Below are 54,340 nucleotides of genomic sequence, written 5' to 3'. Positions count from 1 at the left end.
CGATGCCAGGAACTCCCGTACGACGGCGGCCACCATGGCGGGGTCGGTTCGGTGGGCGATGTGCGCGTGACCGTCGAGGAGGCGGATCCGGGCGCCGGGGATCGCCGCCGCCGCCGCGTCGGTGGCCTGCTTGAGGGCTGGTGGGCTCTGCGAACCGGACAGCAGCAACGTCCGCGCCGTGATCCCTTCGAACTGGCCCGGCCGGTACACCCAGCCCTCCTCGGCACGTGCCTCCCGTGCCACGGTCGGTGCCACGGCGACGCGGCGGGCCCATTCCGGGCCGGACCGCATGGCGCGGATCTGGTCGTCGGTGAAGTCGAGGACGTCCCGGAACGCCAGGACGATGGCCGCCTCGTCGTCGCCGTCGGCGAGCGCCTTCTCGGCCTTCTCGATCCAGCCCTCGGGGTAGGCGAGCCCGAGGCTGGGCTCGTACAGCAGCAGGTGGCTGATGTTCCCCGTGAGCGTCGCGCCGCCCATCGCAAGGCTCGCTCCGTAGGAGTGGCCCCACACGGCGACCGGGCCGCTGACCCGCGCGGCAATCGTGTCGACCACGGCCGCGACGTCCTCGAACTCCCGCTCGATCGCATACGCGGCGCCGTCGCCGCTCGCGCCGAAGCCGCGACGGTCCATGGCGAAGGTGGCGAGGTCCGTACGGAGCTCACCCACCAGGGCGGACGAAATGGTGTGGTCCTGCAGCGAACCGTGCACCATCACCAACGCGGGTCCCGCGCCCTCGACCCAGACCGCGATCGCGCTCCGTCGGGTGCTCGGACGTCGAACCGGTCGGCGGCGAGACCCTTGCTCACGCCGTTCATCTCCGTGCCTCCAGATCGGCCTCGCTGTACGACCGGGACATGAACGCCACGACCTCGTGCACGAACGCCCCCGGATGCGTCACGTGCGGTATGTGGCCCGCACCGGCGTAGACGACGTGCTCGGCCTGCGGCAACAGCTCCGCGAGCCGCGTCAGCACCGGCCGGAACAGAGGCGGGCTCCGGTCGCCGGACGTGGGCAGCACGGGCCCGCGATACCGGGCCAGCGCGGTCTCGTCGATGGTCCGGGCGCCCGTGTCGTTCTCCTCGTCGAGGAACGTCGGGGCGTTCTCGACGAACGTCCGCCGCATGCCCTCGGGCATCCGCGCCCAGCTGCCGGGCCCGAGAGCCACCGCGTCCACGAACAGCTCGGCCGCACCGGCGTGGTCGCCCGCGGAGATGCGGCGCAGCACCTCCGCGAGAGGCCCATGTTCGACGGCCTCGTACCGGGCAGCCTCGGCGCTGCCCGCCGTGAGCAGGGACCACAGCGGCGGTTCGTGCACGACGATCCCGCGCAGCAGGTCCGGGCGCGCCGCGGCCAGCCGGAGGGTGATGGCCGCGCCGGCCGAGTTGCCGACGACGCACGCGGGGGCAGCCTTGAGACGCTCGATCAGCGCGGCGAGGTCGGCCACGTCCTCGTCGAAACTGCCCTGGCCGACGAGACGCTCGCTGCCGCTGTGGCCCCTCCGGTCGTAGGTGACGACACGGAAATCGGGGACCAGGCCGGGTACGACCGGATCCCAGTTGTGGTGCGACCCCCAACTGCCGTGCACGAGAACGAGCGGAACCGGCCCGTCACCGGTCGACTCGTACGCGATGCGCACCCCGTTGACCCGAACGAACTTCAAGGGCTCCGCCGAGGCTACGGCGCCCCCATTGATGTGTGCCATCGCTGCCGCTCCTCTCCTCGAAGGACAGCATCAGGCTTGCTTTACGACCGCCGACCGCGCATCGGCAGACCTACCCATCTGCTTGGGGCACATAGTCACCAAAGCTCGCCAGACGTGTACTTGTTCCCCCCTGGTCCGAGAGGCGTGCTGTCGAAGATGTCAGGCTGCCGGACTCGCCGTGTTTCGGGAGACCGGTTTGATGTGGGCGAAGGCGCTGCGGGCGTTCCACGTGGGGAACGCTCGTACGAGCCAGAAGGGGCCGTGGAGTTGGATGCGGCAGTCGCGGACGGCGTCGGCCCAGGTCTGCTGGCCCGCGTGCCATTTGACGAAGGCTTCGGCTTCCGCCGTGATGTAGAGGTCCTCGTCGAGGCCGGGGTACGTCTTGCAGATCTCGGTCTCTCCGTGGTCGATCAGCAGCCAGTACCGCTCGGGGCGCGGGCGGCCGGTGAAGTCGAAGCGGATGACGACGCGCCGGTCCGGGAGCCGGTCTCGGCGGAGCATGTTGCACATCGACCACAGCGCCACAAAGGGATCGAGGTGCTCGGGGGCGATCTCGAGCCAGGCAGCACCCCACTCGCCGAGCGACACGCAGACCTTGAACAGGTCGTGTCCCGCGGGCGTGAGCTCGTAGTGGCTTCCGCGCCCGTCGGGTTTGGGTGCCGCCTTGACGATGCCGAATCGTTCGAGCTGCTTGAGCCTCTGCGAGAGCAGTGTGCGGGAGAGCCCGGGGGCGCCCTGAAGGATCTCGCCGAAGCTTCCACAGCCCAGGTACAGGTTGCGGATGATCAACGGTGTCCAGCGCTCGGCGAAGATCTCGGCGCCGCGGGCGATCGGGCAGTACTGGCCGTAGCTCCGCACGCCATCAGTGTCGCACTCCTGCTGCCCCAGGCCCTGAAGTCCAGATTCTTGACTTCACATCCGCGGCCTCCAGAGGTGCGATGAGATCGATACGCGAGGAGATTGGAGAAGGACCTCCCAGCAAGTTGGCCACCCGAGGGAGGAGGCGACCGCCATGAAGATCGACGGGTTCCGAGGCCGGCTGATCACCCGTGACGACGCCGGCTACGACACCGCCCGAGCAGTGTGGAACGGCGCCGTGGACCGGCGCCCCCGGCTGATCGCCCGATGCGAAGGCACCGCCGACGTCGCCGCGGCCGTGCGTTTCGCCCGCGATCACGACCTGGAGATCGCCGTGCGGGGCGGCGGCCACAACGTGGCCGGCACCGCAGTGTGCGACGACGGGATCGTCATCGACCTCTCGACAATGCGGGCAGTGTCGGTCGACCCGGCCGACCGCACGGCCTGGGTCCAGGGCGGTGCCCTGTGGGCCGACGTCGACCAGGAGACGCAGGCTCACGCGCTGGCCACCACAGGGGGCATCGTGAGCCACACCGGCGTCGCCGGGCTGACCCTCGGCGGCGGCATCGGCTTCCTCATGCGCAAACACGGGCTCGCCGTCGACAACCTGCTGACCGCCGAGGTGGTCACCGCCGACGGCAGCATCCTCCATGCGTCCGCGGACGACCACCCCGATCTGTTCTGGGCGCTGCGAGGCGGCGGCGGCAACTTCGGCGTTGTCACCCTGTTCCGGTTCGCGCTGCACGGAGTCGGCCCGACGGTCCTGGCCGGACCCGTCTTCTGGGCCGCCGACGACACCACCGACGTGTTGCGCCTCTACCGGGACTTCGCCGCCGCGGCACCCGACGAACTCGGCACTGTGGTCAGGCTCGGGACCGTGCCCCCGCTGCCAGTCATCCCCGAGGAGCTGCACTGGCGGCCCGCCATCGCCGTCGTCTGCTGCTATGCCGGCCCGATCGCCGACGGCGAGCGCGCGGTGGAGGCCCTGCGACGGCTGGGGACGCCGCTGGTGGATCTGCTCGCACCCAAGCCGTACTGCGCCCACCAGAGTGCCACCGACGACACCACGCCCCACGGCTGGCACTACTACTGGAAGTCCACGGACCTCGCCGACCTGTCCGACGACACCATCTCCGTCATCGCCGACCACGCCTACAGGGCCGGCTCGCCCCGGTCGTACGCGGTGATGTTCCACATGGGCGGCGCCGTCACCCGAGGCATCCACACCGCCACTGCCTATGCCGGCCGCGATGTGGCCCACAACATCAACATCGACGCCGTATGGCTGCCCGGTGAGTCGGGCGAGCACGCCGCAGCCGAGACCGCGTGGGCGCGGCGGTTCCTCCACGCCCTTCAGCCGCACCGCGCCAACAGCGTCTACGTCAATTTCCTTGATTCCGACGACGGCAACAGCCGTGTTCGAGAGGCGTACGGCGAGCGCGTCTATCGGCGACTGGCCGAGATCAAGGCCAAGTACGACCCCGACAACGCCTTCTGCCACAACAAGAACATTCACCCCGGCTGAGCACGGCCGGCGACGATCGACGCCGGATCGTGAAGCATGACCTCGCCTTCGACGTCCTCAGCGATATCGGCTCGGACGCTGCCAAGCAGTACGCCCTTGCCTTCGATCGCCCTGACGACCTCGCAGCCGTCTACGACAAGCTCGGCTTTGACCTCCAGCGCGTCAACGACGGTCACCCACGCACCCTGCCGCTGCCCGCCACGTACGTCATCGACCGCGACGGCGTGATCCGCTGGCCTTCGGCAACACCGACTACACCACCCATGCCGAACCGGGCGACATCCTCGCCGCCGCGCTCGACGCGCTGGCCTGAGGCAGGCAGCCTGACCAGCACCAGTGCTGTCAGGCACGGGCGAGTTCGGCAGCTGACGCTGGTTGCCCTTGAGCTTGCCGAGGCTGACGCGGCCCATTGCCGCCCCTCGCCATTGGCTGACGTATCGTCAGCAAGTGCCTCCGGAACCCCTCCCGCGGGCACATCCACGCGACTTAGGGCACACGGAGGGCGCGAAGCTACAAAATGGTCTAGACAACCAATAAACCCCAGGTCGCTGACCTGGGGTTTCTCTCTGGAGCGGGTGACGAGAATCGAACTCGCGCTCTCAGCTTGGGAAGCGACATGGCGGTTGACCTGCGCTTATGTGCCTCAGGCGTGGCCCTGTGAGAGCGAGCTCGCACCGCTGTTGACCCCTGTTGTCCGCCCTTAAGGGCACGCTATGGGCACGGCGCCGTGATTGAGAGGCCGACGGCAGCCGGGGAGGCGCCTTCCATGCTCGGGATGACTCGACTCGCAGGTCGACTGAGCAGCGTCATCGCGACTGCACCCATCGACGCCGCGCCCAACTACGTAGTCCGATGCGCACCGATGCGTGTCTGGCCGGTCGCGTCGGCATGTGTGGCTTGATGGCGGCGGCGATGCTGATGATGAGCGTTGACAGTGGTCGACGATCTACCGGAGGTTTCACCCTGGGTCTTCTGAAGGCGTTCGCCTCACCCGTACCGCCGCGCTGAGGTTCACCTCCATCGTCACGTCCTCGCGGTTGTCGTTGATTCTTACTGCGAGCGCCTGGATGGACGTCTGGTCGAACTGGAACGGAGGTGGCCAGTCCAGCTGGGGCCTAGTTGGGGGCCATATCTGCAGGACGGAGCCATGAAAGTCTTCAAGGGGCGCGAGGTCCCCATCGAAGAAGGGGATGAAGACTTGGAACGCGACTTTGACGACTGAGAACGTGACGCACAGGCCGAGCAGCTCGTGCTTCGGATTCTCCCCGGGCATGTAGATCGGGCGCGACACCAGAGCCAAAGGGTTCGGGTCATGGTAGGCGGCGATCCAGACCCGCATGCCGTGATGTGGCTGACGGTAGACCTCCAGACCCTGGCCGGCTCCGTGCGGAACGATGTTGCCGCCCACCGCGTCCATGAGGACGGCCATCTTGGCGGCCCACAGAGCGAGTCGACCTTGAGCGTGCTCGTCGAGCGATCTCACCTGGTGGAACATTGGGGTGAGGATGTCCTTGACGTCGTTCTCCAGAGCCGACATCCACGTGTTGTTGCAGTGCTGGCAGACTGGCGTCGTCGGCCAGCTGATACGCCGCCGCTGCGGGTCCGTGCTCCGAATGCCATGTCGCTTCATCTCGCGTACGAGCCACTTGGGGTAGATGTCCTCGTCGGTGCGCTGACCGTGCGGGTCCAAGCAGAAGGGGCAGCGGCTCGGCGGAGGCGGCAACCAGTTCTCGTGGGCGCGGTCGCTGGTGATCGGTTCGATGTTCATCACGGTCAGTTCGTCAGCCAGTTGGGCTCTGCCCGCGCGGAGAAGTCCGACGGCGGTTGCGAGGCAGGACCTGTGCGCCGCGCCCAGCATGTACAGCTGCTCGTCGTCTGGCGCAGGCAGAGGATCCGCGAAGGCGCGGCCCACGTCGACGCGCGTCCCGATCAACCAACTACCCGAGCGCGTGCCGCCTATCTCGACCCACGAGTGGCGGGCCCGTTTGACCAACTCCCCGCAGTCGGCAAGGCAGTCCAGCCTGCGCCAGTCCGGACTCCATGAGCTCCACTCAGTCGCCATGCCTCAGGATGACACTTGCCGTGCTGCCATGCTGAGAGATACGCGGCTGGCGCTGGTGCCCCACCGATGGCGCTTAGGACTATGCGCGACCGAGATGATCGAGCGCGAGCGGTCGACCCACGCGGCCGCCCTCACCACCTTCTGGCGGCAGTTCTGTCAGGTCGGCACGACAGGGCGTGGATCGCAGTGGAAGACCTGATGCATGTGCCAGGAGCGGTGGTCGGCGGCGACAGGAAGTGCGCCCGGCTGTGGGCCGACAAGCGGACGGCCGGCGAGCGCTATGACGTGATCGCGGGCGGCAGGGCTGTGGCCGACGAAGCGTTGCGAGAGCAGGATGCGGTGGCCATCGTCGACGCCGAGGACGCCTTTGTCGAAGAGCTTGTGGTGCAGTGAGCACAGGCACAGTCCGTTGTCGACGTCGTCTGGTCCGTCGAAAGCCCACCAGCGCACGTGTGCGGCCTCCAACCCGACCGGCACCGCGCCGATCCTGCCGTCATAACCACAGAAGGCGCACTGGTACTCGTAAGCGGTCAGCACCAGCTCGCTCATCCGCCGGTCTCGCTGCCTCCGCGCGGCGGAGAGCCGCTCGGTCTCCGCCGACTCCAGGTCCAGACCGACGGCTTCACACAGCTCGCTGTGGAGGGAAGGAGGAAAGTGCAGCTCGAGCAGTGACCGTGCTATCCGGTGCAGCAGCACTGGCTCGCGCCGCAGTGCATCTCTGAGGTCCGGTGCGAGTCGTCCAGTAGCACCCAATTCCCGGAGGTTCCGCAGGCCGCTGCCCGGACTACCGGACCCATGGTCGGTACGCACCTCCCAGACACCGTCGCTGATCAGATGGTGGAAAGGGTAGGCGGGTGTCGTCTTGTTGGGCGGGCCATACTCGGTCAGCAGCCGCTGCAGATCCCCCTCCACCGCGCTGTACCGCAGCTCACTGTCGGCGTCCTCCTGGAACCGGCCGAGGGCGTACAGAAGCAGCAGAGGCTTGTGTGGCGCCCGCGTACCGTTCTTGGTCCACTGCCTCAACTTCGCGATGCGCTCGAGCCAGTCCATGCCCAGTGATCGTAGTGACGGTCTGCTCGTCATGGGCGAGGCCGCAACCGACGTGGCTGCCGTCGTCTGTTCCGCCTGGACGGAAGGCGTGACGCTCGGAAGACTTCAGAAACGGAACCCGAACAATCCTCCGTCGTCGTACTCGTCGTCCAACCGCGCTGGCAGTGTCTTGCCCGACGCGTCGTACCCCCTGCGCTCTGCTTTCTCAAGGTCATCGGAGTTGAGCGTGGCGATGTACTGCATGCTTTCGCGTTCTGTTACCTCCGCTGCCAATTCCAGGGCGTCGCGGAGTTGCCTGTCATCGACGCCGTCGAAGAGGTGACTGTCGTGCACGAGAAAGTCGGGGCCGCGTCCGTGCCTGTGCGCGACGACCGCCATGGTGAGGTCGAAGCAGAAGATCACCATGTTGCCGATGCCGCGGCTGTCGTCGCTGTCGACATGTGGGACGATCCGCAGGCTGCTGGGGCCGGCATCGAACTCCAGATATGCCTGACGTCCTGAGCCGTAGAGCCTTTGGGCGAACTCGGAGAAGAGGACCGTGGCTTCGCTTGTCTGCGTGGCCCGTTCGTCCAGATCGTCCTTGAGAGCGCGTTGGAGGTCGAGGCGCTTGGCCTTGATCTCCAGGGCGCTGGCTTCAAGCGTCTGCGCTGCTTCGTAGCGGTGACGCAGGGCTTCCACTGACGCCTGCTTCTGCGCGAGCGCCTGTTGCAGAGCGGTCAGGGCTTCCAGGGCGCCGCCTTCGTTGAGAGTACGCAGGACCTGCTGGAGTTCGGCGCCCAGTCGTTCACGCTGAGTTGCGCGGTCCGCGAGCCGGCTCTCGATGGAATCGACCTCCTCGGCGAGGTAGCGTTGCCGATTGCGGACGATCGACCTGTGGAAGTCCTTCACGTCGTCGAAACGCCGCTTGACTTGGTCACCGAGCAGAATGCCGAGCTCTCTGTAAACGGGTTCCAGGTACCTGACGTCTCCGTCGGTCGTGTCTCGTACTGCGGTTCGCAGGTCTGTCAGGTTGCGCTGATCGATTGAGTCCTGGGAGTTGAGGGCTCGGATCTCGTGATCGACCTCGTCGGCACGTCGCTTTAGCTCTTCGTACTGCGGCACGACGCGAAATGCCTTGATCTGCTCCTCAAGCCGTCGCACCTCCTCCTCAGCGATGGTGATCTGACCCCTGAGCTCCGCGGTGCTGCCCACGATCCGTCCCCATACCGGGTCGTTGACGGCCTGGCGCAGCTGGCGACGGGTTGCCTCACGCGCAGAGATTTCGCGGTAACCGCCAGCGAGCTTCCAGTCGAGGCCGAGGAGATACGCAAGGTTGGTGGCCGCGTCAGCCTCTGATTGCTGGCTGTAAGTACGGGTCGGTGTATTGAAGGCGTGACTGGAAATCCGGCGGATAAGGAAGGACAGCATTGTCCGCCCGCTCAACCCAGGGTGTTCTCCGCGCAGACCGAAGAGCTCCGCCTCGATCAGCTTCGTCCACCGCGTCGCTGGGATGTCCACGGGACCTGCGACGTCGATGTCGAAGAGTGATTCATGTCCTGGCCCGTCGGCATCGATGTCCTGGCTCAGCCGCACGACCTCTGGGTGCGCCCCACTCCGGGTAGCGGTGAGTAGTCCACCGTCGGCACTGGGCCAGTCCAGTTCGAGGCTGAAGGCGATTTCCCGCAGAGCCTTGCGCGCTGGCAGGCTCCTCTTATCGGCGCGGGCGCCGAGGAGGAAGTGGAGTAGTTCCACCATGCTGGACTTGCCAGTGCCGTTTCGGCTGTCCTTGTCTCCGGAAATGTCAGTGGTGTCGGCCACAAGGAGGTTGAGGCCAGCGGAGAAGTCGACGCGGCGGAACCTCGGATCATTGGCGCTCAGTCGGCGGAGCATCAGGGCCTCCTGGGCATCAGCAGCTCGTCACGGAGCTCAACCGCTCCGAGGGCATGCAGGACATCCAAGGCGAGAACGAACCAGCCGAAGGAGACAGGCGAACCGTGCCCGAGTTCAGAGCGCCGGGTTTTGAGCCGGGCCCATGCCTGGCTGACAGTCAGGGGACTGTCCAGTTCCTGGAGGATTTGGGCTCCGACAGCGAGCAGAGCCCGGTCGGGAGCAATGCCCTTGGTCGGAGTCAGCATGTCAGCTGCTCCCCGGGGCAGCGGGCAGTCCGTTGGGCGACCATCCCTCAGGCGCGTTCTCAAAGATGTGGCAGTGCTCGAAGAAATGGGCGAGGACGACCCAGCCCGCACTTAGCTCTCGTGAGCTCTGGAGGCGGTTGCCGTGGATGTAGTGCTGGAGGTCCAGAAGGATCAGATCAGGGTCGTTGCTCCGCTCACGTGCAACCAGATACTCCTGAGTGAACGCGGCGGCCACTTCATCGTGCTCGAACGGGTCGTACACGCCGGCGTAGTACTGGGCTACGAGGTGCGTATACCGCATCCCGTCGACCAGATCGTCGCGCACCTCACCGATGATCTGGTTGAAGTCGATTTTTCTGTCGCTGACTTCAGCGAGGCTCATCAGCGGATCAGCGGTCAGACGCTGCTCCTTCAGCCGACCCAGCAACGGGGCAAGGTCGCCCATGCCCACCCCGTATATGTGTTCCTCGATGGGTATCTCGCAGCCAAGAACGTACTCGACTGTCTCGCACGGCAGGGGCAGCAACTCGGTCCATAAGCGCCTGCGCCCCATCTGCTCGAAGCGGAGCGGCGTGTGGGCGGTGCGAGCCTCGGCCAACATAGTCGCTACCGCGGGGTGGATTCCGCGAAGGTCATTGTGGACGAAGACGAACGTGTTGAACTGGCCCGGCCGTTGTCGCTGCGCGGAATCCAGGTCGTCATGGAACTTCTTGCGGACCTTGGCGACGTCGAAGGTGGCAGGCGCATAGCAGGCGTACAGCTTCTCGTCGTGCAGGCTGAGACCGTCGGAACCCTGGTCGCCGAGGTTGCCGTGGGTTCGTACATCGAGAAAGTCTGGATAGCGTGCGCACATCACGTCGTGGAAGAAGCCTTCGAAGGCTTCCCCATGTAACTCGGCCAGCTTCTCCATGAACTTGACATACGCGTACATACGCTGCGCGCCGTTCACGGTCCCCCTCCCCTTGAACCGCAGGCCCCACCTGATGGCCCGTGATCACACTAGCCGGGAAGGCGGACCACTGAATACCCGTTGTGCACCCACGCTCCCAAGCTGTCATTGCCCGCTACGTGGTTGATCACGCACCAGCAGCGCACGTGGCCGCCGTGCGGCAACGTCTGGCTGGGGCCCGGTCGTCACCGGGCTCCTGCTGCCTTCGCAAGGCGCTTCCGCCCTGGTCGTCGGTGTCGTCACCGGTGCCGGCGAGGCAACGGCGCTGGCGTTGTGACTGGTCTCCGGCCCGCTGGCCCAAATGCGGCAACGTGCGCGGTCATCTCGGTGGAGTGCAGGCTGAGGCGCGACAGCAGCCGGTCTGCCAGTTCGAGTTCGTCATCGGCCTCGGCAGGGTCGGTGAAGGCGACGACGAAGGCGAGATGAGCCTGGGACATTGCGGTCTCGCCGATCGCACCGTTCTGTTCGGCTTCGCTTCGGGCTGCCAGGTAGGCGGCTGCGGCCCGGTCCACGTCTCCCTGGACCCACCACACGTCCCCGAGTTCGCGCTGGCGCCGTCCCTCCCAGCCCAGGGGAACAGGGCCACGGCCAGCCATTGCCACCCCTCCTGCACCGAACGTCCCTCGCGTCGTAACGCTCAGTGGTAATCTCAACGTGGCCTTCAGGGGGCCTGTCCTGACGCTGAGCTGCCCCAGTGCAGCGTCATCCACAGGATGAAGAAGCCTTAGCTTCACTGGGTTCGATTTGTGTGTCCGATTGCACCTCTACAGGGTGCGCCGATCAGTTATCGGGCGCTTCGGGGCAGCAGCGTTCGAGGACGGATCGTGCCGTGTCTGCTGGCGGACGCCTCTCCACCCTGGTTCGGACTCGGATCACCTACACAGGTGAGCCGTATCAATTCGCTCTGGAAGCCCTCAAGAACGCGCGCACCCCCACGCCTTTGCCGGACTCTGCAGGCGATCAGGCGCTGCTTGAGTCACAGGTCTTGTCGAAACTCGGCGACGGCGGAACCTGGTCTGCTCACCCCGTGGGTATCGCTGGCGTACGTCTGAGCCCAGGCAGGCCCATCGTGGTCTATCTCGACAGTCACGTTGAGCTTTCCCAGGGTGAGGACTACCCCGTGGCATGGCACGCCCTCGATCGCCTCTTGCCGTACACCGAATCTGACGTTCAAGTCGGCGGCGTCCTGGGGCTGCGCATCGCCGCAATCCGTGGGAACGACCTCCACCTCACTCTGGCGGAGACTGAGAGTCGCCTCATCATCCGCGGTGTCCCCGGCACCAAATGGGAGGACTACCTCGACGACCGGTGGAAGGAGCTGGTCAGGGCTCACGCCGCGCCCCTGTGGCGATCCCCCTCATTCACCGATCTCGAACGGCAGGACGAGCAGTCGCACCCACTAGTCCGAGGCATGGAAAAGGACATTGCGTGGGTAGGTGCGGGTTTGCTGCGCAGGATCGCGCTGTTCCATACGTCCAGCTCTGCCTACTCCACACGGTCGTGGATAACCGGCAGCGAGTGGATCTTCGAACTGGACACGCGCCGTGACGTCCGTCTCGATCACGACACTCTGCTTGCCAGGCTCACCGATCCCGTTTGGGGGCTGCCACTCCGTGTCGTCGAGCATCACTGCACCTGTGACGACCCGCCTTTTCAGAACGACCGGTATATGCGGCAGTGCACTTACGAACTGGCGCACCGCGACGGCCCGGGATGCGGGCTCCAGTTCCGATTCCGTTGGGGCCGCGCCGCATACGGCAAGGACGCCAGGAAACAACTCGAAAGGCTCGGCGCTGACACCGGCTGGCTCGGTCGTGTACTTCCGGGGGATACGCGTGGATCTCGTGGGGAGGCGGCCTCATGAACTGGGACACGATCACGCTTTACGTCTTGGCCAGCTTCGGCGTCGTCCTTCTCGTTCTAGGTCAGCTCCGCGAGCTGCTGGGAAAGGTCGCTGAGGTCGTCAGCGCCTGGCACGAACTTCGGAGCAGCATGCGCCGGAGTTCCGACCCACAGCGCGCGCCGTCTACCGCGCAGCAGAGCCTCAATGATCAGTGATCTCCATATGCCCAGACCCGTACATCTACCGAGCGGCAATCTGCTTGCGGTGTCCGGGCCGCCCAGGGGAGGGCCTCCTCCCCCCGGGGTCGTGAGGCGCAGGACGCTCACGCACTGGCTTGAAAACGAAGCAGCGCCCGAGCTGACCGAGGTCGACTCAGGCGCTGCGTAGCAGGTCAGAGGCCGTTTCTCTCCGCCGCCACCGGTAGGCGGGTGGTCTCCCGTTCCGGTCGTGGCTTCGCTGGTGTGGAGGTTGGTCATCGGCGGATCAGCAGCAGCCGCACTGACGTGCACAGCAGACCGTGCTGACAGAGCAGGGCGGCTCACAGGCCGGTGACGGGTTGCCCTGTGAGGGCTTGGGCGATCTGCCAGAGCTGGCCGCCGCGTGACGCCTTCACGAGAACCACGTCGTCGGGGCGAAGGATGGAGTCGAGATAGGCGGCAGCGGTGGCGTTGTCGCCGACCAGGGCGATGTCGGGAACGCCCGCCGCGCCTGCCGCGAGAGCCAGCTGTTTGGCGAGGTCTCCACCTACTGCCACGACGAGATCTACCTCGTTCTTGGCTGCGAAGCGCCCGATTTCGCGGTGGGCTTCCACGGCTTCGTCGCCCAGTTCCAGCATCTCTCCGAGTACGGCGATCCTCCGGCCGCCTGCGGCCTCGGTCGTTTCGCCGTCTGCCTCGGTCATCAAGACTCTCCGTTGGGGATCAGGGGCGCGAAGGTGATCGCGCGGCCGGTGTAGGAAGGGGACAGTCGGCTGAGGGGAACCCGGTCGTGCGTCTGACCCCAGGCCGAGGGGTCTCGGATGAAGATCGTTGGATCGGGACCGTCCTCGTAACCGCGGAGGATGACGAGGTGGCCGCCCGAGCGGCCGTCGTCGGGGAGCTGCTCGGTGACAGACACGATCAGCGGTGCGTGTTCGAGTCGGGCGAGAAGGTCTTGGACCGGCACGGGCTCTGCGAGGGAAGGGACCCCGAGGTCGGTCGCCAGGCTCGCGATCCCCGCGTGGAGTGCTCCGCGCGGGGTCAGAACCTCGTGCTTGACCGCGAGCTTCAGCAGTTCCGTGACCGTGGGCGCCTCGCGCCCGTAGGCGAGCAGGATCATTCTCAGCGAGGCCAGGCCGCACGCCCGGTTGGACCACTCGATCCTGTCCCCGAGCGCCCAACCGCCGTGCAGATCCCACTCGGCGGGGTCGATGAGCTGACGGCACATGGGGACATCGTGGACGCGCGGCACAGCGGCGGGCTCCTACGGCGAGACGACAGCCTCCCGAGTCAGTGTGGTGCTGGAGAACGCGGGAGTGGGCAGGGGAACATCGTATGGCGGGCGTGTCAGGGCCTCGTGCAGCATCGCCAACACGATGTCCGTGTGCGTGAGTCCGACGACCGCCGCCCCCACCACGAAGTTGCTGTCCCGGGACATGCCCGGTGTGCTGTTGACCTCCAGCACGTACGGCTCGCCGTCCTCGGTGAGTATGAAATCGATTCGCGCTGAACCGCGCAGCCCTAGGCCGTCCCACAGCGTCCGGGCATCCCCGGTGATCTTGTCCAGCACATCGGGGTCCAGTTCGGCAACGCGCACGCTGACCGTGCCCCTGGAGTCCACGTCGAGCTTCGTGTCGGCGTCGTAGAAGTCGGCTTCGGTGGCGTCGGTGGACAGCGGCGGGAAGGCGACGACCGAGCCGCCCGGCAGCTCCAGCAGCCCCACAGTCATCGGCGTGCCGGCCACGTACTCCTCGACGAGCACAGTCGTGCCCTCGTCTCCGCTTGCGTCCGCCAGAGCGCTGGGCAGATCTGCCGGATTGCGTACGAGGCTCATGCCCACGCTGGATCCGCCGAAGGGCGGCTTCACCATCACGGGGCGCCCGTTCCAGGTCATCGGGCCGCCGGACCAGACGTGCCAGCCGGGCGTAGGGACACCCAGGGTCAGCATCACCCGCTTGCAGAGAACCTTGTCGGCAGCCACCGCGGACGCCCCAACCCCACTGCCGCAATAGGGCACGCGCAGGTAGTCGAGCAGGCCCTGCAGTCGGCCGTCCTCGCCGTACGGGCCGTGCAGGTTGGAGAGGGCCACGTCGTATTCGACCAGTTCCATGATGAAGTCGGGCTCGCAGGGGTTCAGCACCTTCCAGCGGGCGCCGATCTCTTCCAGTGCCTCGGCCAGGGCGGTGACAGATCGCTGTTCGATGGGGCACTTCGAGTGGTAGAGCCTGTCCTCGGCGGACACGGGCCCGTAGATGAGGGCGACGCTGAGGCTCTGGCGGCTCTGCCCCCACTCTCGAAGCTCCTCGATGGCCTTCTGCACCGCGAGGTCCGAGCTGGAGTTGAGGAAGAGAGTCATGCGAGTACCCCTTCGAAGGTGTTGGTGACCGGGCCGCCGACCCAGTGAGTTCGGTTCGGCCGGGCGTCGTGCGGCCGGACCGTGAGTGGCTCACCGGCGGGGTTGTGGACGGTGACGGCACGCCGGGCCACGAGTCCGCGCATGGTGGCGACGACGGCGGCTGCAACTGCCCCGCTTCCGCACGAGAGGGTTTCCGCCTCTACGCCGCGTTCGTAGGTGCGGATCTTCAGCGCCTGGTCGCCGGCGGACTGGACGAAGTTGACGTTCGTCCCCAGTGGGGCGAGGTCGGCGTGGTGGCGGACGAGCCGCCCGACCATGACCGCGTCGATGGCGTCGACCTCGTCCACGATGGCTACGACGTGTTCGGTGCCGGTGTGGGCGCTGTCGAACCAGGTCGGCTTGCCGTTGATGACGACCTGTAAGCGTCGAGGGAGGACTTCCCCCACCTCGGCCGTGACCCACACGGAGTCGTCGGACACGACCGCCTCATGCACCGCGCCGGCCATGTAAAGACTCATCTGCTGGAAGCCGTGATCGCGGTGAGCGGCCCAGGCGGAGCACCGCAGGGCATTGCCGCACATGGTGGCGATCGAGCCGTCGGCGTTGAAGCAGGTGACTTCGAGGACGGCAGGGTGGTCGCTGACCAGCGTGCTGATGACGAGGCCGTCCGCACCTACGCCGGTACGCCTGGCACACAGACGTTCCGCCTCCTTGGGCCACTCGTTGTCGCCGTCCGGGCCGAGGTCGGAGAGCAGGACGAAGTCGTTTCCGGCGCCGTGGATCTTGCGAAAGCGCATGGCAAAGCTCCTCGCATGGTGAGGTGAGGGTGACGATGCGGTGCCCGAGCAGGGCAGGTCAGCGGAAGTCGATGGGCCGGTATGTGATCCGGGCTTCTCGTATGATCAAGGGCTCCCGCCCGGCAAAGATCAGTACGCGGTGGGCTGCGGTGCCGGACGACCGCATGTCCCGGACTCGCTGGTACACGCCGTCGAGGTAGACGAAGTCGCCTATGCGGACATCGCTCGGCGGCCGGGTGCTTCCCATGGTTCCGCGAGGCGGAGGCGGTATGGAGGGCGGCTCCTGGGTCCTGCGCTCGTACATCAGCTGCTCCAGATTCCGAGCAGGAGGAAGCCGCCGATTGCGATGAGGCTTACTACGTAGGCGAGTTGTTGGCTTTGGGGACTCATCGGGTTCCGATCAGGTGCTGCTCCACGCGATTGCGGACTGACGGGATGGCTATCTCGGTGAAGGGCACCCAGGCCGCGGCGCCCGTCTCGATCATCGAAGGGAGAACCGCGCCGGAATGGGCCCGGAAGAGGTAACGGATGCCGACCCGGAGGCGGGGGCCGTACCTGTGCTGCCCCGGCCGGGTCACGTCGACGAGGAAGGGGCCCTCGGCGCCGGGCTGCGTCCATACGTCCCGGATGCCGACCTCCTCGGTCAGCAGGCGTAGGGCCGCCTCACTGAGGGAGTCGTCCGCGTCCTCCGGCTCTGCCTCTGCGAGGGCATAGCCTCCTTTGTGCCTCAGGCACAGGACGCGGTTGCCTTCGTCGATGACGACGGCTCCCGTGACCACGAGAGGGCAGCGCTGGCCGTGGGTGCAGGCTCGGCGCTGCGAGTGGTCGCGGGCCGCGTCGTAGACCGGCAGCAGCGCCATCCTGTCGGCGGGGTGCTCATGGATGTAGTGGGAGAGCTCCCGGATGATCTGGTCGTCCCTGACGCTCACGGGGCATCAAGCCCGTTCCGCTCGGCGTAGATCCACAGCAGTCGCTGCGTCAGAAGGGCGACATCGCGGAGGTAGAGGTACGTCCCGAAGGTGGGCGTCTCGCGGGTCGGTCGGTTCGTGAGGTCGACCAGCCTGGTCCCCCTGCGGAGCAGTTGCCGCACCTCGCTGTCGTCGTCGGCGCCCAGGTCCTCGCGGAGCAACCGGTTCAGTTGACCAGCGGTCGTCGGCAACTGCCTGTCCATCTCCGCGCGGGTCGTGGTGTCCATTCGCAGGCCGAGGACGGCATTCGTTCGCGACGAGATCGCCTCTACGTCGATGGGGGTGTCGTCGCCCGCAGAGTCCTCGGCCATCTCGAACGTCTTGCCCGTACTTGCCACAGTCATCACTGGCCCCTCCGGAGCACGCTTTCAGCCGTGCCTATAAAGCTAGGAAGGGAGTTGTAATGGGCTCCACGAGTGTGCCGGAACTTGCCGGGCATTCACCCTAGAGATTCGATGGCAGCGGTAATGAGTTCACGCGCAGCGGGGCCGTAGACGGCAAGTTCGGCCAGCTCGCTGAACGTCTTGGCATACATGGCAAGTTCGTGCTTCTGGACGACAGTGAGGTGAGCCGAGATCAATTCGACGTTCACCAATTCGTCGTCGTAGAGGAAGAATCCCTCGACGGGCCAGAGGCCCGAACGGTCGGCGTCCTGGGGGATGATGCCGATGCTCACGGACGGGAGGGCCATGACGCTGAGCAGGTAGCCGAGTTGGCCCGCCATCACGTCCGTGCCACCGATGCGGTACCGCAGAACGCTTTCTTCCAAGAGGATGGCGAACTTGTGGTTCCCGTAGACGACCTGCTGCTTCTCCACACGCACCTTTACTGCCGCTGGCACATCGTCGATGAGCCCTCGGCGGTCACGAATGGAGGTCAGAAGGGCGGTGATGTACGACGCCGTCTGCACGGGACCAGGGATGAGCCAGGGCGAGTAAATGCGAAATCGCTCGGTGCGCTCCCAGAGGGGAACCACGGACTCCTGAGCCCACTTGAGCCCATGGCGCTCCATCTTGCGCCACTCGACATACATACCCTCAATTCCTCGGGCAGTCGAGACGAGGTCCTCTGCTTCACTCTCCGCGCCGCACGCCGAACACCAATCACGAAGGTCGCGCTCCGAGGGCGCGCGGGCGCCGCTCTCGAAGCGCGAAGCCTTCGACTCATGCCAACCCAGACCCTGGGCCAGTGCTCGCTTGGTGAGTCCGGCTGCTTTCCGGATTTCGGCGAGGCGTTGTCCGAGCGCCTTGCGGGCTTCCTGGACGCTCGAAGATGGCGATGTCATGTCGGTACGAGGGTGCTGGTCGAGCTATCAGGCCAGCTCGAACTGAGCGTGAGGTGTAGCCCGCTTCCACACGGCCTCGAAGGCCGATTCGCAGAGCTTCGCCACCTCCGGGTCTTCCGTGAGTTCGAACTCCATGTTCTCGCCCTCGCCGTCGAAGTGGTTGACGAGGACGAGGCTTGAGTCGAACAGCCAGAAGTCGTTGCCCGGAAGCGCGATGTCGGTCGCGTTGCGCCGCGAGAGCCACCGCACGCCTTCGCCGGCAGCAATGTTGAGGCCGTCCGTCACGTCGTACTCGAAGCGGATGTACTCGCTGACCGGCGTCGAAACGACGCGAGCACGTTGGACCTCGACGCCTCGCGAGGTCGCCTCCGTGACGATGGTGTGCCAGTCGGCCCAGCGCTCGGCGGGATCGAGGACTTCACCGGCCTGCCAGTCGATGAAGGCCGGGTCCGACTTCATGTAGGCGTCGCGCATCTCCAGATGAACAGCCGTCCTCTGGCAGTCGCGGAACAGCTCCTCAAACGTCGGGGGCCTCGTCATCCTGCTTCACCTCCAAGAAGAACTGCACCATGCGACGGGGGATCTCCACCACCGACTCGTGCCCGGGGATGTCCATCTGCCCGAGGCGCTCTGCGTCCTCCACCTTCCACCCCTGCACGAGGTAGCTGTCCTTCTCCTCGTCGAGGTAGATGGTGGGCGAGCCGCCACTGGGGCTCTCCGGGTCCTTGCCGAGCTTACGCAGGGCCATGATGTCCTCCTCGGAAGCCGGTAACGATCTCTGTGCCAGAGCTTGCCCGCGTCAGAGCCCTCAATCCATGAACTTGCCCAAACTTGCCAGGACTTCGGTCGGGTACCCGAGCAGGGAGAACTGGTCGACGGCTCACGGGTGTGGATGCGGTCCGCGTCGTCGGATCACCAGTTGCCCTTTGTCATCCAATCGAGGCGTTTGACAACGAACCCAGCTGGCGAGAGGAGGGGCTTAGCTGGCCACGAGGAGCGCTTGGTGTGCGCGGGGCGTACCGGACATGTCGCTGTCATGTGCACTGCTTCGTGGTGATCCGTGCGCCCCCGTCGCCGAGGAGCGGGGGCCGGGCAGGCGGAGAGCAATGACGTAGCGACAACAGGGCACAGGGTGTTTCCGGCGGGGGCCGGCAGCCTCGACGTGACGAATCAGCGGGCACGGCCGGGAGCTGTGAACTATGCAGGCAGCACTGGCGGCGAATCTGCTGGACGAGGTCGCCGGTCCTGGGGATGCGCGATTGCTGGCGCTGCAGCTGTCCAGGGAGACCCGGGTCTGCCTTCCCCAGCCCTTGCCTATGGCAGCCAGAAGCCGGACGAGGAGCAGAAGCCGGACGACCAGACTGATGCCGGCGGATCGTCAAAGCAGCCAGGAAGACGACCTGTCCGACTGGGCCCGGAAGGAACTGGCGAAGGTCCGCAACGAAGCGGCCGGGTACCGCACTCGACTGCGGGACGCCGAGACGAAGCTCTCCGTGGCCAAGAGCCCAGAGGAGTTCGAGGCCGCCCTCGCGGACGTGAAGGCCAAGAACGCCGACCTTGAGCGCTCGATCCTCGTGTCCACCGTGGCCCGCAGGTTTGATCTCCCCGAGGCCCTGGCGGGTCGCCTGCATGGCAAGACACCCGAGGAGTTGGAGGCCGACGCGAAGGCCCTTCAGGCTCTTGTCACCCAGGGGTCTCCAGCCACCCTCGGCGGTGGTCTCGACCCGTCCGACGAGGACGACGGAGAGATGGACCCACGCTAGCTCGCGCGGCGCTCCAGGCGCTTCTAGCCCCGCAGCTCCCATACGGTCATGTCAAACGTGACAGGCCCCTTCGGGGGCGCCGAGGCTACCCGCAGGAAGGCAACCCGGCCTTCGCTTGTTTCCACGCAGATGCCGCGCCCTCGTTGCAAATTGTCTATCAAGTCACTGGCGTTCCTCTGTACGGCTTGCAGGCAGTCGGCTTCCTGAACGGCCCCGGAGGTCGCAGCGATCGGGGCAACCGTTCCGCCGAGGTAGCCGTAGACCTTCGCGTTCTCCATGGCCCCGGACGCGTCCGTGTTCACGAGGATGTCGACGCCTTTCGGAGCTTCGCCCTCTACGAGCGGTGCCCTTGTATCTAGCTCCAGATAGCTGCCGTTCACGTCGACCTCAACGGCTTTAGGGCCGAACATGATCTTCGACGCCGCCTGACGGGGCGTGGGCGATGCCCCCGAGGCATCCGCCGAGCCTCCTCCGCCCGTCGAGGGCCTTCCCGCGGCTGAATCTTGATCGTCCGAGGGGGCAAGTGCGAGATATACGGACACGAGAATCCCAACGACGGGAATCACGATCCCGATCACCCACCATGCCCACTTTGGCTGTCCCGCTCCCTCCCTCGGCTCAGAGGGCCTCGTACTGGGCCTTGTTCGTGGTTGATGTCCTTGCGTCTGCACCAGGCACCCCCGTCAGGCATCTCTCGTCGCTTGAGGCGATCACGCTACGACAGCCTCACAAACCTCGGCTAGCTCAGCTGGTAACGATCCAAGCCGCCAACCCGGCGCCAACCCCTTGTAGAGGCAGTCCAGTTGCCCACCGCACAGCATCAGGTCGTAAAGCCCCGGAAGCTCGTGAACACCGCTGTCGGGATGCTCGAACAGGAGCTGCTCATCCCGAACCTGTTCCAGGAGCAGGGCGTCGACCAGTTCAAGGGTGCCGAGAACGACACCATCTCCATGAAGGTCGAAGGCATCCTGCCGTTCCACGACTACGCGTGGCGCAACGACCGCTCGAAACCGATCGTCTTCGACGAGTACGCGGAGCGGACCATCGCCGTGACCTTCGGCGGCAACGTGTACTCGGCCGTCAAGCTCACCGACGAACAGAACGACTTCGACATCGACAACTGGTCGAAGCTCCTGCGCCCGCAGTCCAAGGCCGTCGCGCGCGGTCTCCAGCGCCCGGCCGTCAACCTTCTGACCGGCCAGACCTGCAGCGCCACCATCCTCAACGCTCAGCAGAACCTTCGCCCTGCGATGGGTTCGCGACTACGACCCGCTGTACATGCAGGACCGCTCGGTCGTGAACACATACGCGGGCTTCCGGTCGGTGACGGACATCCTCGTCGGCTGGGACGGTACGAACGAGCGGGAGGTGATCTCCGCCGAGGAGCACTTCGTTCGCGGCATCAAGCTCACGCTCGCCAGCGGGTCCAACTACCCGGCCGCGAGCAGTGAGTTGACCACCATCACGGGCGTCTCTGACACGAAGGTGTGGACCCGACCGGCATGAAGGCCGAGACCGACCTGGCGAACGCCTAGTTGTCCTCCTCTGCCGCGACGGATGCTTCCTTCAGTTCCTCGACTTCCGCTTCGGCCGAGTGCTTGTCGCCAAGGGCCCGAGCAACATCGTTCAGCAGCACGAGGTCGACCCTCGCCACACGGCGAGCGGTCGCGACGAGGGTGCGGAGCCGTCGCGGCAGGCGATCGTCCGGCCGTACCCCGTACCACTGCTCGGCGATCAGCTCCTTCACCTGGCGTTCCGACATGTTGAGCACTTTCGCGATGCCAGGGATGTACTTCGGAGCGGGAGGGGTGTCCATGTGGTAGTTGGCCATGTTGTTCCACCATCCCGCGGATCGGCTCTCCTCCTTCCCGCCGACATCCCAGGTCCTCGCCTCCATCTGGCTATAGGTCATGCCTGCGGCGTTGCGTGCACGTACCGCCTGGCTGAATACGTCCCTGAACACGTCGTCGGTCACACCCGCATTCTTCAGCCAGATGAACGCACTATCTAGCTGTTTAGAGAAACTGGAGCGGTTCGCATGCGCATCCACCTGAACGCCGCCTGGCAGAGAGGGGGTTGAGTGCCCTATGCAGACCTCGACGAGCTAAAGGGCCGCCTCGACTGGGACCTCGATCCCGACGAGCTGCGGATCGCGGCCGGTGCGTTGGAAGACGCGTCCTAGTCCTGGTACCGATTCGGACCGTGGCCGTTCTAAGCCCTCCGATAGCCTGCTCTGCCATGACAGACGTGTCCTGGGCCGACGGCCTCAGTGCGGTGTCCGCGCTCGCCGGTGTCGTCACGGCGTTCATTGCGCTGCGGATCAGCCGTACCGCGAACGAGGCCGCCCGCCAATCCAACCGGGCGGCGGACCGGGCGAACGCGACCGCCGATTCGGTGGCGGAGGTGGAGCGGGAGCGCTGGCATCACGAGATGACGCCGCGCTTTGACGTCACGATCACCCAGGTCGGGTCGGGCATTGACCAGGCCAGTCTGATGCTGACGTTTGAGGGGCCGCCTGCACTGGAGCGTCTGGACGCGGTCGAGATCGAGATTCGCGACGACGGCTACACCCACGGGTTCTGGCCTCGCTGGCGGACCCTCTCAACAAGACATCGACGAGACGATTTGTGGACCGTACCGATTCAAGCCGGGCATCGACGGCGCCTCCACCAACGGCCGCAAGGTGCCCGCCGCTGCCATGGAACTGGGCGAGTGGCGCAAGCTTGCATTGGAGCAGTCCTTTGCCCCCGCCTGGACCGATGGCACGTACTGGCGCAATCGGTACGCCGGTGCACCAGTGCGGTTGTGGGTGCGCTGCCGGCGCGAAGGCCATCAGCCGTGGGTCCTCACCTACAACGTTGACGTGGCCAACCCGCAATGACTCGTCGCGTGCGGTGCTGACGAGGGACGCACCCGGCTTCCCGCCCGACTTCGATCGGGCTCGGTTCGGTGGCAAACGACTAGGTTCGCTGTCAAAGGACACCAGTTCGCCGGAGGCAGACAGGGAAGATCCCCAAAGTACTGGTGCACTGCGAACAAGCATGTCAACGTGGATGACCTCCCAAACCCCCAGGTCAACGGCCGCCAGTGACCTGTTCCCCGAGCCCACGGAGGCGCCCTGCAACCGCAACTCCCCAGCGATCCCTACCGACCCGAACCATCAGACCCGGTGTACTGGGTCACCCCGCGCCACTTGGCCGGTGATGACGATGCGCTCGCCGAGCGGATCGGCGACACCCTGGCAAGCCTCGGCTGGCGCATGTGGCCCACCGCCCGCCACACCCTGCTGTACATCAGCCCCAACGGGCTGTGCGGCGCCGAGTGGATTCTCGCGGCCTACCCATTCGAGCTGGGAGGGCTACCGGTGGCCTGGCAGTTGAGCGCCCGCTCTCGTGCCACGTCCGTGATGTCGGAGTGGAATGCGTACTTCACTACTGGCGTCCCGTACGAGGCGCTCGCTGATCTCCTCGTGGCGATGGACGTCCGTGAGGAGCCTGATACCGGCATCGCGGGGCCCGAGACGGTTCTTGCAGCTCTCACCGCCAGGGGCTGGATCCGCGACGTGGACCGCCCCCGCACGACCGCCACGGACCCCGGATTCTCTTCCTCCGTCTCCCTGGAGATGCTGCCGCCGCTCATCCAGGACGCCGACCCGCGCCCCGACTTGGCGGGCTGGCAGGCGTGGGCGGAGCCCGTCCTAGGGGCTCCGTATCTGTGGTGCGCCACCTTCAGCGCCAGCGTCCCCCACGACCTGGTCGCCGCGTTCGCCTCCTCGCTCGCCTCACCGGCCCCGGTGCCCCGCCGCACCGTGCCCAAGAGCGCCGAGGGCCGGCTCACCGTCGTCCGCCGCAGCTGACGACACCCGTCCAGAGGCCCCCGCTAGTAGGCGGCTTGTCGCTGATCCCTCGATCGGAGGCACAATCTGGTGCCCGCCAGAAGACAGAACGGATGTGTGCCTCCAAACCGCTCCTCACCGGCAGAGGCAAACCCTCGGTTGCTCAGAAGCACGTCAGCAGGACGGCTGACGGTTCGAACTGCGTCACCCTGGTGATGAAGGAGCTTCAAGATCCGGGTAGCAGGGCTGTGACCGTGGACTGGACGAGCTGGGCTGCGGCGAGGACGCCGGGGATGCCTCCGCATCGTTCGACGAGGTTCTGGAGCATGTAGCGCAGAGTGCCGGGGTCCTGATCGGGTTCGTCGAGCCGCGGGGCGATCATGCCGAGGTCGCGCAGGGCGCCGTCCACCTCGGGGTACTGGCCGCGCAGTTCTTCCAGGCTCCGTCGCAGGTCGTCGATGCTGTCGCGTGCCTTGTCGACGGCTTCGTTGGTGATGTTGTTGGTCTGGGTGGCGTTCTGGGAGAACGGCGCGGCTTGGGCGGGGCCGGTCATGTTGCCGGTGTTGATGATGCCGAAGTTGGGGCCGTTCGGTACGGGGTCGGGCTGACGACGGATGGGCATGCGGGGCTCCTGGCGGGCTCTTGGGTCAGTTCGTCATGGAGGGGTTGACGGAGAACGGCGCGGCCTGCACGGCGCCGGTCATGGTGCCGCCGTTCATGACGCCGAAGTTGTAGATGGCGGTGGACTGTTGGCGGTAGGCGGCGATGTCGACGTTGTGGTCGCGCAGGAAGATCTCGGTGGAGTCGAAGACCCGGCGTTGCATCATCTGCACGTAGTAGCGGGCGTCGTCGTGCATGTGCATGTCCTCCAGCCAGCGGAGGCTGTAGACCTCGCGGAGGCTGACCGGTCCGCTGCCCGGGTCGAGCTCGGGGCGCTTGCGGGCCTTGCGGCGTATGAGCCGGTCGAGTCCAACGTAGACATCGCCGAGGGCGTTGAACGCGGTGCGGCCCAGCCATTTCAGGCTGCGCGGATCTGCGGGCGTGAGACCGGCGACCTTCGGGTTGAGGGGGCCCATGATGTGCGGGCGGACGGTGACGCGCAGGAAGCCGCCCTGGTAGGCGAAGTAGACGAGTATGGCGGCGACGAGGTCGCCGTTCCAGGCGGTGACCCGCGCCCAGATGTAGCGGCGGGCGACCTCCTCGGCGGGCTTGTCGCCGATGTTGTCCACGGCGAGCGCGTGCAGGCTGCGCCAGGCGTCGTCGTCGATCTGCTCCCAGCGCTTGTGGTGGATGCCGGCGATCCCGATGACCTCTACGCGCAGTTTCGGATGATCGCGGTGGTGGGAGGGCGCCGGATCGTCCAGGCGGCGCGCGATGTGGGCGTGCAGCTGAGCGGCCGTGAAGTGCTTCAGCGGCTTTCGGGCCACCGGCTTGTTGTGCTTCGCCAGCGCATCCAGGACGGCCTTGGCCACCTCGGCCATGTCAGGCTGAGCTGGCTTTTGTGCCGGTGAGCCGAGGCCCGGAAGCGGTCCTGCGCTGTCGTCTTCGGCGTCCTGGCCCTCGGGGGCGGGCTCGACGTCGATGCCGATGACGGCCTCCTGCCACGCCTGAAGCCCCGCCCCGAGGAACCGGTGCCGATCGCCGTTTGCGCGACGTTCGTGGAGGTACGGCAGGGCGTGGGCCTGCACCGCGGTCGAAGGCGCGTGGAGTTCTCCGGCCAGCAGGGCATTGAGCCGCAGCTGGGCCAAGTAGCGCTCGGCCAGGTAGACGCCCCACAACCCGGCCAGCAGGACGAGGATGGCCCAGCCGGCAGTGAGGGCGCCGGCGATGGCCTGCCAGACGACGACCGCGACCGTGGCCACGACGGCCACTCGGCGTCTTCGCATGTGCTGGATGGCACGATCGCAGGCGTGCACCACCGGCTCCTGATGGAAGCCGTAGACAGGTATTGGCCGTGCCGACTTCTTGATCCGACGGCGCACCCAGACCGCGTAGTCCTCACCCAGCACCACCTCTGGCGGCTTCGGCTCCGACGAACCGGCAGCCTTCTCGGCCTCCTTGGCGGGGAAGAGCCATCTCACACGCTTCCGCACGGCGGCCTTCAGGTTCTTCCACAGCTGCGCCAGCACGGCGCGGAGCACGGCTAGCCAGTCCGTACGGGCGAAGGCGACGGCGCTCAACCGGCGAGTGACGCCCTCGGTGTAGGCCCCGTGCCTGATCATCTCCCCGGCATTGGCCGCCGTCCCCAAGGGCACTGCGGGCGCCGAGAACACCGACTGGTGCTCCGCGTATGACAAGTTCCCACCCCCGTGTCTCCTGGCGGCCGGCCACGACGATCAGCGGCGGACGCAGAGGGGCATCGTCCTCGCGCACAGGAAGCAACGCCATACCGCAAACCCACACAAGCCGCACACGGAGGTACCCAGGTCGAACATTGACCGAAAGGCGCCTCCGCAGCGGCGTTACCTGCGGCGTCCCTGCGGTGCGCCGCCTTGACCGGGAAGCCGAGCGGCGCCGAGAGACGAGGCCGGTGTGCTGTGGCGCGCGGGCCGAGTGGAAGGTGTTCGACCGCGTCGGCGGGCAAGTCGGCGAAGCGGCGCAGGCGCCAGACGAGGGCGCCGCTGACCGACCCGGCGGTGTCCAGTTCGCGGTGGGCGACGGCTTCGGTCAGCAGCTCCCGGGGGTTGTGGTCGGCCTGGTAGGCGTGGGCGAGGGTGGCGGCCAAGCGGGCCAGCCCGGTTCGTTCGCCACCGCCTCGTCGATCTCGGGCGCTGTGACGCGGAGGAGGGTGGCGGCCCACTCGCGTACGGGCTGGACCAGGCACAGGCCCTGGGCGTGCGCTCGATCTGTTCACTCAGGAAACACGCTGCAGTTCCTGTTCCGATTCGGAACAGCCGTGGTGTTCCGCGACGGAACGGGTTTGGTGTTCCGAGACGGAACGGGCAGTGTGCTCTCACCGCAGCGGTTCCGGTGATCGTCTCCGGCTCCCTCTGGGCTCGTGGACGCCGACCTGGAGAAGTCGTTCGCAGAGGCCCAGGTCACCCCCCAAGGCCCTGGCCCCTCTGCCTTGGCCTTGGCAGAGGGGCTCGGTGTATGTGATGAATCAGCGCGCCCTGCGGAGTTGATCGCTTCGACTCGCCGTAGGCCGGGCGGTGCGATCGTTGCCCGGGGCCGCGATGGTGGTGCGTTGAGGCACCGCGGTGGCGTCGGCGGGCAGCTCTGCCATCCGGCGCAGCCGCCACATCAGCACCTCGGAGACCGAGTCCGCGGTCGCAAGCTCGCGCCGTCCAGCCGCTTCGGACAGGAGCCCCGCAGGGTCGTGTCCGGCGGCCTCGGCGTCGGCGAGTGTGGCGGCCAGCGCAAACCAGCCCGGCTCGGCCAGAGCCTGTTCCGCCAGCTCCGGCACTGCCTGGCGGAGGTGAGCAGCCTGTCTCTGGCGCAGCGGCTGGGGCAGATGCCGGCCCCGCAGGTACAGCGCGCCCAACGGGATGTCGGCGGCGGCCCGGTAGGCGGTGCGCAGGTGCTCGGCGGCTTGGTGGGCGGCAGCGGCCTGCTGGGCGTGGCTCTTCTTTGCGTGCCAGTGGGCGGTGGCGGTGACAAGGAAGAACAGCATGTCGATGGCCATGGCGGTGGTGGCGCCGTCTTCACTGCGGCCGAGAGCGGGCCCGCTGTGGACAAGGTCGCGCGCGGCCTGGCGCAGGGCGCGGTCGTGCTCGCGTTCGGCCTTGATGTGAGAACGGGTGGCCCGCTCGAAGGCGAAGGCTGCTTCGCGCAGTTCGGCCCGGGTGTGGGCCGCGGAGGTCTTGGCGAGCGCGTCGAGGACCTCACCGGCCGCGGCGATCTGCGCGGCCACCTGGGCGTCCTTACCGTCATCGACAACCAGCAACGCCTGCCACAAGGCGGAGGCAGCCCGCCGTCGAGCCATCCCCGGGCCACTAGATGTCGGGGCTTGGGCCTTCTGGTCTGGGGACGTCTCGGTGCTCTGGGAGGAGGCGTCGCCGGCCCAGCGTTCCCGGATGCGGGGCAGGGACAGGTCGGGTGCCAGCGTGGAGCCTGCGTAGAAGACCGGTTCCTTCTCCCCGTTGCGGTCGTCGGGGAGAGCGACCTTGTAGCCGAACAGGTCGCCGGAGGGGGCGACGCGCTTTCGGATCAGTAGGCCGGCGGCGGCCAGCCGGTCGAAGAACTCCTCCTCGCTCGTCGCGCCTGCCACTGCCCGGCGCACGGTCTCCCGCAGTTCCTCACGCGCTGGCCGGTCCCTGCCTTCGCGTTTGGCCTTGTGGCGCTCCGCGCTCGTTGGCCTCTTGGCCGCAGTGCCGTCGCCGACAGCGACGCGGTGCAGGCCGTAGTCGACCTCGATGCGGCGGGCTTCGTCCTGGGCGCGTCTGCCGGAGCGGTGGTGGTTGGGGCGGCGGCCGTCCTCGCGGACGAGGGTGGCGATGATGTGGATGTGGTCGTCGGCATGACGGACCGCGGCCCAGCGGCAGCCGGCGCCGTCTCCCGGATCGATGCCGGTGGCAGCGACCATACGGCGAGCGATGTCGGCCCAGTCGGCGTCGGACAGGATGCGGTCGCCGGGGGCAGCGCGTACCGAACAGTGCCAGACGTGCAGGGGCGGGCGCTGGTCGTCGTCCAGGAGGTGGAGGGGCTGGTCGAGGATCTGCTGGAGCGTGGTGAGGGTGGCGTTGTCGTCCCGTCCTGGATCGGGGGCGGTGCCGTCATAGGAGGCGACCAGGTGCGGATCGATGTGCTCTTCCTTCGTGCCCTTGCCGTAGAGGTAGTTGAGCAGGCCGTAGGTGTTGCTGCCCTGGTTATGGATCTTCGGGATCACGCGGCCTCGCCGTACTGGCCGCGGGCCGACCGGGGCTGAGGGCTGCTCGGGTCGATCAGGGCGATGAAGCGCTGGACGGCCTCGTCGACGCGGTCGCGCGTAGTGGACACCCGGTCGATGACGTCGTTCAGGTACGGCACGTCCGCGTCGGAGTTGAGGGCTGCTACAGCCTGGTTGAGCAGGTTGCCGTACTGGGTGAGGGCGCGGCGGGCGGCGAACAGTTCCCGGAGGACATGGCGGTTGTCGGCGATCGCAGCGGTGACGCCGGTCAGGTCGCGGGCGGCGGCCAGGCCGGACTGAGCGAGGAACCCGGCCAGGGTGAGGCTCGCGGCCTGCGCGCCGGCCTCGGCGAGGGCTCTTTCGCTGTCGCTGAGCCGCACGCTGACCGCCGGTCGTTGTCTCGGCTTGCGGGAGCGGGCTCGCGGCTTGCCAGGCGAGGGCGCGGCGGGCCACTCGTGCTCGCCTTGCTGCGGTCCGCCCTCGGTCGCAGCTTCTCCGACCGGTGCCCCCTGGCTCCGGTCGTCGGCCTCCGCCACCCCTGGGGCGGAGGCCGGTTGGGACGCGCCCCCTGCGGGGGAGTGTCCCAACTTCCAACTTGCTGGCGCTGAGGTGGGGGTGTTGATCTCCTTTTGGGCGTCGTGGAGTTCGTGGTGCGGGTCGTGCATGGGGTGGTTCTCCGTGGGGTGTTGGTGGCGGGTGCTTTGCTGTGCGAGGCCCTCGTGTCCCCGCGCTCGGCTGCGCGGGGACACGGGGTGAGCCGGATGGGTGGGGCGATCGGCGCGACCGCGGGGGTCAGGCTGCGCTGGCGGGGGCCGTGTCGAGTTGCCTCTGCGGCTGGGAGGCGGCTTCGTCGAGTCCGTCGAGGGGTTCGGTCTAGAAGTCGCCGTACGCGACGGGCTCGACCTGGCTGGTGCGCTCGGCCTGCAGCTGGTCGCGCAGGGCGCGGGCGCGCTTCTGGCCGATCCGTAGTGCGCTGCGCAGACGCTCGGCACTCAGCCGGTCGTCGCTCCAGTCGGCCGTCAGGAGTCGGGCCTCGTCGAGGACTTCGGCGTCGGTGCGCGTGCGGTCGGCGGTCGACTTGACGGTGGCGTGGACCCGACCGGTCGCCTGACGCGGGGTGGCTCCGGTCGACTCCACCACGGTGGCTGACCGGGGCGGTCGGGTAGCGGGGGCCGACTTGTCGGCCTCGGTCGGTGTCGTCACGGGTGCCTCGGCGACCTTCGCGGAGGTCGCCCCGGTCGGCTGTTCGGAGGCCGATTCGGCCTGGTCAGGAGCCGACCGTGCGGCCTGCTCGCTAGACGACTCGTCAGCTTGCTGGCTGACCGACTGGGCAGAGGCCGCTTCGACAGAGTCAGCCGACTCGGGGTTGTGGTGCAGCACCTTCGCCACGAGGTCCGACCCGAAGTAGATCGACCCGACCGGGAGCGAGGTCGCCAGCAGCACAAGGGCCCAGTTCGCGGGGTCCCAGTCGACCAGTCGGCCCCACCGGATCGACCCGGTGTGCAGGGCGGGAATGAGGCCGTGCACGTAGTTCAACAGGAGGCTCGCGATCGTGTAGGTCGCCAGGACCCGCAGCGCGAACTTCCGGTCGTCACCGGTCAGCACAAGTGTGGCGAGCAGCGCGAGGGCCATCAGCCCGTCGACAACGATCGGGTAGAGCAGGGCGGCGGTGGAGTCGGCGCCGATGGCGCGGGCCACGTCGGACAGGGCGTTCCACGAAACCCGGAAGGCCATGAGGACGACGGCCACCAGGCAGACGACGAGGGGCACGCGTCCCTTGTCGTTCACGCGATGACCCCCAGCGGGTGCGAGTGCTCGGCTACCGGGGCGAGCGCGGAGCAGGGCGATGGGTGAGCGGAGCAGCGGCCGCCACGGAGGGTGGCTGGGGCTGTCGGGGCGGGGGAGGGCAATTCAGATATCTCCGGGGGCGGGGGGACCGAGAGCAGAGAGCTTGGACTGGCCGCGATCGGTTGGGCGGCAGCCAGTCCTCCAGTGCAGCGAGGGGCTGGGTGTGTGATCGCGGCGTCGCGTGCACGGCGTGGTGGGACGTGGGCGCTGCCGACGGGCGGCGGTGGGAAGCGGGGATGGCGGAGGTGGCCGCTGGTCAGGTGTCGGCGCCGATACAGCAGCTGCGGGTCACGCGGCTTCCTGCCGGGCTAGCTCCGCCACAGCGAGGTCCAAGCGGGTGGGGTGTGGCCTCGTGCGGGGTGCGTTGCCCCGGGCACGGCCATCGAGCTCCAGGCGCCGGCGGCGGCAGGGCTCACCCGCGTCGGCATGGCACCACCGGCACGGGACGCTGAGAGCGTCGACTTGTCCGGCAGCGACGGCGGCCTCGCGGGCAGCACGAGCTGGCCGGTAGGGGGCAAGTTCGGCTCGGACACTCGGCGGGATGCACGATCCGATGGCGGCGAGGCGGGCTTCAACGTGGGGGTGCGGGCTGCCGCTGGTGATCTGCCGATGCGTCGAAGGCTCCGCGGTGCCGGTGGCGACCGCCTGTCGGCTGGCGACCAGTTCGGTCCGCCAGGCTGCCCAGTCGTCCGGGTCAGCTGCCGGTGTGGGGTCGGTGTGGCGGTTGAGGCGGTCGCGCCGGTAAGCGTGCCACTTGCGGGCGACGTCCACGGGCAGAATCGCGTACGGGGACGCGAGGACGTGGGCTCGTATCGCCTCGCGGACATCCCAGCCATGGGCGGTGGCGAAGGGCACGTCGTGAAGTAGCTCGTGCCACTGGGCGATCTGGTCACGGGCCTCGCCCGTGCCGGGGCGGATGGTGCGGGGGTCGAGGCGGCCGATGTAGGCCAGGACAGCGGCGACTTCGTTTCGTTCCAGGGGTGACTCCTTACGTTCCGGTCGGTTCGTCGAGGGCGGCGCGCAGGGCCGCCATGTGCGCCTCGGCGCGGGTCATGCCGGCCTGCGGTGTGGGGGTGCTGCCGGGCAGGGCGTAGAGGTTCGGGCGGTCAGGGGCGGGGGTGCGCTCCCGGGCGATCCACGCGCGCCAGTCGGCAGCCCAGGCGGTGCCGACATCGCCCGGTACGAGCGCCACTTCTCGTCGGCGGCGTGCAGGGCGTGCTCGCCGAGTCGGTCGAGGTGGCCGTGGTGCCGCAGCCAGTCACGGGTGTCGTGGTCGATCTGCCACTCGGTGGCGGAGATGAGCGGGGCAGAGCTGCTGCTGCTCTTACCGTTCACTTTCGGTTCTCTTCTGTTCTGGGGGTCGGAATCTGCACCCCCCTCGGGTCGGAATCCGTACCCCTTGAGGGTCGGGTTCCGTTCCCCGGGGTTCGATTCCGATCGCCCCTCGAAGCACCCGGCAGGGTCAGATTCCGACCCCCCGAGGGTCAGAATCTGATCCCTCTCCGCGGTCTGTTCGGCGAGGAACCGAGCGGTGACAGGGAGTTGGTAGTAGGTCTCTCCTCGTGGCCCTTTGCGGTCGGCGAGCTGCACCAGCTCGCCGCTGGCGACCAGCGTCCTCAAGGCGTCGCGCACGGCGGTGCGGGAGGCATTGGCGCGTTTCATGAGGGTGGGCACGGACGCGTACGCGACGCAGTGCCGGTCGAGGCACCGGTCAGCGATCAGGGCGAGGACCATTCGGGCGGTGCCCTTGCTGCGGCTGTGGTCCCACACCCATTCGCGGGCGTCGTAGCTCATCGGGCGGCGGCTCCTAGGTCATGGCGGGGAAGTGCGGTCGCCCCTTGTAGGGCGGTGCACGGGGAGGAATCTGCTCCCAGCCCCGGTCCGGGGCACGGGGGAGAGCTGGTGGCGTCGTATAGCCAAGACAGCCACATCGATGCCGCACAAGTCCAGCATTCCGCCGGGAAATCAGACAGCTGACGGCGAACGCATTCTGCGAGGCATCTTCAAAACCATAAACCCGGATCGCCGGTTGCCGAAATAATGCACCGTCAGATAAAGCCAGAAGCATCACATCGGGGACCCGTTGACTCCTGCTGCGGGCGCAAGTTACAACACAACACCCCACGTCAGAGCACCCTCAGAGAATCTATCGACGTGCCGGTTTTCGGCACCTCCCGACCCTCATGAAGCCCTTCGCGCCGAGCTGCGGAGCGCAACATAGACGACGATCTCCGGTTAACCAAACCGGCGAATGGACGCTACAAATGGAGTCATGGCAGCACGCTCATTGGAAATAGGGCCCGCAGGGATACGGGCCGCCCGCACCATCGAAATCCTCCGTACCCAACGGGGCTTGTCGCAACGCCAGCTCGCCGGCCGCGTGACAGCGCTCGGCCACCCGATGTCCAACACCATGCTGTCCCGCATCGAACGCGCCCAGCGCCGATGCGACATCGACGACCTCATCGCGATCGCCGAGGCACTGCACGTCTCAGCCCCTGTGCTCCTGCGCGGTTCGCCTACCGCCTGAAGCACCACCCGCCACACCGAGGCTCGGCTTTCCCCTGTCACCCCAGAGTGAGGACCCACCGCCCTTGCACCGTCCCGCAATACCCCCTGCCTGTGCTCGCATCCAGCGCTCGGCCCCGAAGGAGGTGATCACCAATGGCTGACCGCCTCCTGACAGTGGCCGAGGCAGGCGAGATGCTGGGAACCGGCGAGCGCTTCATCCGCCGCCTGGTCGCCGAGCGCCGCATCCGCTACGTCAAGCTCGGCCGCCCGGTCCGCATCCCCGAGAGCGCGGTCGCCGAGTACATCGACGCACGCACCGTCGAGCCGGTCCGCCGCACCCGTGCCCGCTACGGGAAGGCGGCTTGATGGCGCGACGCAAGCCGCAGAGGCGGCGCGAGTTCGGCACGGTACGCAAGCTCGCCTCCGGCCGGTGGCAGGCCCGCTACCTCGGCCCGGACGGAGAGAGGTACACCGCACCGGAGACGTTCGAGACTAAGTCCGACGCCCAGGACTGGCTCAACCTCACCCGCGCCGACATCGAGCGCAACCACTGGCGCGACCCGGACGCTGGCGCGGTCAACTTCGAGAAGTACGCACTGCGTTGGATGGAGGAGCGCGGCCTGGCCCCCACCACCGTCGATCGCTACGACGGCCTGCTGCGTCTGCACATCCTGCCGACGTTCGGCGGCAAGGATCTGGACGAGATCGCCCCGCCCTCCGTCCGCACGTGGCGGGCCGAGCGCCTGACGGCGACCGGCGCTACCACGGTCGCCAAGTCGTACCGCCTGCTGAAGGCCATCCTCCAGACGGCAGTCGATGACGACCTCCTGCCCACCAACCCGTGCCGCATCAAGGGCGCAGGCAAGGAGGAGGCCGATGAACGCCCCATCGCCACTGTCGAGCAGGTCTTCGACCTCGCCGACGCCATGGGCCCGCGCTGGCGCCTGATGGTCCTGCTCGGCGCCTTCGCCTCCCTCCGCCCGGAGGAGCTGGCCGAACTGCGCCGCCACAGTGTCGATGTTGACGAATGCTCCCTGCGTATCACCCACGCGTCCCCGGAGCTCACCAACGGCAAGCGTGTCACCGGCGACCCCAAAACCCGGGCGGGCAAACGAACGGTCTACCTGCCGGACTTCCTGATGCCCGACCTCCGCCGCCACCTGCAATGGTTCGCGGAGAAGGAGCCGCACGGCCTCCTCTTCGTCGGCGAGAAGGGCGCCCCCTTCCGCCGCTCCACCTTCGGCCGCAAGTGGCGCAAGGCCCGCACCAAGGTTGACATGCCGGACAACTTCCGCTTCTACGACCTCCGCCACACTGGCAACACCCTGGCCGCCGACACCGGCGCCAAGCTGAAGGACCTCATGGTCCGCGCCGGCCAGTCCTCGGAACGCGCCCAGCTGATCTATCAGCACTCGACGGCGAAGCACCAGCAGAAGCTGGCGAGCGGCATCGACGTCCGGGTTCGTACGGAGCGCTCTGCTTCGCTGACCGGTCGGCGAAGGGCGTAGCGGCTCGTGTGGCTACGGCAGCTCGTGGCCCCCCGGCATCGCCAGCCAGGCGAGCTGGGGGCGCGGCACGGGCCATGTGGTAGTCGCCCGTCCGTCGCTAGATGCCCGCGTAGTCGCGCCTTCGGCGCTACCGCACATCAACTGGCGTACTACGTAAACGAGATGCTCGACGATGGCAGCATCGGATGGCGCATACTGCGACTTCGCGCCGTATGAGGCACAGCTGAGGTGGGGGTTCGTATGGAGTCATACGACTTACGTCTGGAGCGTTGGGCGGTGCGCCTACGGGCTCGCCACAGGCTTTGGACCAGGAGATCCAGTCAGCAGCATGGCTGGGCAGGAATGCGAAAAGGGGAACTGGACGCAGCCCTGGGGAAACTGGGTATCCCGTTGGAGGAAGCCTCGAGAGTCCGCGGCGTTCTCGGGTCATGGCATCCGAACTATGTGGCCTGTGCCCTCGGCATCGTCGGGGGCTGGATTGCCGCGTGGGCGGCCTGGCGTATCTCGGTCGCATTGGTGGAGGCCGGTGTCTCACGCCTGCACTGGACCTGGGGCATGCGGGCGATGGCGCACTATCACTCGATGGGCAAGGAGGAGAACGCTGCAGTCTTGGACCTCATGGACTGGACAGTCATGTTCACGGTCATGTCCGGAGTGGTCCTTTGGCCTGTGTTCTGGGCCATGCGATGGAGCTCGACTGCCCGGTACCGTCTAGTCCTGGGAGTGATCGATGCGGTCGTGGCTGGCGCCAAGGCGCGCACTGCGCCTCGTGGCCGGGGCCGGTCTAGGGCGCTGCGGCATCTGGACCAGAGCTGTCGACACGTGGAGAAGCGCCTGTTCAAGGTGCACAGCATCGCCGGTTCGGTTCCGCGGCGCTCCTCCAGGCTCCGGCTGATCAAGCGGCACGCCGCACTGGTGGCCGGGGCCCAGCGCGAGGTGCTGCATCAGGTTGACGTCGACCCGGAGCCCGCACTGACCGAGCTGGCGCTGCTGCAGCTCGTCATCGCTGAGAACCATTTGCGCGGCCGACAGGCAGCGCTCCTGCCCGCCGAGCTGCTCCAGGACATCCGGCCCGTGTCGCGTCTGCGGCATACCTGGCGCGAGTCGGCCCACGTCGCCATGACGATCCTTGCGGCCATGGCGGCGGCAGCGGGCGCCGCGCACGTCCTGCCGTCGATGGGGGTGGGCGAAGACGTGCGTCCGTGGTTGACCCTGGGGGCGGCGGTTCTCGCCGCGACGCTGGTGGCTGGCTGGGGGCGGGTAGCCCGCATCCTCGAACTGTTCCCTGCCTGACACAGAGCCGCCCGGCTCAGCACCTCCGAGTGGACCGCGACCCAATTCCAGCTTTGCGTACGCGACTTCGCAGGCACGATCGGTGATGGTGACCCGGATCACACGAAATGCGTCTCAACATCCGAGACGACCGGCGTCCGCGATTCCCGCAGTGGCGTCTGGGGGGTCACGGAAAGGGCGTCCTATCTGCACTTAGGGCACGCGAAGGGCACGCAACCCCCAAATTGGACTAGACAACAAACAAACCCCAGGCCACTGACCTGGGGTTTCATCATGGAGCGGGTGACGAGAATCGAACTCGCGCTCTCAGCTTGGGAAGCTTGGGTGCTCAAGAGGTGGTTCCGGCTCTGACCTGCGGCGGAGTCGCCCCGGCGGCCGTCCGGCCGTTCCTTGATACCCCGGTGTTCCCCGTGGTTCCCCGCTGGATCTGGCATGCGTCTGGCACGGTCTTCGTCCCGCCCTACTGAGTGGGAGGTCATTGAAGGCTGGTGGGCCGGTCAGGTGGTCATCGAGGACCGCTCTGTTGGCTGCGGTCGGAATGGTTGCTGTACCTGCCTCAGCCTCCGTGCTGCTTACTCGGTCTCGATGTTCACCAGCCATGAGCGTGGGAGCAGAGTGCAAGACCTGCTGGTGGTGCCCGCCGGCCCCGGCAGGGGACTGCGAGATTCGGAAGGTCCAGGAATCGAACAAGGGAAAGCCGATTGCCTGGGATGCGTCAAATGCTGCATAGTTTCCTCAGGCTTTCTGCCTGCATAGTGACTCTTCCGGAGGGTGGTCGGATGGTCGTCGAGCGTGGCGAACTAGAACGCCGCTTGGGATTTCAAGTCGTTGATGACGATGAACTTCGGGACTTGCTGCTTACGGCAATTGGTCGGGCGGTTGGGACATCAAAAACGCGGCTTGATCTACCAGGTGACGGTTCGGTGCTGCTCACCCTCGTCTACGATAAGCGGGGGAAACTGATTGGCATCGAGCCTGGATCACATCTAACTGAAGAATTTGCGTCTCGCTTGGAGAGTGAAGTAGCGGCCAAGCTAATGCCTGCTCCTGTCTCTCGTGTCAGGATCATGGGCCTATTTGCCGCTCATCCTGTGACTGGATATTGGCGGTACAGGGACCGAATTGTTCTGCGGCAGGTACCCGACAGTTTTCCTCAAGCGCCCATGCTCAGCGCCGACCACCCTTTGATCTGCGAGATCACCTATCAAGGAAGTGTTGATTCCAGTGTTGACATGAGTCGAGCGGAACGTGAGCCTAGGCAACTGGCACTCTTGCTCACGTTGCTAGTCCGAGGGCTGAAGCTTCCAAAGCATCACCAGAGCCAAAAGGCGTGGGCCTACCTTCCGCCATTTACAGCTAATGGCCCATCAGGGCCGCCGCAGCCGCACAGCGCCTATGTGCAACTTGGCTACAATTTGAGGGATGTTTCGGCACACTCAGGTGTTCTGACAAACCAGGCTGATTTGCCGCCTATGCCTACGGCGGAAGAACCTCCAAATTACATCGCGCCTGAGCTGACTCTTACATTGCCTGAATCCCTCACCGAAGATCTCGACCGGTTCTTTCAATTGTCGCCCAACGATCGCCGTAGATTGCTCCGCTCCGCTTATTGGTTGCATCATTCTCGCGAGGTCTTCTACCACTCGACGTCAGCGGCTTACACGGCTCTAGTTCAGAGCGTCGAGGTGCTTCTAGATCTGCCGGATGGCCAGCCTAAATGCGATCAATGCAAGCGCTCGATGGGTCCAGGGCCGACACGTATGTTCATGGATTTCATTAGCCGCTATGCTCCGGCGCAAACTGCCAATGAGCGAAGTATGCATAAGGATGTCTACCGCATCCGGTCAAAAATTACGCATGGTGAACACCTCTTTGCCATTGATGAGGAAACAGGGTTCATGGGCGGTGGCCAAGTTCAGGGGTGGGAACGGGAGCAACTGGGCCATGCTCAGAAGGTGTGCCGTACGGCGGTCATCGGGTGGCTCCGCGACAAGTCCGCCGAGGGGCATCTCTCCACGCCGGCTTGACCAACCCAGGAGCACGCCTCCACTGTCATTTGACTCCCGATTGGACCCGGCGCCCGCTCAATCTTCGGTGGTATCGCTCACCTTCTGCATGGCAGAACGACGGGCAGGTCGCGGACGCTGTCCCTGTGCGCTCCGTGTCCGGGATGCGTGAGACGCGAGGTCGGAGCAAGCTGGAATGGAGACGACGCTATTCGATGACGCCTTCAACCATTCCGGGAGGATGCCGGGCCATGAAGGTTTTCATCAGCTACAACAGCAAGGATCTGTTCGAAGCAACGCTGATTGAGTACTACGTCAGACAAGCCGGAGCTGAGACGATCTGGGATCGTAAATCCTTCGAGTCGGGTCCTCTGCCTGAGGAAATCAAACGCCACGTGGCAGCGTGTGACGTCTTGGCTGTCGTCCTTACGGCAAATTACTATGATTCTGATTGGGCCCGGGATGAGCTGGGAGGTGCACGATACCTCGAAAAGAAGATTCTATTCATCGCGACAGATCTAACGAAGCCAAGGGATCCCCATGGCCATCAACTGCCAAATCAGCTCATCAATAAGCCAGTAAGTGAATGGGCCTCTTCGATCGCTACGAACTTGCGGAAGCTGGGTGGGCGAGAAATTAGTGACCAGTCAGTGGACGAGTTCTTCTCGTATCGCCACTCTAGTAACCGACTGGTCGCTTCCGCTGTTGCGTACGAGGGGCTGGCGCCATCGCATCTAAACCTTCGCTCTACCGTGGAACTGGCATCTAGAATTGACGGCTGGAGCAAGCAAGACATCAAGTCGCTCGATGCAGGGTTCTTGAGACCTGAAGATGAGATTCTGGACCTGATCGAGGCTGGTGGGATTCGGCCAGGCGATGCTGATAATTATGCACTCGCAGCATTCGAAGAGGACTTGACTGACGAGCCAGGACTTCGGCTCACCCTTGAAAGAGTGCCATACGATATTGTCAGGAATGTGGCTAACTCTTTCGGTGAAATTACCCGCAGGCGACAGCCGAGAAGGCTTCTGCTGGAGCGGTCCAAGCTCGCCTATCCCCACTCACTTGTGGTCCATATGGTCACCGTGACTTCGGATGGTTTTCTTCTCCTGGGGCATCGGTCGTCCAGGCCGCGTTTTTATGAGAATTGCTGGGGGGTGACCTTTGAAGAGCATATGAAGCCATCCGAGGATGGACCGAATCCATTTAGGGCCGCTATAAGAGGGCTAGAAGAAGAGCTGACCACACCCGATATCGAGCTACCGGAAGACAGTGTGCGCTTTTTCTCCCTATTTAGGGAGCTAGATTTCTGGGAAAATGTAAATTCGGGAAGTTCGTTCTGGAATGTCAATGTCGGCCTGGCGGGCAAGATAGATCTGCCGTGGACTGCTGATGATGTCTTTAGTCATTGGCCGCAAACGCCTGATGGTGCGCGGGAGTTTCGGCACCTAGTGGGAATTCCATACACGTTTGACAATGTATGGCGGATCGTGGGAGCCCAGGAAAATCTCGAAGTCGAAGACTTTGACAGCCTTCGTGTTCCACAGGGTGTTACCCCGCCATTCGCAGATCTGGCTTCGGATCCTCTCTGGAGGCGACAGCATCCCACAAATGCAATTCGACTCATTAGGTGTATGAGTTACGATTTTCCTGATGCCCTCAAGAGTCGAGTTGCTAAATATCAGCATAAGGCTGCCTGACGACCTGACGAGGTCGGTGTAGCGGCTTTGGGGTGGCGCTGCTTTGGCGCGAGTGATCATGGCCCCGTAAGCTTCCGGCGCGTCGGGCAGTCTGTGGACCTGCCCGGTAAAGCACGACGTTGGGGCCATGATCTTCGAGGCTCGCGCCAAAGTGGCTCCGTAAAGCCGTGGAGCCGACCGCCCCAGCCACGACGTACCCCTTCTCTGGCATCAGGTGGCTGATTGCTCTGTGCGCGGCACGGGCGCCGGCCGGGCTGGAGCGGGGCGGAGACAGGAGCGCAGGCCCGGTCGGGGGCCGGGCCGCGCGCGGTGAGCGGAGCGAGCCGCCTTGAACCCGTGAAGAAGGTTGTTACTCAGGTGGTGGCTGGGATCCGCCACAGTGGGGCCGCGTACTGCTCCGGTCGGCTGTCAATGAGCAGTCGGCGCAGGTCATCGCGCTGGGTGCCGTTGAGGTTCAGGGCTTCCGTGAGGTGGCGGAACGTCGTGTGAGTGACTCCGCGGCTTCGGGCCTCTGCCTCGAACCGAGCAAGTGCGGGTAGCAGCGACTCGGCGTCGAGCCTCGTAGGCGACTGCTCCTTGAGCCACAGGGCCTTGTTGCGCTCGTAGTCGATTTCCGAGAAGCCGCAGATCTCTCGGCTCAGCGCTTCCACCTCGTCCAGGGTGGCCGTCGCCATGATCGCGCAGGCCAACTCGTTGCGGCTCAGTGCCTCGTCCAGGTCGACCGCGTGGACGGTCGGGCTCTCGTCGGTGAGAGGGATGGGAAGTCCCGCGTCCCGTACCTCACATGTGCCGCGTACACCTCGGGCTGTCGCCGCGAGCATCCCGGTTGCCTCGGAGGGGTGCCACTCCAGGACCGAGCTGATCGGCTCGGCGTCCTTCGCGGTGAAGGTGTGGACGAGTGGGCCGAGTGTTCCGCGTAGGTCGTCGAGGGGAAGTTCGCCGTCGAGGCCGTGGCCTGCGATCAACAGCCTGATCGGAGCGTTCACTTGGCCGCACGCTGCCAGTGTGAGGGCGTCCGCGAGCGGGCTCTTCAGGGTGGGCTCGTCTCCGCGTGCAAGCGCGTCCCCGCCTACGTCGAGGAGATCGATCGACTCGGGCTCCAAGTGGTCGATCAGCTCTTCGAGTTGGCGTGTGACTCCCTCGGCGCCCTGTCTCGGATCGATCAGCGCGAACGTGTGCGGGAGCTCTGCGGCGAGTCGGGGGAGTGTGGAACCTGCCGGAGCGATTGGGCGCGCTTCCGCCGGCACCTGCCACACGGCCGGGGTGATCGGTTCGAGGCCGGTGAAGTCGTCCGGCCCTCGGGGGCCCGGTACCGGGTCGATCAGCAAGCGGTCCCACGCGTAGGTGAGGATCACCGCCTGGTCGTCGCCGTCGCCGTACAGGGCGGCGTCAAGCATTGCGGCGGCGACTGCGTCGCCCCCTCCTCCTGCTGCGACGATCAACCGCGTCATGGGCTCAAGGGTACGGGGTCCGGCGTTGACCACTCACCCTATAGTGGCTAGAGGCCATAGCCACTTGGCGGCTGGGCTGCACTGGACGAGGAGGGCACATGCCGCAGATCGAGGAGGCTCAGCCGAAGTATCTCCAGATCGCGCACTTCATCCGCGATCAGATTCTTCGGGGTGACCTGCGGCCGGGGGACGAGGTTCCGTCGGAGCGGCAACTGGCGGCGAACTGGAAGGTGTCCAGGCCGACGGCCGCGCGGTCGCTGGAGGCGCTGAGCCATCAGGGGCTCGTCGAGAAGCGGCAGGGGTCCGGCACGTACGTGCGGAGTCTCGAAGTGAACCGGCGTGCCCGGGAGTTGTACGGACGGGCGCGGCAGACGGGCAAGATCTACACGCCCGGTGAGTACGCGGTCATCACGTCGGCCGGCTGGCTGGACGCACCCGATCACGTCGCCGAGGCGCTGGGCTTGGTCAAGGATCGTCGGGCCGTTCACCGCAGGCGGGTGACCAACAACCAGGACGGGCCGATCACGCTGTCCACTTCGTGGTTCGCGCCGGACGTCGGGCAGCGGGCGCCCAAGCTCCTGGAACCGGAGCGGATTCAAGAGGGAACCTTGATGTACGTGGAGAACATGACTGGTCGGCAGGGGAGTTACGCCGAAGACCGCATGTGTGCTCGGCAGGCGACCGGCGAGGAGGAGGCCGACCTTCAACTTGCTCCCGGATCCGCTGTCTTGATCGTGCATCACGTTGTGTTCGACCTTCAGGACCGGCCGTTGGAGTTCGCCGAGGCCACCTACCCGCCGCACCGCTGGGCGTTCGAGCAGGGGTACCCCCTCACCTGACGGTCCGTCATTTCGGCGAACCGCTTGCACGCGGCGAGTGGCTAATGCCACTATCCACTAAGTGGCTAAGGCCACTTCATCGGAAGGGGGCACGGTGTGACGAGTCGGCGGCCGGATCAGGGCACGCGCTTACCTTGCCGGGGTTGCCGCGGGCGCGGCTGGAAGCGCGTCGGTTCGCGTACGACCCTGGCGCTTGCCGCCACCGCCGACCGCACCCGTGCCACGTCGAAGCGGCGCTGCCTCGACTGTGACGGCAGCGGCAAGGAGTGAGCACCGGATGGCCTACACGTTCGACCGCTACCCCGACCAGGGCTCACCGCGACTTGGAGCGATGAACCTGCATCCCACCGCGGAGTCCGTACCCCGGGCTCGACGCTGGTTCCGGAAGTTCATTGCCCCGTACAACCCGGCCTGCTCGGTCGACGACTGTGCGCTGATGATCTCGGAACTGGTCACCAACGCCATCCGCTACGGGCGCGCGGATGACCCCTGGACGGTCCGGGTGGAGTGGTTCCGCGAGGGGACCTCGCTCCGGGTCGAGGTACACAACCCGGGCTTCCCGGCGAACGTGCGCCTCCGGCACCCCGACGCCGACGACGCGCACGGGCGCGGACTGCTCCTGGTCGACTCCATCGCCGAGTCGTGGCACTCCGGGCCCAGTCGCTTCGGAGGAACGGTGGTCTCCTTCGTGGTCGCCGATGCCTGGCCGTCATAGAGGGAATACGCTCCGCTGGTACTGCGTCGGCGGATTCGTCGCTAGTCTGGTTGACCGGTTGACTTGGCCAATCTCGACAGGCGGCGGCATTCATGGCGTATGAAGTGGAGGCACCGAAGTACGTGCGCCTCGCTCAGACCATTCAGAGTCGCATCGAGGACGGCACGTACGCGCCCGGTACCCGCGTGCCCAGTGAGAACCAACTGGTGCAGGCCTTCGGGATGTCCCGCCCGACCGTCGTCCGGGCGCTGGAGCTGCTGAAGCGGGATGGCTGGCTGGAGTCCCGGCAGGGATACGGCACGATCGTGCGCGGTCGTCCGGCGGTCGTCGAGCACAAGGACCGCCGGGGGAGCGAAGCTCTCGCGCGTGACGAGTCCCAGGCCCCGGGGCGGCTGGTGGAGGTTGTTCACGTCCCCGTTCCGACGCGTGTCGCCTCCGTGCTCGGGCTGCCGAAGCGGGCCAAGGTGCTGATGCGCCGGTTCCTGGCCGAGGAGGACGGTGAGCCGGTCGAGCTGGTCTCGTCGTACTTCCCCGCCGGTCTGGTCGAGGGCACCGAGCTGGAGAGTTCCGCCCCCCTGGGCGGCGGCACCCGGGTGCACCTGGAGGCGCGGAAGAGAGTCCGCTTCGATCACGTGACGGAATGGGTCTCGGCTCGACTGCCCGAGCGGAGCGAAGCCGAACTGCTGGACCTCCCGGACGGCGTTCCCGTCCTCAGTGTCCTCGTCGTCGCGTACGACGCCTCGGGTCAAGCGCTGCAAGTCTCTGACGTGCTTCTTCCTGCTGATCGGCAGGAGCTCGAAGACACCTACCGCCTGAACTGAGCCTGATTCGGGGCCAGTTCCCCCCGCTTCGCGCTTGACAAGTCAACTTGGCATCCGTAGCTTCGGACTTGCTAAGTCAACCTGTCAGGTGGCAGGTTGATCGACTCAGAAGGAGAAACCCCTGTGCGTGTGATTCGCATCGACGCCTCGAACGCCACGATCCTGCTCACCGAAGCGCCGGCGCCGAAGGTGCGCGACCGGCAGACCGGCGAGATCGCCAAGGACACTGTGAGCGGTGAGGCACTGATGACCGTCGGTGTCGTCTACATCGACGAGGGCGAGTCGTCGCTGATTCAGGTCACCATCCCCGAGAGCGGCGTGACGGACGGCTTGGCCGTCGGTGCTCCGGTCGCGCTGCCGGGGCTCATCGCCCGGCCCTGGGAGAGCGTGTTCAACGGGCAGCAGCGGCACGGCATCGCCTACCGCGCCACGGCCGTCATGCCCGGCGCGTTCCAGATGGCCCAGGCGGGCTGATCGACGTGACCGACCTGGTGACGTTGGCCGAGCTGGGCGGACCACTCGCCGTGATAGGCGGCGCGGCCTACGCCCGGCACGCCCACCCGGCGGCGTACTGGTCCACGGTCGGGCTGCCGTTCTCGGTGGCCCGGCTGCTGGCCTCGTACTCCTCGACCATGGACGCCTGCGGGCTGACCGTCGAGCCGTCCCGTTGGCGGGCCCTGGCCGTCCGTGCCACCACTCGGCGGGAGGTCCGGCCGGTTCCCCCGCGCCGCGGAGTGATCCGGCCCAACTCGACCGGACTCCGGGTACGGCTGAGGCTTGCCCCTGGACAGGAACCGGCGGACGTGGCCGCCTCGGCCGAACGGCTGCGGCACGCCTGGGGCGTTCACGCCGTGTACGTGCGGGACGTCAAGCCCGGTGTCGTCGAACTCCGGCTCGTCGGCTACGACGTCTTACGCAAGGTGCGGATGCCTCGCCGCGTCGACACCGGGCTCCTGCGGGTGCCGGTGGCCCTGCGCGAGGACGCGACCGCGTTCGTACGCGACTACCGCGCCGTACCTCATGGACTCGTCCTCGGCGCCACGCTGTCCGGCAAGTCCATGTACCTCCGACACCTCATCGCGGGCCTCGCTGCGCAACCCGTCGCCTTGGTAGGCGTCGACTGCAAGCGTGGCGTCGAACTGGCGCCCTTCGCTTCGAGGCTCTCCGCGCTGGCGACGGACCCGGAAGAAGCGGCCGAGCTGCTGCCCGCCCTGGTCAAGGAAATGGAGGATCGATACGACCTGATCAAAGCCCGACAGGGCATCGCGCCCGGCACCCCGGACGAGGAGATCACCTCTGACGTCTGGGGACTGCCCGAGAGCGAACGCCCCGCGCCCGTCGTCCTCTTCGTCGACGAGGTTGCCGAACTCTTCCTCGTCGCCACCCGCAAGGACGAGGAACGGCGCGACGAGATGGTCACCCAACTCATCCGCCTCGCCCAGCTCGGCCGCGCGGCCGGCATCTACCTCGAAGTCTGCGGGCAGCGCTTCGGCGCCGAACTGGGCAAGGGCGCGACCATGCTCCGGGCCCAGTTGACCGGCCGCGTCTGCCACCGCGTCAACGACGAAGCCTCCGCCAAGATGGCCCTCGGCGACATCGCACCCGAAGCGGTCTACGCGGCCTGCTCCATCGCTCCCGAACTGCCCGGCCTGGCCGTCGTCGGTGACACCTCCGGTGGCTGGTCCCGCATCCGCACGCCGTATCTGTCCCTCGCCGATGCCGCGACCGCCTGCCGTGAGTCGGCGCACCTCGCCCCGGACGTACCGGCGCTCGCTCCCTTCCGCCCCTACGTCCCGCCCGTGCCCGTCAAGGCCTCCGGAACGTCGACCGCTCCCCACCCGGTCACCGAGTAACCGCACCCGATCCATCGCCCCGGCGCGGCCAGCCCGTGCCACGTCCCTACCCCCGCCATGCCCGGAACCGGAAGGAGCGGCCCGTGCGTTCCCTGCCCGCCCGCCTCGACGCCGTACTCGTCCAAGCCCTGATCGCCGCCGCGCTGTCCTTCGCCCACCTTCACGACCTGGCCTCCGCCGCCGGGCAGGACGGCTGGAAGGCGTGGGCCTACCCCGTCTCCGTCGACCTGCTGTTGGTGGCGGCCTGGCGGCGGCTGCGGTCCGGTGGGTCGAAAGCGGCCGGGTGGTGCTGGTTCCTCGTTGCGCTGACCGCGTCGCTCGGCGCCAACGTCGCCACGGCCGGGCTGCTCGACCTGGACGCGGTACCGGCCTGGCTGCGCATCCTCGTCGCCGGATGGCCCGCGGTCGCCTTCCTCGGCGGCACGCTCCTCGCGCATGGTCCGGCAGAAGCGCACGAAGCGGCCCCGGCCCCGAAGCCCGAACCGCCCGCCGTAGAAGCGGTGTCCGAACCGGCTCCTTCGTCTGTCATCCCTGTCCCGCCCGCCCTCGTCACCCACGCCCGCAAGGTCGCCGACGAACACCGCGCCCGGACCGGAACCCCCATCGACACCTCAACCCTGCGCGCCCGGCTCGGCGTCCCGCTGCCGCTCGCCGAAGCCATCGCAGCCCAACTCACCTGAACCCAGGAGAACTTCCACCCATGCGTCCGTCCACACTCCGCGCTCTCAACCGCGCCGCCGAGCTGACCCGTCAGAACCAGCTCACCGAAGCAATGCTCATCGCCGAACCCGTGATCCTCACCGCCGACCCCGTCGAGGGCGAGGAGATCCGGCGGTGGCTGCTCGACCACGTCGCCGACTTCACCGGCGAGAACCACGCCGACCCGAAGGAGCTGCCCTGATGCCCGCTAACTCCCGCTTCCGCCGCGTCGTCCGCATCGGCCCCGTCCAGGTCGGCACGTACTACGACGGCCGGGGCCGCGAGAAGCACACCGCCGCCTGTACCGCCCCGCGCTGCGGCTTCTCCACGGACTACGACAGCCGCGCCGCCGCCGAACTGGCCGCCCGCACCCACCGTTGCCGCGTCCGCTGAGGAGAACCCCGTGACCGTCTCGCTCCCGCTCGTCTTCGTCCTGGGCGTCATCGCCTGGGCCGCGATCAAGTTCCTTGGCGTCCGCCTCTGGGTCGCCGTCGTGATCGCCCTGTTCGGCTTCTGGCTCTCGCACACCTTCCTCGCTCCCGCCATCGAGTCCGGCACCCGCTCCGGGGTCGGCGTCGTCAACGGCACCGACAAGTGACAAGGAGGTACGCCGTGTTGTTCCGCCCGCAGCTCCCCGACACCCCGCACTCGCCCCCGGCCATCACCACGCGGCACCAGATGGAGGCTCCGGTGCCGTCCACCGGCCGCCCGCTCACTCCCTACGTGGGAGCGGTCGCCGCCGTGGTCGTCGTCGGCGTCGTCCTCACCGCGCTCCTGGCGGCCGTCGCCGTCACGGCTGTGTCCGTGGCCATCGCCGCCGTGGTCCTGCGCTCCCTCGTCACAGGCGCCAACAGGCGCTGACCGGCCCCGGGGCGGCAAACGCCGCCAAGCATCCCGCCGCCCCGGGGCCGTCCCTCCCAACCGCCGAAACAGCCGAAAGGATTTCCCCATCATCACCCGGCAGACTCCGCCCCCGCTGGCGGAACTCTCCATGCTGGCCTCCCTGGGCACCATGCCCGAGCTGGCCCGACAACTCTCCGGCCTGGGCGGCTGCACCCACCCCGTCCGCCTCGACGGCCACCGCACGGAGTACGCCGTCAACATGGCGACCGGCGAGATCGGCAGTGTCCTGCGCCACCTGGACTCCGTCGCGCTCCCCGCCGGTCAGCTCCTGGTCCGCTGCAACAACCGACGCGCGACCCGCTGTGCCGCGTGCGCCGAGACATACCGCCGTGACACCTACCACCTGATCACCGCCGGACTGCGCGGCGGCAAAGGCACCCCGGAGGAGGTCTCGACCCACCCGCGCGTCTTCGCCACCTTCACCGCCCCCGGTTTCGGCCCGGTCCACAACCGCCGCACCGACGGCCGCCCGTGCCGCTGCGGCACCCACCACGACCAGGAGGACGCCGTACTCGGCACCCCGCTGAACCCCGACACCTACAACTACGAAGCGGCCGTTCTCTGGAACGCGCACGCGGGCGCCCTCTGGCGACGCTTCTCGATCTACCTCCGCCGGGAGGTCGCCAAGCGCGCCGGCCTCACCCAACGCGACTTCCGCGCGCACGCCCGCGTCTCCTTCGCCAAGGTCGCCGAATACCAGAAGCGCGGAGCCGTCCACTTCCACGCGGTCATCCGCCTCGACGGCCCGGAAGGCGGCGACACCTCGCCCCCGGCCTGGGCCACGGCCGAGCTGCTGACCGACGCCATCCGCGCCGCCGCGACCGCCGCACGCATCGACGGCCCGCAGATCGACGGCCGGGCCCACACCTTCGCCTTCGGGCGTCAGCTCGACGTCCGCCCGATCCGTTCCGCCCACTTCGACGGCGGCCAGGAACTGACCGAGCGAGCTGTAGCGGCGTACATCGCCAAGTACGCCACCAAGGGCGCCGAGACGGCCACGGGCACCCTGGACCGGCCGATCCGCTTCCTTGCTGAGTTGTCCCACGCCCGGATCAGCGACCACGCCCGACGCATGATCCGGACCGCCTGGACCCTCGGCGCACGCAAGGAGCTGGAACACCTACGCCTGCGCGCATGGGCTCACATGCTCGGCTTCCGCGGCCACTTCTCCACCAAGTCCCGCCGCTACTCCACCACCCTCGGCGCCCTGCGCACCGCCCGCGCCGACTGGCGCCGCGCCCAGACGGCTCCGCCTGCCACGCATGACGGCGAAACCACGCTCGTCCTCGCCCACTGGGTGTTCGCCGGTACGGGCCTCAGCGCTGCCGAGACCTGGCTTGCCGCAACCCTCGAACCCGCCCCCGGAACGGAAGGGGAACCGACCGCATGACGACCGACCGCTACCTGTCCGTCGACCAGGTCGCCGAGCTGCTCGGCACGACCGCCCGCTTCCCCCGGCGACTGATCGAGGAACGACGCATCCGGTACGTGAAGGTCGGCCGGCATGTGCGCATCCCCGAAAGCGCGGTCGCCGAGTTCATCCAGTCCCGCACGGTCGAGCCGCTGAGGCGCCCCCGTACCCGCTTCGGGAGGGCTGCCTGATGGCCAACAGCAAGGGCAGGCGGCGCCGCTTCGGCGCGATCAGACGGCTTCCGTCCGGCCGCTACCAGGCGCGCTATCCAGGGCCTGACGGCGTCATGCGCCCGGCGCCGGAAACCTTCGCCACGACAGCGGACGCCGACGACTGGCTTGCCGAGAAGCAGACCGAGATCCGACGCGGAGACTGGCGCGACCCTGAGGCGGGGTCGGTCAACTTCAAGGTCTACGCGGAGAAGTGGGTGGAGGAACGAGAGCTGTCGGTACTGAGCGAGGACCTGTACCACTACCTCCTGGACGACCACATCCTTCCCACCTTCGGCGAATCGGACCTCGACGAGATCACTGCGCCCCTGGTCCGCGAGTGGCGTGCCGAACGCCTTCGCACGACCAAGGCGAAGACCACGACCGCCAAGGCGTACCGCCTCCTGAAAAGCATCATGGAGACGGCCGTGGACGACGACCTGATCAAGCGCAACCCGTGCCGGATCAAGGGTGCCGGGAAGGAGAAGGCGGCCGAACGTCGCATCGCCACCGTCGCCCAGGTCGACGCCCTCGCCGACCAGCTCGGCCCGCGCTGGCGCCTCATGGTCTACCTCGGCGCCTACGGTCCACTTCGCCCCGAGGAGCTGGCCGGACTCCGCCGCAGGGATGTCGACGTCGAGGCACTGAAGATCACGGTTCGCATTGCTGAGCCGGAGCGGACGAACGGTCGCCGCGCCCCTGGCGACACCAAGTCCGAAGCCGGTACTCGGACCGTCTACCTTCCCGAGTTCCTGCGTCCGGAGCTCCGCATTCATATGGAGCTGTTCGCGGGCAAGGGCCCCGACGGGCTGGTCTTCCTCGGAGAGAAGGGCGCCGCCTTCCGCCGCAGCACCTTCGGCCGGAAGTGGCGCAAGGCCCGTACCGTCGTCGGCGTTCCTGAGGGCTTCCGGTTCTACGACCTTCGTCACACGGGACACACACTGTCGACGCGTTCGGGTGCCACCCTCAAGGACACGATGGTCCGCGCCGGCCAGTCCTCCGAGAAGGCCGCGCTGATCTACCAGCACTCCGACGACGACCGACAGCAGGAAGTTGCTGCCGGCCTCGACGCGACGGTGCGCAAGGCACGCCAGGAAGCTGCTGCCGTGCCAGAAGACGGCACCGGTGATCCAGACGATCAGCCTTCTGGCACGAATCTGGCACGCGGCGACTGATCACAGCAGACAGCAAAAAGGCCCGGGTCGATGACCTGGGCCTTAGTCGTGGAGCGGGTGACGAGAATCGAACTCGCGCTCTCAGCTTGGGAAGCTGATGTTCTACCATTAAACTACACCCGCGTAAGACGCCGACCGCGTCGGCGTCGGAATGCTCGCCCACTGTACCTCATCGCTGGCCCCCGGTGCTCGAACCGTGGGGCCTGTGGCTTGCTCCGGGGGAGGGATGCGGCTGCGGGGGAACGGAGTTGGGGCGTACGGTGGTGGGGTGCGCGGGTCCGGAGTGCCGCCTGGAGGGGCATCCCTTTCGTCCCGTAATGTGGCCTTCCTCGTCAGGGCATCAGCCAGACGCGGCTCTTTGGGGAAGGGACTTCAGGACTTGATGGAGCGCACCGTCGTCCGTTGTGCCGATGGGCACGTGTTCACCACCGCTTCGCTCCCGATGCAGCAGGCCGAGCGCCTCGGCCCGGGGCGGCTCGTCCGCTGTCCGCGATGTGCGCGGTTGCGCATTGTCGTGCCGGTGAGCCTCGAGAAGCAGTAGCGGTATCCGATCAGCAGTGGGCGCGCGGAGTCGTCACGATTGTCGTGGCTCCGCGCGCCTTGCGTATCCTCGGGGCGTGCTTCTCTCAGACAAGGACATCCGGGCCGAGATCGACGCCGGGCGGGTGCGGATCGATCCCTATGACGAATCCATGGTGCAGCCGTCGAGCGTCGATGTGCGGCTGGACCGGTACTTCCGGGTGTTCGAGAATCACCGGTACCCCCACATCGACCCCTCCATCGAGCAGGCCGATCTGACGCGGCTCGTGGAGCCGGAGGGGGACGAGCCGTTCATTCTCCATCCCGGGGAGTTCGTGCTCGCCTCGACGTTCGAGGTGATCACGCTGCCTGATGATCTTGCCTCCCGGTTGGAGGGGAAGAGCTCGCTCGGGCGGCTCGGGCTCGTGACGCACTCCACCGCCGGTTTCATCGATCCGGGGTTCTCCGGGCATGTGACGCTGGAGCTGTCCAACCTCGCGACGCTGCCCATCAAGTTGTGGCCGGGCATGAAGATCGGGCAGCTGTGCCTGTTCCGGCTCAGCTCGCCGGCCGAGTTCCCGTACGGGAGTGAGCGGTACGGGTCGCGGTACCAGGGGCAGCGGGGACCCACTGCCTCGCGGTCCTTCATCAATTTCCATCGGACGCAGGTGTGAGCCCGGCATGAGCGACGTGGACGTACGAGAGAACCTCAGCTACGAGCAGTTCGGGGTTGCCGTGCGCGAGCTTGCGCAGGCCGTCGCCGATGACGGGTACGAGCCCGACGTAGTGCTGTCGATCGCGCGGGGTGGTGTGTTCGTCGCCGGCGGGCTCGCCTACGCCCTCGACTGCAAGAACATTCATCTCGTGAACGTCGAGTTCTACACGGGGGTGGGGACCACGCTCGAGATGCCCGTCATGCTCGCGCCCGTCCCCAACGTCGTCGACTTCTCCGACAAGAAGGTCCTCATCGCCGACGACGTCGCCGACACCGGCAAGACGCTCAAGCTGGTGCGGGACTTCTGTCTCGACGCGGTCGCCGAGGTGCGGTCCGCCGTCATCTATGAGAAGTCCCACTCGCTGGTGCAGTGCGAGTACGTGTGGAAGCGGACCGACGAGTGGATCAACTTCCCGTGGAGTGTGTTGCCTCCGGTGCGTAGGTCGGGGGAGCCGATCACTCCGTCGAAGGAAGCTCTCTGACCTGTGAAGGTCTTCGGTAAGTGCCTCCTGACGTAAATCCTGAGGCCCTCGAGTGACCGTCGAGGGCCTCAGACGTGGCGCACTGTCGGACTGCTGTGATCAATGCAGCGATCCCAACAACTAGGTCCACTCCCCGGTCGTCTCTGCCCGCAGTTTCGCCGCACGCTCACGCGGGTCGTACCCGGGACCGACGCTCTCCACCAACACGACGTCCCCTTCGATGTGGTCGGTCCGCAGCCGCAGGATCTCTTGGTACGCGGGGGACGCGTACCAGGCGCGGGCCTCGGCCAGGCCCGGAAACTCGATCAGCACCATGCTGCCCTGCCAGTTCCCCTCCACCACCTCGGTCGGCGGGCCGTGGATCAGGAAGCGCCCGTGAAATGGGTCGAGGGTGTCCTGGATGCGTTCCAGGTATTCAAGGACATCGGGGTGGTGGCGGCGGTCACGCAGGTGCGCAAAACCATATGCGGGCACGTCCGGCTCCTTCGTTCGCTGGGGTGCGACGACTTGAACGTAGCCACGCGCGCCGCACGCCGCGATTACCTCCGAGGTAAGCAGTCCCATGACGGGGCCCCCGGCTGCGCGCCGGGGGCCCGTCATGTCGTGCCGGTCCTCAGAACGTGCCCAGCTTCACGATCGACAGCAAGGCGATCAGCTGGATCGCCGATGCGCTCAGGGCCTTCGGCCACGGCAGGTCGTGGGAGCGGCTGACCATGAGGGTGAGGAGGGCGCCGCCGGCGACCCAGGTGGCCCAGCCCAGGATCTGGACGAAGGGGGCGTCGCCGCCCAGGAACATCGCGACGACCAGGCGGGGGGCGTCCGAGAGGGACATGATGAGCATGGAGAGGCCGACCGTCGGCTGCCAGGCGCCGTCGCCGCCGAGCTGGCGGGCCAGGGTGTGCGTGACCACGCCCAGGACGAAGGCGCTGAGCACCATCGCCACGGCCGTCGTCAGGACGATCGGTATCGCGTTGGAGAGGGTGGCGTTGATCGCGTCCTCGCGGGCGCCGTCGAAGCCGAAGACCGCGAGCAGGCCGTAGAGGAAGCTCACGACGAGGGCGGGGACCCACATCGTGTAGTCGCGCATCCGGAGGAAGGTCTGGTTGGGGGCGAGGACGATGCCCCTCAGCAGGTCCTTCCAGTGCAGACGCGGGCCGATCGGGGCCGACGGCGCGGTCGAGCCCGCGTGGTAGGTCTCCCCCTGGCTGTAAGGCTCCTCGCCGACGGAGAACGCCTGGGTGTGGCCGGGGTTGTTGGCGGCGTACGGGTCCGGGGCGCCGTGCCGGTGGCCGTCGTCGCCGAAGTACTCCGGTTCGTCGCCGCCCTGGGGGCCGTAGCCGCCGTTCGACTGCGGCCACTGGCCGCCGCCGTAGCTCTGCTGCCCGGGGTGCGGGTGCCGCTGCGGCGCCGCCGGGGGATAGCCGTACGACGGTCCCTGCGGCGCCTGCTGTCCGTACGGGGGGTGTTGCGGTCGCGTGTGCGGGGCGCGGTTGTCCCGGCCGCCGCGTCCGATCCTGAATCCAGCCACGTCATCGAACGTACCTGGTCCCGGAGGTCCGCGTGCCGGGCCCGGGGTTGCGGGCCCGGCTTTGCGGCCGAGCTGTGACATCCCTTACGGGGAGCACCGCGGGATACCGGGGCCTGCCCCTAAGGGGCGTCCCTCAGGGGCAGTTGGCCGGTCACTGCAGAATGCCCTGGCCCAGTCGCGGGTAGCCGGCCGCCGGCACGCCCACCGACGCCGGCCCCCAGCTCGTGGCGCCCTTCGTCGTCACGCCCGACGACGATCCGCGCAGGCTCCATACGCCGCCGTCCGCGTCGTTCTCGCCGTCGGCGCCGGCGAACAGGTCCGCGCGGCCGTCGCCGTTGACGTCGGTGAGGCGGACCGTCCAGCCGAAGCGGTCGGCGGTCTCTGCGGTGCCGGGGACGCCGGCGGTGTTCTGGGTGATGGACTGGGCGCCGGTCGTGGTCAGGCCGCCCGGCGCGCCCCGCAGCACGGTGACGCTGCCGGCAAGCTTCGCGGTGCCGATGGTCTCGAAGTTGGCGGAGACCGCCAGGTCGGCGTAGCCGTCGCCGTTGATGTCGTCGACGGAGAGCCAGTGCCCGAACCAGTCGTCCGGCTCGTCGGCGCCCGGCACTCCCGGGGTGTCCTGGGTGATGGTCTGCGCCGGCTGGGTGGCCACGCCGCTGCTGCCGCCGAGGTACACGCTGACCGAGCCGCCGTCGCCTTCACGGACGGAACCGGGAGGCGCGCCGGTGACCACGTCTTCGTAGCCGTCGCCGTTGAGGTCGCCCACGACGGCGGCCGTCTGCCAGCTGTCGCTGGCCAGCACGGTCTGGCGGGTGAGGCCGGACGCGGAGCCGAGGTAGATGTGGGTGGCGTCGTAGTAGGTGTACGGCTCCTCGCGCAGGTATGTGCCGGTGAGGACGAGGTCGTCGGTGCCGTCGCCGTTGACGTCACCGGAGGTGAGGGCCTCGGCGCCGTGCACGATGCCCGGGTAGAGGTCGGCGGTGAGCTTGTCGCGGGAGGCGGGGGCGACGTTCTTGCCGATGCCCCGGTGGATCCAGATGCCCTTGCCGTCGCTGCCGACGGCGAGCTCGGGCCGGCCGTCCCCGTCGAAGTCGCCGACGGCGAGGGACATGCCGTAGGAGTCGTGGGAGGAGCGGGCCGGGTCGGCGATCGACTGGCCGCCGGACAGGCCGCTGCGGCCGCCCCAGACGACCACGACCGCGCCGCCGTCCTTGTCGCCGTCGACGTCCTCGTCCTCGGTGCCGATCACGAGGTCGGCGTAGCCGTCGTTGTTGAGGTCGCCGGAGGTGAGCCGCATGCCGAAGTTGTCGTCCGTCTCGGCCGATCCGGGGATGCCCGCGGTGTTCTGCGAGATCACCGTGCGGCGGGTGGTGCTGAGGCCGGAGGACGAGCCGTACTGGACGACGACGGCGCCGGCGCGCGTCACGGCGCCGACGGTGGCGTAGGGAGCGGCGGTCACCAGGTCGCGGTAGCCGTCGCCGTTGAAGTCGTCGGCGTGCCGGGCGGGCGCGGCGGCGGCCGGGCCAGCGGGCAGGGCGGTGAGCAGGCCGGTGGTGAGGGTGGCGGCCAGGAGGAGGGTGCGCTTGCGCAAGGTAGGGCTCCGTAGGACTGGGGGGAGGGCCGGGCCTCGGTCGCCAAGGCCCGGCCGCTGGGTCGTACGGTGGTTCAGTCGGCGAAGTTCGCGCCGAAGTACGGCGTGCCGGTCGTCGAGACGCCCGACGTGCTCGGGGAGACGGTGCGGGAACCGGACGTGGTGATCTTCGTGCCGGTGGACGGCAGGTAGGTCACCGCGCCGTTGCCGGCGTTCTCGGCGGAGCTGACGACGAGGTCGGCGCGGCCGTCGCCGGTGACGTCGTCGAGCTTGACGTCCTGGCCGAAGTAGTCGTCGTTCTCGTCGCTGCCGGGGACACCGGCGGTGCTCTGGGCGAAGGACTGGGCGCCGGAGCCGGTGTTCAGGCCGGTGGCGCTGCCGTAGAGGACGGTCACCGTACCGGTGTTCACGGCGCTGCCGATGTTCTCGCC

59 protein-coding genes, 1 tRNA gene and 3 pseudogenes are annotated in these 54,340 nt (G+C 67.1%); 29 read left to right on the top strand and 34 right to left on the bottom strand.

All coding sequences use genetic code 11. The features are described 5' to 3' along the window. The 3 genes from ACTWQJ_RS01605 to ACTWQJ_RS01595 all read right to left on the bottom strand — a co-directional run. On the bottom strand, positions 1-711 hold a 711-nt coding region (locus tag ACTWQJ_RS01605), incomplete at its 3' end, for an alpha/beta fold hydrolase (protein WP_443304805.1). A 100-nt stretch (positions 712-811) separates the two neighbouring features. Continuing rightward, positions 812-1,702: an alpha/beta fold hydrolase gene (locus tag ACTWQJ_RS01600; protein ID WP_443304804.1), complete on the bottom strand. Its 891-nt coding sequence runs from the start codon at positions 1,700-1,702 to the stop codon at positions 812-814. A gap of 159 nt (positions 1,703-1,861) precedes the next feature. Further along, a complete protein-coding gene (locus tag ACTWQJ_RS01595; protein ID WP_443304803.1) occupies positions 1,862-2,560 on the bottom strand; it encodes a winged helix-turn-helix transcriptional regulator in 699 nt (232 codons plus the stop codon). Positions 2,561-2,714: 154 nt separating this feature from the next. Here ACTWQJ_RS01595 and ACTWQJ_RS01590 point away from each other — a divergent pair, with 154 nt between their 5' ends. Both ACTWQJ_RS01590 and ACTWQJ_RS01585 read left to right on the top strand, forming a co-directional pair. Then, entirely contained in the window at positions 2,715-4,085 is a 1,371-nt protein-coding gene (locus tag ACTWQJ_RS01590; RefSeq protein WP_443304801.1) for an FAD-binding oxidoreductase, read from the top strand. Between the two features lie 32 nt (positions 4,086-4,117). Next, positions 4,118-4,398 (top strand): annotated as a pseudogene (locus ACTWQJ_RS01585) (redoxin domain-containing protein); the annotation flags it as partial. Between the two features lie 645 nt (positions 4,399-5,043). Here the strand turns inward: ACTWQJ_RS01585 and ACTWQJ_RS01580 are convergent. The 6 genes from ACTWQJ_RS01580 to ACTWQJ_RS01555 form a co-directional block, all read right to left on the bottom strand. Next, positions 5,044-6,018 (bottom strand): hypothetical protein, encoded by a 975-nt coding sequence (locus tag ACTWQJ_RS01580; RefSeq protein ID WP_443304800.1) that lies wholly within the window; start codon positions 6,016-6,018, stop codon positions 5,044-5,046. Positions 6,019-6,303: 285 nt separating this feature from the next. Then, positions 6,304-7,197: a phosphorothioated DNA-binding restriction endonuclease gene (locus ACTWQJ_RS01575; RefSeq protein WP_443304799.1), complete on the bottom strand. Its 894-nt coding sequence runs from the start codon at positions 7,195-7,197 to the stop codon at positions 6,304-6,306. Between the two features lie 105 nt (positions 7,198-7,302). After that, entirely contained in the window at positions 7,303-9,066 is a 1,764-nt protein-coding gene (locus ACTWQJ_RS01570) for an ABC-three component system protein (RefSeq protein WP_443304798.1), read from the bottom strand. Beyond that, positions 9,066-9,311 (bottom strand): ABC-three component system middle component 6, encoded by a 246-nt coding sequence (locus ACTWQJ_RS01565; RefSeq protein WP_443304796.1) that lies wholly within the window; start codon positions 9,309-9,311, stop codon positions 9,066-9,068. The genes ACTWQJ_RS01570 and ACTWQJ_RS01565 overlap by 1 nt, the downstream gene beginning before the upstream one ends. 1 nt (position 9,312) lies before the next feature. Next, positions 9,313-10,260, bottom strand: a complete 948-nt coding sequence (locus ACTWQJ_RS01560; RefSeq protein WP_443304795.1) for an ABC-three component system protein — start codon at positions 10,258-10,260, stop codon at positions 9,313-9,315. A 239-nt stretch (positions 10,261-10,499) separates the two neighbouring features. Further along, positions 10,500-10,772: a hypothetical protein gene (locus ACTWQJ_RS01555; protein WP_443304794.1), complete on the bottom strand. Its 273-nt coding sequence runs from the start codon at positions 10,770-10,772 to the stop codon at positions 10,500-10,502. A 557-nt stretch (positions 10,773-11,329) separates the two neighbouring features. Between ACTWQJ_RS01555 and ACTWQJ_RS01550 the strand changes: the two genes are divergently transcribed. Continuing rightward, a complete protein-coding gene (locus ACTWQJ_RS01550; protein WP_443304793.1) occupies positions 11,330-12,124 on the top strand; it encodes a hypothetical protein in 795 nt (264 codons plus the stop codon). After that, positions 12,121-12,318 carry a hypothetical protein gene (locus ACTWQJ_RS01545; RefSeq protein ID WP_443304792.1) on the top strand — a complete coding sequence of 66 codons (198 nt, stop codon included), beginning with the start codon at positions 12,121-12,123 and terminating at the stop codon, positions 12,316-12,318. The genes ACTWQJ_RS01550 and ACTWQJ_RS01545 overlap by 4 nt, the downstream gene beginning before the upstream one ends. Positions 12,319-12,641: 323 nt before the next feature. Here ACTWQJ_RS01545 and ACTWQJ_RS01540 read toward each other — a convergent pair whose 3' ends face one another. The 10 genes from ACTWQJ_RS01540 to ACTWQJ_RS01495 all read right to left on the bottom strand — a co-directional run bounded on the left by ACTWQJ_RS01540 (position 12,642) and on the right by ACTWQJ_RS01495 (position 18,454). Next, positions 12,642-13,004, bottom strand: a complete 363-nt coding sequence (locus tag ACTWQJ_RS01540) for a glutamate ligase domain-containing protein (RefSeq protein ID WP_443304791.1) — start codon at positions 13,002-13,004, stop codon at positions 12,642-12,644. Then, the gene (locus tag ACTWQJ_RS01535; RefSeq protein ID WP_443304790.1) at positions 13,004-13,528 is read right to left on the bottom strand and encodes a C39 family peptidase; all 525 of its coding nucleotides are present in this window, start codon (positions 13,526-13,528) and stop codon (positions 13,004-13,006) included. The genes ACTWQJ_RS01540 and ACTWQJ_RS01535 overlap by 1 nt, the downstream gene beginning before the upstream one ends. Before the next feature lie 36 nt (positions 13,529-13,564). Further along, complete coding sequence (locus ACTWQJ_RS01530) at positions 13,565-14,656, bottom strand: D-alanine--D-alanine ligase family protein (protein ID WP_443304789.1); 1,092 nt, start codon at positions 14,654-14,656, stop codon at positions 13,565-13,567. Beyond that, a complete protein-coding gene (gene dapF, locus ACTWQJ_RS01525; RefSeq protein WP_443304788.1) occupies positions 14,653-15,453 on the bottom strand; it encodes a diaminopimelate epimerase in 801 nt (266 codons plus the stop codon). Before dapF ends, ACTWQJ_RS01530 begins: the two co-directional genes overlap by 4 nt. A 58-nt stretch (positions 15,454-15,511) precedes the next feature. After that, on the bottom strand, positions 15,512-15,700 hold the full coding sequence (locus tag ACTWQJ_RS01520) for a hypothetical protein (RefSeq protein WP_443304787.1): 189 nt from the start codon (positions 15,698-15,700) through the stop codon (positions 15,512-15,514). 139 nt (positions 15,701-15,839) lie between these two features. Next, positions 15,840-16,382, bottom strand: coding sequence for an NUDIX domain-containing protein (locus ACTWQJ_RS01515; RefSeq protein ID WP_443304786.1), 543 nt, complete (start codon positions 16,380-16,382; stop codon positions 15,840-15,842). Then, positions 16,379-16,765 carry a hypothetical protein gene (locus ACTWQJ_RS01510; protein WP_443304785.1) on the bottom strand — a complete coding sequence of 129 codons (387 nt, stop codon included), beginning with the start codon at positions 16,763-16,765 and terminating at the stop codon, positions 16,379-16,381. Before ACTWQJ_RS01510 ends, ACTWQJ_RS01515 begins: the two co-directional genes overlap by 4 nt. A gap of 95 nt (positions 16,766-16,860) precedes the next feature. Next, positions 16,861-17,706: a helix-turn-helix domain-containing protein gene (locus ACTWQJ_RS01505; RefSeq protein ID WP_381514550.1), complete on the bottom strand. Its 846-nt coding sequence runs from the start codon at positions 17,704-17,706 to the stop codon at positions 16,861-16,863. Positions 17,707-17,733: 27 nt separating this feature from the next. Then, on the bottom strand, positions 17,734-18,246 hold the full coding sequence (locus tag ACTWQJ_RS01500) for a DUF6879 family protein (RefSeq protein WP_443304783.1): 513 nt from the start codon (positions 18,244-18,246) through the stop codon (positions 17,734-17,736). After that, positions 18,224-18,454 (bottom strand): hypothetical protein, encoded by a 231-nt coding sequence (locus tag ACTWQJ_RS01495; protein ID WP_443304782.1) that lies wholly within the window; start codon positions 18,452-18,454, stop codon positions 18,224-18,226. Before ACTWQJ_RS01495 ends, ACTWQJ_RS01500 begins: the two co-directional genes overlap by 23 nt. A gap of 616 nt (positions 18,455-19,070) precedes the next feature. On the opposite strand from ACTWQJ_RS01495, the gene ACTWQJ_RS01490 reads away from it, so the two are divergent. After that, complete coding sequence (locus ACTWQJ_RS01490; protein WP_443304781.1) at positions 19,071-19,469, top strand: hypothetical protein; 399 nt, start codon at positions 19,071-19,073, stop codon at positions 19,467-19,469. A gap of 23 nt (positions 19,470-19,492) precedes the next feature. Here ACTWQJ_RS01490 and ACTWQJ_RS01485 read toward each other — a convergent pair whose 3' ends face one another. Continuing rightward, positions 19,493-20,047: a hypothetical protein gene (locus ACTWQJ_RS01485; protein ID WP_443304780.1), complete on the bottom strand. Its 555-nt coding sequence runs from the start codon at positions 20,045-20,047 to the stop codon at positions 19,493-19,495. A gap of 267 nt (positions 20,048-20,314) precedes the next feature. On the opposite strand from ACTWQJ_RS01485, the gene ACTWQJ_RS01480 reads away from it, so the two are divergent. Further along, complete coding sequence (locus ACTWQJ_RS01480) at positions 20,315-20,920, top strand: hypothetical protein (protein ID WP_443304779.1); 606 nt, start codon at positions 20,315-20,317, stop codon at positions 20,918-20,920. A gap of 80 nt (positions 20,921-21,000) precedes the next feature. On the opposite strand, the gene ACTWQJ_RS01475 is transcribed toward ACTWQJ_RS01480, so the two are convergent. Further along, positions 21,001-21,444 carry a hypothetical protein gene (locus tag ACTWQJ_RS01475; RefSeq protein ID WP_155059113.1) on the bottom strand — a complete coding sequence of 148 codons (444 nt, stop codon included), beginning with the start codon at positions 21,442-21,444 and terminating at the stop codon, positions 21,001-21,003. Between the two features lie 263 nt (positions 21,445-21,707). Between ACTWQJ_RS01475 and ACTWQJ_RS01470 the strand changes: the two genes are divergently transcribed. After that, positions 21,708-22,331 (top strand): hypothetical protein, encoded by a 624-nt coding sequence (locus ACTWQJ_RS01470; protein ID WP_443304778.1) that lies wholly within the window; start codon positions 21,708-21,710, stop codon positions 22,329-22,331. A gap of 307 nt (positions 22,332-22,638) precedes the next feature. Continuing rightward, entirely contained in the window at positions 22,639-23,325 is a 687-nt protein-coding gene (locus ACTWQJ_RS01465; protein WP_443304777.1) for a DUF317 domain-containing protein, read from the top strand. A gap of 205 nt (positions 23,326-23,530) precedes the next feature. Here the strand turns inward: ACTWQJ_RS01465 and ACTWQJ_RS01460 are convergent, their stop codons facing one another. The 7 genes and pseudogenes from ACTWQJ_RS01460 to ACTWQJ_RS01430 all read right to left on the bottom strand — a co-directional run bounded on the left by ACTWQJ_RS01460 (position 23,531) and on the right by ACTWQJ_RS01430 (position 31,774). Continuing rightward, positions 23,531-23,926: a hypothetical protein gene (locus ACTWQJ_RS01460; RefSeq protein ID WP_443304776.1), complete on the bottom strand. Its 396-nt coding sequence runs from the start codon at positions 23,924-23,926 to the stop codon at positions 23,531-23,533. A gap of 25 nt (positions 23,927-23,951) precedes the next feature. Next, positions 23,952-25,526 (bottom strand): hypothetical protein, encoded by a 1,575-nt coding sequence (locus ACTWQJ_RS01455; protein WP_443304775.1) that lies wholly within the window; start codon positions 25,524-25,526, stop codon positions 23,952-23,954. Positions 25,527-26,407: 881 nt separating this feature from the next. Further along, on the bottom strand, positions 26,408-28,132 hold the full coding sequence (locus ACTWQJ_RS01450) for a relaxase/mobilization nuclease domain-containing protein (protein ID WP_443304774.1): 1,725 nt from the start codon (positions 28,130-28,132) through the stop codon (positions 26,408-26,410). Next, positions 28,129-28,797 (bottom strand): mobilization protein, encoded by a 669-nt coding sequence (locus tag ACTWQJ_RS01445; protein ID WP_443304773.1) that lies wholly within the window; start codon positions 28,795-28,797, stop codon positions 28,129-28,131. Before ACTWQJ_RS01445 ends, ACTWQJ_RS01450 begins: the two co-directional genes overlap by 4 nt. 208 nt (positions 28,798-29,005) lie before the next feature. Beyond that, on the bottom strand, positions 29,006-29,920 hold the full coding sequence (locus tag ACTWQJ_RS01440; protein WP_443304771.1) for a DUF2637 domain-containing protein: 915 nt from the start codon (positions 29,918-29,920) through the stop codon (positions 29,006-29,008). Positions 29,921-30,268: 348 nt separating this feature from the next. Continuing rightward, positions 30,269-30,958, bottom strand: coding sequence for a zinc finger domain-containing protein (locus ACTWQJ_RS01435; protein ID WP_443304807.1), 690 nt, complete (start codon positions 30,956-30,958; stop codon positions 30,269-30,271). 10 nt (positions 30,959-30,968) lie between these two features. Continuing rightward, positions 30,969-31,774: pseudogene (locus tag ACTWQJ_RS01430) on the bottom strand (helix-turn-helix domain-containing protein). 478 nt (positions 31,775-32,252) lie between these two features. On the opposite strand from ACTWQJ_RS01430, the gene ACTWQJ_RS01425 reads away from it, so the two are divergent. The 6 genes from ACTWQJ_RS01425 to ACTWQJ_RS01400 all read left to right on the top strand — a co-directional run bounded on the left by ACTWQJ_RS01425 (position 32,253) and on the right by ACTWQJ_RS01400 (position 38,998). Further along, entirely contained in the window at positions 32,253-32,510 is a 258-nt protein-coding gene (locus tag ACTWQJ_RS01425; protein WP_443304770.1) for a helix-turn-helix domain-containing protein, read from the top strand. A 134-nt stretch (positions 32,511-32,644) separates the two neighbouring features. Further along, positions 32,645-32,857 (top strand): helix-turn-helix domain-containing protein, encoded by a 213-nt coding sequence (locus ACTWQJ_RS01420; RefSeq protein WP_443304769.1) that lies wholly within the window; start codon positions 32,645-32,647, stop codon positions 32,855-32,857. Continuing rightward, positions 32,857-33,999, top strand: a complete 1,143-nt coding sequence (locus tag ACTWQJ_RS01415) for a tyrosine-type recombinase/integrase (protein ID WP_443304768.1) — start codon at positions 32,857-32,859, stop codon at positions 33,997-33,999. Before ACTWQJ_RS01420 ends, ACTWQJ_RS01415 begins: the two co-directional genes overlap by 1 nt. A 390-nt stretch (positions 34,000-34,389) precedes the next feature. Beyond that, positions 34,390-35,292 carry a hypothetical protein gene (locus ACTWQJ_RS01410; protein WP_443304767.1) on the top strand — a complete coding sequence of 301 codons (903 nt, stop codon included), beginning with the start codon at positions 34,390-34,392 and terminating at the stop codon, positions 35,290-35,292. A gap of 779 nt (positions 35,293-36,071) precedes the next feature. Beyond that, positions 36,072-37,319: a hypothetical protein gene (locus tag ACTWQJ_RS01405; RefSeq protein ID WP_443304766.1), complete on the top strand. Its 1,248-nt coding sequence runs from the start codon at positions 36,072-36,074 to the stop codon at positions 37,317-37,319. A gap of 230 nt (positions 37,320-37,549) precedes the next feature. Next, positions 37,550-38,998, top strand: coding sequence for a toll/interleukin-1 receptor domain-containing protein (locus ACTWQJ_RS01400; protein ID WP_443304765.1), 1,449 nt, complete (start codon positions 37,550-37,552; stop codon positions 38,996-38,998). A gap of 353 nt (positions 38,999-39,351) precedes the next feature. Here the strand turns inward: ACTWQJ_RS01400 and ACTWQJ_RS01395 are convergent, their stop codons facing one another. Then, entirely contained in the window at positions 39,352-40,449 is a 1,098-nt protein-coding gene (locus ACTWQJ_RS01395) for a DUF1152 domain-containing protein (RefSeq protein ID WP_443304764.1), read from the bottom strand. Between the two features lie 98 nt (positions 40,450-40,547). Here ACTWQJ_RS01395 and ACTWQJ_RS01390 point away from each other — a divergent pair, with 98 nt between their 5' ends. The 13 genes from ACTWQJ_RS01390 (at position 40,548) to ACTWQJ_RS01330 (ending at position 49,074) form a co-directional block, all read left to right on the top strand. Beyond that, positions 40,548-41,288 carry a GntR family transcriptional regulator gene (locus ACTWQJ_RS01390; RefSeq protein WP_443304763.1) on the top strand — a complete coding sequence of 247 codons (741 nt, stop codon included), beginning with the start codon at positions 40,548-40,550 and terminating at the stop codon, positions 41,286-41,288. 277 nt (positions 41,289-41,565) lie between these two features. Continuing rightward, positions 41,566-42,003 (top strand): ATP-binding protein, encoded by a 438-nt coding sequence (locus ACTWQJ_RS01385; RefSeq protein WP_443304762.1) that lies wholly within the window; start codon positions 41,566-41,568, stop codon positions 42,001-42,003. 92 nt (positions 42,004-42,095) lie between these two features. Then, positions 42,096-42,824 (top strand): GntR family transcriptional regulator, encoded by a 729-nt coding sequence (locus ACTWQJ_RS01380; RefSeq protein ID WP_443304761.1) that lies wholly within the window; start codon positions 42,096-42,098, stop codon positions 42,822-42,824. A 123-nt stretch (positions 42,825-42,947) separates the two neighbouring features. Then, positions 42,948-43,298: an SCO3933 family regulatory protein gene (locus ACTWQJ_RS01375; RefSeq protein WP_443304760.1), complete on the top strand. Its 351-nt coding sequence runs from the start codon at positions 42,948-42,950 to the stop codon at positions 43,296-43,298. A 5-nt stretch (positions 43,299-43,303) separates the two neighbouring features. Further along, positions 43,304-44,677, top strand: coding sequence for an FtsK/SpoIIIE domain-containing protein (locus ACTWQJ_RS01370; protein ID WP_443304759.1), 1,374 nt, complete (start codon positions 43,304-43,306; stop codon positions 44,675-44,677). A gap of 83 nt (positions 44,678-44,760) precedes the next feature. Beyond that, the gene (locus tag ACTWQJ_RS01365; RefSeq protein WP_443304757.1) at positions 44,761-45,357 is read left to right on the top strand and encodes a DUF2637 domain-containing protein; all 597 of its coding nucleotides are present in this window, start codon (positions 44,761-44,763) and stop codon (positions 45,355-45,357) included. Between the two features lie 20 nt (positions 45,358-45,377). Beyond that, positions 45,378-45,578 (top strand): hypothetical protein, encoded by a 201-nt coding sequence (locus ACTWQJ_RS01360; RefSeq protein WP_443304756.1) that lies wholly within the window; start codon positions 45,378-45,380, stop codon positions 45,576-45,578. Next, positions 45,578-45,769, top strand: coding sequence for a mobile element transfer protein (locus tag ACTWQJ_RS01355; RefSeq protein ID WP_443304755.1), 192 nt, complete (start codon positions 45,578-45,580; stop codon positions 45,767-45,769). Before ACTWQJ_RS01360 ends, ACTWQJ_RS01355 begins: the two co-directional genes overlap by 1 nt. Before the next feature lie 10 nt (positions 45,770-45,779). Beyond that, entirely contained in the window at positions 45,780-45,974 is a 195-nt protein-coding gene (locus ACTWQJ_RS01350) for a hypothetical protein (RefSeq protein WP_079309351.1), read from the top strand. 17 nt (positions 45,975-45,991) lie between these two features. Further along, positions 45,992-46,237, top strand: coding sequence for a SpdD protein (locus ACTWQJ_RS01345; protein WP_443304806.1), 246 nt, complete (start codon positions 45,992-45,994; stop codon positions 46,235-46,237). A 130-nt stretch (positions 46,238-46,367) separates the two neighbouring features. After that, positions 46,368-47,669 (top strand): replication initiator, encoded by a 1,302-nt coding sequence (locus ACTWQJ_RS01340; protein ID WP_443304753.1) that lies wholly within the window; start codon positions 46,368-46,370, stop codon positions 47,667-47,669. Continuing rightward, positions 47,666-47,881 carry an excisionase family DNA-binding protein gene (locus ACTWQJ_RS01335; RefSeq protein WP_443304752.1) on the top strand — a complete coding sequence of 72 codons (216 nt, stop codon included), beginning with the start codon at positions 47,666-47,668 and terminating at the stop codon, positions 47,879-47,881. Before ACTWQJ_RS01340 ends, ACTWQJ_RS01335 begins: the two co-directional genes overlap by 4 nt. After that, positions 47,881-49,074 (top strand): tyrosine-type recombinase/integrase, encoded by a 1,194-nt coding sequence (locus ACTWQJ_RS01330; protein ID WP_443304751.1) that lies wholly within the window; start codon positions 47,881-47,883, stop codon positions 49,072-49,074. The genes ACTWQJ_RS01335 and ACTWQJ_RS01330 overlap by 1 nt, the downstream gene beginning before the upstream one ends. A 49-nt stretch (positions 49,075-49,123) precedes the next feature. Here ACTWQJ_RS01330 and ACTWQJ_RS01325 read toward each other — a convergent pair. Further along, positions 49,124-49,197: transfer RNA gene (locus tag ACTWQJ_RS01325), tRNA-Gly, on the bottom strand. Between the two features lie 494 nt (positions 49,198-49,691). On the opposite strand from ACTWQJ_RS01325, the gene dcd reads away from it, so the two are divergent. Both dcd and ACTWQJ_RS01315 read left to right on the top strand, forming a co-directional pair. Continuing rightward, positions 49,692-50,267, top strand: coding sequence for a dCTP deaminase (gene dcd / locus ACTWQJ_RS01320; RefSeq protein WP_224739795.1), 576 nt, complete (start codon positions 49,692-49,694; stop codon positions 50,265-50,267). A 7-nt stretch (positions 50,268-50,274) separates the two neighbouring features. Then, positions 50,275-50,790: a phosphoribosyltransferase gene (locus ACTWQJ_RS01315; protein WP_443304750.1), complete on the top strand. Its 516-nt coding sequence runs from the start codon at positions 50,275-50,277 to the stop codon at positions 50,788-50,790. A 120-nt stretch (positions 50,791-50,910) separates the two neighbouring features. On the opposite strand, the gene ACTWQJ_RS01310 is transcribed toward ACTWQJ_RS01315, so the two are convergent. The 4 genes and pseudogenes from ACTWQJ_RS01310 to ACTWQJ_RS01295 all read right to left on the bottom strand — a co-directional run. Next, positions 50,911-51,264 carry a DUF1330 domain-containing protein gene (locus ACTWQJ_RS01310; protein ID WP_443304749.1) on the bottom strand — a complete coding sequence of 118 codons (354 nt, stop codon included), beginning with the start codon at positions 51,262-51,264 and terminating at the stop codon, positions 50,911-50,913. A gap of 139 nt (positions 51,265-51,403) precedes the next feature. Then, complete coding sequence (locus ACTWQJ_RS01305) at positions 51,404-52,399, bottom strand: YIP1 family protein (RefSeq protein WP_443304748.1); 996 nt, start codon at positions 52,397-52,399, stop codon at positions 51,404-51,406. A 70-nt stretch (positions 52,400-52,469) separates the two neighbouring features. Next, entirely contained in the window at positions 52,470-53,909 is a 1,440-nt protein-coding gene (locus ACTWQJ_RS01300; protein WP_443304746.1) for an FG-GAP-like repeat-containing protein, read from the bottom strand. Between the two features lie 74 nt (positions 53,910-53,983). Continuing rightward, positions 53,984-54,340, bottom strand: a pseudogene (locus tag ACTWQJ_RS01295) (hypothetical protein); the annotation flags it as partial.

It is taken from the genome of Streptomyces sp. KR55 (assembly GCF_052245645.1).
Lineage (GTDB): Bacteria > Actinomycetota > Actinomycetes > Streptomycetales > Streptomycetaceae > Streptomyces > Streptomyces flavusporus.
Note: the sequence above shows the minus strand (reverse complement) of the source record. Positions and strands in the feature narration are given on the sequence as shown.

Bases quoted from the DNA above. Each gene is read 5' to 3' on its own strand.
- ACTWQJ_RS01600 (WP_443304804.1), bottom strand. From the start codon at position 1,702: ATGGCACACATCAATGGGGGCGCCGTAGCCTCGGCGGAGCCCTTGAAG.
- ACTWQJ_RS01590 (WP_443304801.1), top strand. From the start codon at position 2,715: ATGAAGATCGACGGGTTCCGAGGCCGGCTGATCACCCGTGACGACGCC.
- ACTWQJ_RS01575 (WP_443304799.1), bottom strand. From the start codon at position 7,197: ATGGACTGGCTCGAGCGCATCGCGAAGTTGAGGCAGTGGACCAAGAAC.
- ACTWQJ_RS01570 (WP_443304798.1), bottom strand. From the start codon at position 9,066: ATGCTCCGCCGACTGAGCGCCAATGATCCGAGGTTCCGCCGCGTCGAC.
- ACTWQJ_RS01565 (WP_443304796.1), bottom strand. From the start codon at position 9,311: ATGCTGACTCCGACCAAGGGCATTGCTCCCGACCGGGCTCTGCTCGCT.
- ACTWQJ_RS01545 (WP_443304792.1), top strand. From the start codon at position 12,121: ATGAACTGGGACACGATCACGCTTTACGTCTTGGCCAGCTTCGGCGTC.
- ACTWQJ_RS01540 (WP_443304791.1), bottom strand. From the start codon at position 13,004: ATGACCGAGGCAGACGGCGAAACGACCGAGGCCGCAGGCGGCCGGAGG.
- ACTWQJ_RS01535 (WP_443304790.1), bottom strand. From the start codon at position 13,528: ATGTGCCGTCAGCTCATCGACCCCGCCGAGTGGGATCTGCACGGCGGT.
- ACTWQJ_RS01530 (WP_443304789.1), bottom strand. From the start codon at position 14,656: ATGACTCTCTTCCTCAACTCCAGCTCGGACCTCGCGGTGCAGAAGGCC.
- dapF (WP_443304788.1), bottom strand. From the start codon at position 15,453: ATGCGCTTTCGCAAGATCCACGGCGCCGGAAACGACTTCGTCCTGCTC.
- ACTWQJ_RS01520 (WP_443304787.1), bottom strand. From the start codon at position 15,700: ATGGGAAGCACCCGGCCGCCGAGCGATGTCCGCATAGGCGACTTCGTC.
- ACTWQJ_RS01510 (WP_443304785.1), bottom strand. From the start codon at position 16,765: ATGACTGTGGCAAGTACGGGCAAGACGTTCGAGATGGCCGAGGACTCT.
- ACTWQJ_RS01505 (WP_381514550.1), bottom strand. From the start codon at position 17,706: ATGACATCGCCATCTTCGAGCGTCCAGGAAGCCCGCAAGGCGCTCGGA.
- ACTWQJ_RS01500 (WP_443304783.1), bottom strand. From the start codon at position 18,246: ATGACGAGGCCCCCGACGTTTGAGGAGCTGTTCCGCGACTGCCAGAGG.
- ACTWQJ_RS01495 (WP_443304782.1), bottom strand. From the start codon at position 18,454: ATGGCCCTGCGTAAGCTCGGCAAGGACCCGGAGAGCCCCAGTGGCGGC.
- ACTWQJ_RS01490 (WP_443304781.1), top strand. From the start codon at position 19,071: ATGCCGGCGGATCGTCAAAGCAGCCAGGAAGACGACCTGTCCGACTGG.
- ACTWQJ_RS01470 (WP_443304778.1), top strand. From the start codon at position 21,708: ATGACAGACGTGTCCTGGGCCGACGGCCTCAGTGCGGTGTCCGCGCTC.
- ACTWQJ_RS01460 (WP_443304776.1), bottom strand. From the start codon at position 23,926: ATGCCCATCCGTCGTCAGCCCGACCCCGTACCGAACGGCCCCAACTTC.
- ACTWQJ_RS01455 (WP_443304775.1), bottom strand. From the start codon at position 25,526: ATGATCAGGCACGGGGCCTACACCGAGGGCGTCACTCGCCGGTTGAGC.
- ACTWQJ_RS01445 (WP_443304773.1), bottom strand. From the start codon at position 28,797: ATGCACGACCCGCACCACGAACTCCACGACGCCCAAAAGGAGATCAAC.
- ACTWQJ_RS01425 (WP_443304770.1), top strand. From the start codon at position 32,253: ATGGCAGCACGCTCATTGGAAATAGGGCCCGCAGGGATACGGGCCGCC.
- ACTWQJ_RS01420 (WP_443304769.1), top strand. From the start codon at position 32,645: ATGGCTGACCGCCTCCTGACAGTGGCCGAGGCAGGCGAGATGCTGGGA.
- ACTWQJ_RS01415 (WP_443304768.1), top strand. From the start codon at position 32,857: ATGGCGCGACGCAAGCCGCAGAGGCGGCGCGAGTTCGGCACGGTACGC.
- ACTWQJ_RS01405 (WP_443304766.1), top strand. From the start codon at position 36,072: ATGGTCGTCGAGCGTGGCGAACTAGAACGCCGCTTGGGATTTCAAGTC.
- ACTWQJ_RS01400 (WP_443304765.1), top strand. From the start codon at position 37,550: ATGAAGGTTTTCATCAGCTACAACAGCAAGGATCTGTTCGAAGCAACG.
- ACTWQJ_RS01395 (WP_443304764.1), bottom strand. From the start codon at position 40,449: ATGACGCGGTTGATCGTCGCAGCAGGAGGAGGGGGCGACGCAGTCGCC.
- ACTWQJ_RS01390 (WP_443304763.1), top strand. From the start codon at position 40,548: ATGCCGCAGATCGAGGAGGCTCAGCCGAAGTATCTCCAGATCGCGCAC.
- ACTWQJ_RS01385 (WP_443304762.1), top strand. From the start codon at position 41,566: ATGGCCTACACGTTCGACCGCTACCCCGACCAGGGCTCACCGCGACTT.
- ACTWQJ_RS01380 (WP_443304761.1), top strand. From the start codon at position 42,096: ATGGCGTATGAAGTGGAGGCACCGAAGTACGTGCGCCTCGCTCAGACC.
- ACTWQJ_RS01360 (WP_443304756.1), top strand. From the start codon at position 45,378: ATGCGTCCGTCCACACTCCGCGCTCTCAACCGCGCCGCCGAGCTGACC.
- ACTWQJ_RS01355 (WP_443304755.1), top strand. From the start codon at position 45,578: ATGCCCGCTAACTCCCGCTTCCGCCGCGTCGTCCGCATCGGCCCCGTC.
- ACTWQJ_RS01340 (WP_443304753.1), top strand. From the start codon at position 46,368: ATGCTGGCCTCCCTGGGCACCATGCCCGAGCTGGCCCGACAACTCTCC.
- ACTWQJ_RS01335 (WP_443304752.1), top strand. From the start codon at position 47,666: ATGACGACCGACCGCTACCTGTCCGTCGACCAGGTCGCCGAGCTGCTC.
- ACTWQJ_RS01330 (WP_443304751.1), top strand. From the start codon at position 47,881: ATGGCCAACAGCAAGGGCAGGCGGCGCCGCTTCGGCGCGATCAGACGG.
- ACTWQJ_RS01315 (WP_443304750.1), top strand. From the start codon at position 50,275: ATGAGCGACGTGGACGTACGAGAGAACCTCAGCTACGAGCAGTTCGGG.
- ACTWQJ_RS01305 (WP_443304748.1), bottom strand. From the start codon at position 52,399: ATGTCACAGCTCGGCCGCAAAGCCGGGCCCGCAACCCCGGGCCCGGCA.